The organism is Rhodoferax sp. GT1R46 (assembly GCF_056521285.1).
Genome location: NZ_JBWMBC010000001.1, coordinates 1085854 through 1143524, shown reverse-complemented (window position 1 = coordinate 1143524; position 57671 = coordinate 1085854). Strand labels below are relative to the sequence as shown.

Sequence of the window (57671 nt, the reverse complement as noted above, 5' to 3'; positions counted from 1 at the left end):
GTCCATGCCGATCCAGCACCCGCTCACGCAAGTGGAAGGGGGCGCGCCGTTCGGTGATCCGCTGACCGGTCTGGCCCCGCTGGTCGCCCTGTGTTCCATCGCCCGCATCCACCAGGTCGCCGCCGACCCTGCCACCCTGGCCCACCAACTCGGCATTGCCAGCACCGATAGCATAGGCACCACCGATCTGCTGCGTGCCGCCCAGCACCTGGGCCTTAAAGCCAAGCACACACAATCCACCATCGACCGTTTGGGGCTTCTTCCCCTGCCAGCCCTAGCCACCGTAAATACCGCCGATGGCTCACAGCGTGTGGTCATCCTGGCGCAAAGCGATGGCAAACGGGTGCTGTACCAAGATGTAGCCCAGCAAGGCAGTGGCCCCACGATTGAACCGATCGAGACCTTTGCCAAGCGCTGGACGGGTGATGTCATCCTCATCACCAGCCGCGCCTCTCTGGCCGGTGCCTTGGCCAAGTTTGACTTCACCTGGTTCATCCCCAGCCTGATCAAATACCGCAAGCTCTTGGGCGAGGTGCTGCTGATCTCATTCATGCTGCAGCTCTTCGGGCTGGTCTCCCCACTCTTTTTCCAGGTGGTGATGGACAAGGTGCTGGTCCACAAAGGCATGACCACCCTGGACGTGCTGGTCATCGGTCTGGTGATCGTGGTGGTGTTTGAATCGGTCTTGAATGCTTTGCGGGCTTATGTCTTTAGCCACACCACCAGCCGCATTGATGTCGAACTCGGTGCCCGCCTGTTCCGTCACCTGATCCAGTTGCCTTTGGCCTACTTCCAGGCCCGCCGTGTCGGTGACTCTATCGCCCGCGTGCGCGAGCTGGAAAACATCCGCAGCTTTCTCACCGGCAATGCCATGACGGTCTTGCTCGATGTGTTCTTCTCGGTGGTGTTCATTGCGGTCATGCTGTTCTACAGCGTTCCTCTGACCCTGATTGTCCTGGTCAGCCTGCCCTTGTACTTTGGTTTGTCTTTGGCCGTGGTTCCCGTCCTGCGCTCCCGCCTGGACACCAAGTTTGCCCGCGGTGCAGAAAACCAGTCCATGCTGGTCGAAACCGTCACCGGCATCCAGACCGTCAAAGCCTCGGCTTTGGAGCCCAGCTTTGCGAAACGCTGGGACAACCAGCTCGCAGCCTACGTCGCTGCCTCCTTCAAAACCCAGAACTTGGCCAGTGTCGCCCATGAAGGCGTCAACCTCATTGGCAAATTGGTCAATGCCGCCACCCTTTGGTACGGCGCGCAGCTGGTGATGGACAACCAGCTGACCGTAGGCCAGTTTGTCGCCTTCAACATGTTTGCAGGCCGGGTCTCGCAACCCATCATGCGCATGGCCCAGCTCTGGACCGACTTCCAGCAAACTGGTATCTCGGTGGCCCGCTTGGGCGACATCCTCAATACCCGCACAGAAGTGCCACCCACCAGCACGGCCCAGCTTCCCGCATTGAAGGGCCGGATTACTTTGGACAAGGTGACCTTCCGCTACCGTCCGGAAGCCATCCCGGTCTTGAACAGCATCAGCCTGGACATTCGCCCCGGTGAAATCATCGGCATCGTCGGCCGCTCCGGTTCCGGTAAAAGCACCCTGACCAAGCTGGTGCAACGCCTCTATAGCCCGGAAGGCGGAAGACTGCTGGTGGATGGCATCGACATCAGCCTGATCGATGCGGCCCAACTGCGACGCCAGGTCGGCGTCGTCTTGCAAGATAACCTGCTCTTCAACCGCTCCATCCGAGAAAACATCGCCATTGCCGACCCGGCTGCGCCCATTGAAGCTGTCATGCGGGTGGCCCAACTGGCCGGGGCCCATGACTTCATCAGTGAACTGCCCGAAGGCTATGACACCGTGGTGGGTGAGCAAGGCGGCAGCCTCTCGGGCGGTCAACGCCAGCGGGTCGCCATTGCCCGGGCCCTGTTCACCAACCCGCGCATCCTGATCCTGGACGAAGCTACCAGTGCATTGGACTACGAGAGTGAAGCCATCATTCAGAAAAACATGCAGTACATCTGCCAAGGCCGCACCGTACTCATCATTGCGCACCGCCTGTCCGCCGTGCGCAAAGCCCACCGCATCATCGTGATGGAGAGGGGCAACATTGTGGAAGTAGGTAGCCACGAAGCCTTGATCCAGAAGCCGCAGGGGCTGTATGCCCACCTGTGGGCGATGCAGGATGGTGTCAAAGTGGAGCAGGAGGAACGGGCATGAACCAGACTGCCGCCAACCCTTCAGTTCCGACCCCGGCACCTCCCGCCCATCCGGTCATAGAACTGCTGGCCCGCTACAAAGCCATTGTTCAAATCGCGTGGGCCCACCGAGCAGAGTTGGCTGGCCCAGCCCGCATGGCCGATGAAGTGGCGTTTCTGCCAGCGGCCTTGAGTTTGCAGGAAACCCCTGTGCATCCGGCACCCCGGCGCTTTGCCTACCTGCTTATGGGATTGTTTGTACTGGCCATTACCTGGTCCATCTTCGGCGAGGTGGACATCGTGGCCGTCGCCCCAGGCCGCATCATCGTTTCTGACCGCACCAAAACCATCCAGCCCTTAGAAGCCAGTGTGGTCAAAGCGGTGCTCGTCAAAGATGGTGACAAAGTCAAAATGGGCCAAGTGCTGGTGGAGCTGGATCCCACCATGGCCACGGCTGACAAAGCCAGTGTGCAAGAGCAGCTCAATGCTGCCCTCAGCGAAGAAACACGCACCAAAGCTCTGTTGCAGTTGCTATCAAAAGAGAAGCTGCTCACGCAGGTGCTGCAAGGGCTGAAGGCCGATTCGGCACTAAAAAGCCAACTCCAATCCGAATGGCAAGACATCAGTGCCAAGCTCTCCAAGCTGGACGCTGAAGCCACCCGCAGACAAGCGGAGATTGCCACGGTAAAGGCCAGCATCGCCAAGCTCGAAGCCACCGTGCCCATGGCCCAAACCCGGGAAACCGACTTCACCAAACTGGTAGACCAGGGTTTTATCTCCAGCCACGCCACCCAGGACAAAACCCGCGAACGGGTGGAGCTGGAGCGGGACCTGACTACCCAACGCGCTAAGCTGGCAGAGACCGTCGCCACCGCCCATGAAACCGAACAAGCCCGAGTTGCGTACCGGGCAGAAACCCAGCGGCTTCTCAATGACCGCTACGCGCAAGCAAGCACCAAACGCATCCAGTTGAATGCCGACAGCAGCAAAGCCACCCAGCGACAAAAACAAACCCGGCTCACGTCACCCGTGGACGGCACGGTGCAGCAACTGGCGGTTCACTCCATCGGCGGGGTTGTCACCAGTGCCCAGCCGTTGATGATCATCGTGCCGGATTCCACGCAGGTGACGGCAGAAGTCAGCATTGCCAACCAGGACATCGGGTTTGTGAACCAAGGGCAAACGGCGGAGGTGAAGCTGGAGACGTTCAGCTTTACCAAATACGGCACGGTGCAAGCCACGGTGGATAACGTCACGGCGGATGCGGTCACCGATGAGAAAAAGGGAAGTTACTACCCTGCCACCCTGACGCTCAATCAAAAAGACATGCTGATTGACGGCAAGCGCATTGCATTGAGTCCGGGGATGAATGTGACGGCGGAGATCAAGACCGGCAAGCGCCGGATTATTGAGTTTTTGCTGAGCCCGGTGCAGAGGGCGGGATCAGAGAGTTTGAGGGAGCGGTAGAAAAATGGGACACAACATGCACACACAAATCACGTCAACTGATGGGTCAGCGCGCCGGGCATCCGTACCGGGTCCCCTGCGCGCTCGCGGGCGGTACGCGTGCGGCACGCCTGCCCATAGGCATAAACACGGTGGTGCGTCTGCCCGCTCTGTGGCAACCGCAAATTGGCTCCAGTGCCCCGGCACGCCTGCGGGCTTGGTTTGGGTTTGAATAATTCAAATTCCAAAACCTCTCACGCTTATTCCATGCGGCTTGCGGGGCACAAATGGTTGGGGAGGCGTATGAAATATGCGTGGGGGATACAAGCCCTGCAAAAAATGGAACCCATCGCAACAAAAAATTGCAGCAAATTTGGTAGCTGCCTACGTCCCAACTACGCGCAGGACCGGCACGACAAGAGGTTGGGTTCTGAACTTGGAAGTGTGCGAATTAACCTGGGGAGTCAAACATGTTAGGTCAGGCGATGAGATACCTTGTACCACTGTGTGCTGCGATTGTGTCGATTGCTTTCGTTGGCAACGGCACTGCAGGCAATGAAGATCGCACATTCGAACGGCAGCGCCTTGAGCTGGTTGAAAAAATCGAACAAATACTGATTGAAAACAAAGTCTGCCAGTCAAAGGCGGATTGTCAACGTAAGCAAGTTCTGTTTGCTAACCCCCAGAGCGGAGGTGTTGGTATAGATATTTATGAAGTCAGAGATGAGCAAGTGATTAAGGAGGTATCTGATATCTGTTCAAAAACCTTCTTCGTCAATCCAGAAATGAAAGTGATCTCCGTTGGGATCATCGAGGGCAGCAAGTCAGAAGAATTGGCCAAATCTTTTTGGGCAAAAACCAAAATCAACATCTCAATCGAATACAGGAGAAAGAAATAATGTATATCGTAGAGGTAAGAGTAAAAACACATCCGGTTGGCAACGAGTCATTGTCAGACGAGCATTCTTGGGTACCCCATGCATTCCTTGTGATTACTGGACCTGATGGCGTAGAAAGGGGTTATGGATTTGCCCCCTATGAAGCCAATTCGCCTTCAAGTGCAGGATGGATATACGACGACACAAATCACCTGTACAACTCTACAACAGGGAAAATCGATTTATCCCCCGAGGAATATCAGCGCCTGACAGACTTCATCGATGCGTCGATTGCTAACCCGCCGCCATACAGTATTGGCTATGGATCGCAATGTGCAAATTGGGTTGTGAACGGTCTGGTAGCGGCAGGCATTCCGGCGCTTTCAACCCCCAATATGTTGCCAGACAATTTTCTTCGAGATTTGTTTGAAACCATTGTTTGGAACCCCTACACGCAGTGGATAAATATTCAGGTTAACTCTCTCACCAACAACGCCCTCAACTGGGTAGCCCCCCGCCGCGACCCATTAGTCCTCGACCTCGACGGCAACGGCATCACCACTACAGGTATCAACCCCGCCGCCCCCATCCTCTTCGACCAAGACGGTGACGGCACCTTGACAGCCACTGGCTGGATTGGTGCAGGCGAAGCCATCGTGGTGCGTGACTTGAATGGCAATGGAACGATAGACAGTGGTCGCGAACTTTTTGGTGACAACACCATCCTCAACAATGGCCCACGCGCAGGCCAAACCGCTGCCAATGGCTTTGAAGCCCTGGCCGACTTGGACAGCAACGCCGACGGAAAATTTGACGCCAACGACGCAGACTTTGCCAGCGTCAAGCTCTGGAAAGACCTGAACCAGGATGGTGTTAGCCAATCCACGGAGCTATTCACCTTTGCCGACCTGGGTGTTGCCAGCATCAACGTGGCAGGCACCGCCAGTAACGTGAATCTCGGTGGCGGCAACACCCAGACCTTTGCCGGAAGCTTCACCAAAACAGACGGCACTGCAGGTGGCAGTGGTACCGCCCAGCTGGCAGGCAGCCTGCTGCTGGCCAACAACAACTTCTACCGCCAGTTCACCGATGACCCGGCGATTACCACCGCAGCCATTGGTTTGCCCCAGATGCAGGGTAGCGGGTTGGTGCGTGATTTGCGCCCGGCAATGAGTCTGGGCAATGCGCAGGCGGCGGATCTGCAAGCCAAGCTGAGCCAGTTTGCTCTTGAGGCCACCAAGGCCCAGCAGATGGCCGACTTGGACGCACTGATCCAGAGCTGGGGAGCGACGAGCAGCATGGCGACCAGCATCCAGACCAGTACCACGCTGGCCAATCCGTCCGACGGTACCGGTTCGGTCACCGCCGTGGCACAGTTTGCGCAAAGCAACCCCAGCCTGTACGCCCAGATCACGGCGCTGGAGCGCTTTAACGGCCAGACCATTCTGGACAAGTGGGTGCGCGCCAGTGGGGCGGGCTTTGTGGTGAGCTACAGCGCCCCGCAAGAAGCCTTTATCCACCAGGCCTATGACGCGCTCAAGGAAAGCGTGTATTCGGCTCTGGTGGTACAGACACGCCTTAAACCCTATCTAGACAGCGTTGATTTGACGATTGATGCGACTGGCGTGCACTTTTCGACGACTGCCGTGTCGGCCCTGTTGGAAAGCCGCAAGGTGTCTGACGAGCGTAACGCCATCATTGATGTGGTGGAGCTGAGCCACTTCGCCTCGCCCACCTTGCTGGCTGTCGGGTTTGACCCAGCGCAGACGCTACGCACTTGGGTGGACGCTCTGGCCGTGGACTCGCCTATCCGGACGGAGTTGGGAGCCCTGGATATTTACCTCAGCACGTCGTCCAGCGGCAGCGCACGCGCCGATATATACCTAGGGGATGCGAGTGCCAATAGCTTCAACGGTGGCGCTGGGGATGACGTGCTCAGCGGAGCCGAAGGTGCAGATACATTGGAAGGAGGTGCGGGCAATGACGTGATTAATGGTGGTGCAGGCAACGACACGCTGATCGGCGGCATCCATGACGGGTACTGGGGTACTTATAACGGTCCTGGAAACGACACCTATTTGTTTGGACGGGGTGACGGGCAAGATGTAATTTACGACAACGATACAGCAGCGGGAAATCTGGACACGATAGTTTTCAAGGCGGGAGTATCTCCAAGCGATGTGCAGTTGAGTCGGTCCGGCAACAATTTAGTTCTCAATATCGTAGGAAGCACTGACCAGTTGACGGTGATGAGCTATTTCTCCGGGGATGGCGCGGGAGGCTGGGCGGTGGAGGAAATCAGGTTCACAGATGATCTGGCGACGACCTGGAACGTTGCAGACGTTAAGACAGTACTGCTCACAGGTGGTGCGGGTACCGATCTGATCCGTGGTTATGCTAGCGACGACGAGCTAACCGGCAACGATGGCAATGACACCTTATATGGCGGCGATGGCAACGACACGCTGAATGGCGGCGCTGGGTCGGACTTTCTGGTGGCCGACAACGGCAATGACATCTTGAACGGCGGGGCAGACGGGGACACGCTGGAGGGCCGTGCTGGAGACGACACCATGGATGGTGGCGCTGGCAACGACATGTTGGTTGGAGGTACACATGATGGCTACTGGGGCACCTACAACGGCGCCGGGAATGACACGTACATGTTTGGTCGTGGCGATGGTCAGGACTCAGTCTACGACGATGACGCTACGTCAGGCAATCTGGACAAAATCGTTTTCAAGACAGGCATATCGCCGAACGATGTTCATTCCAGTCGCTCTGGCATTGATCTGATATTGAAAATCGCAGGTACACCGGACCAGTTGACAGTTGTGAATTATTTTTCTGGGGGTGTTCCTGGCAATTGGGCAATTGAAGAGATTCATTTTGCCGACGATTCTTCGACCGTCTGGAATGTGACCGACGTGATGGCTCAGGTGTTACTGGGCTCCGATGGTAATGACCTTTTGCAGGGTTATGCAATCAATGATTCGATCAGCGGAGGGGCGGGAAACGACACCTTGTACGGCCGCGATGGCAATGACCTGCTTGATGGCGGATCTGGCAATGATGCTCTATATGGTGAAAATGGTGACGATGTATTGATGGCTGGCGATGGTGCTGACACCCTGTCCGGTGGTGCTGGAAACGATCAACTCAATGGCGGACATGGAGCCGACAACTTGCAAGGCGGCACCGGCGATGACACTTTCGATGGTGGAGCTGGCAATGACGTTTTGATTGGCAATTTCTACGATGGATATTGGGGCACCTACAGTGGTACGGGCAATGACACTTACCTCTTTGGACGCGGTGATGGTCAGGACACGGTCTATGACAACGACACCACCGCAGGCAACCTGGACAAGATCATCTTTAAGTCCGGTGTTCTGCCTGCTGATGTGATCCTCAGTCGCTCAGGGAATGACTTGCAACTGACGATCACCGGAACAACTGATCAGTTGGTTGTCGCCAACTACTTTGGCACAGGTGTTACCAGCAGTTGGTCAATTGAGGAAATTCGTTTTACCGATGCAGCCACCACCGTGTGGGATATCAGCTATGTAAATGCCAAAACGTTTACCGGCGGAGCAGGTAACGATACGTTGACTGGATTTTCGACAAACGACACCTTGACCGGGAATGATGGAAACGACACCTTGTACGGCCGCGATGGCAATGACCTGCTTGATGGCGGATCTGGCAATGATGCTCTATATGGTGAAAATGGTGACGATGTATTGATGGCTGGCGATGGTGCTGACACCCTGTCCGGCGGTGCTGGAAACGATCAACTCAATGGCGGAAATGGAGCCGATAACTTGCAAGGCGGCACCGGCGATGACACCTTCGATGGTGGAACTGGCAATGACGTTTTGATTGGCAATTTCTACGATGGCTATTGGGGCACCTACAGTGGTACGGGCAACGACACTTACCTCTTTGGACGCGGTGATGGTCAGGATACGGTCTATGACAACGACACCACCGCAGGCAACCTGGACAAGATTGTGTTCAAGGCGGGGATTCTGCCCAGTGACATCGTGATGAGTCGTATCAACGACAACCTGATACTCAAAGTCACGGGTAGCACTGATCAAATGACCGTGATGAACTATTTCGGCAGTGACGCAACTAGCGGCTGGGCAATGGAGGAAATTCGTTTCATCGATGCACCATTGACCGTATGGAGTGTGGCGAATGTGAAGGAACAGACCCTGATAGGGACGGTTGGCAACGACACGCTACAGGGTTATGCAACGGATGACAGCATCGGCGCAGGAGCTGGAAATGACACAGTCTATGGCCGTGACGGCAATGACGTTCTAAATGGTGAAGCCGGTGCAGACTCGTTGGATGGCGGCAACGGAAACGATACGTTGAACGGCGGTATGGATGGTGATGCCCTTGTTGGTGGTGCTGGAAACGATCAACTCAATGGCGGAGATGGAGCCGACAACTTGCAAGGCGGCACCGGCGATGACACTTTCGATGGTGGAGCTGGCAATGACGTTTTGATTGGCAATTTCTACGATGGATATTGGGGCACCTACAGTGGTACGGGCAATGACACTTACCTCTTTGGACGCGGTGATGGTCAGGACACGGTCTATGACAACGACACCACCGCAGGCAACCTGGACAAGATCATCTTTAGGTCCGGTGTTCTGCCTGCTGACGTCAATATAAGTCGAGTGAGCAACAACTTAATTCTGAATATCACTGGGACGACTGACCAAGTGACAATTTTGAACTATTTTTTGACCGATGCAACGGGTGGTTGGGCAACTGAGGAGATCCGATTTGCGGATGCCCCCTCAACGATCTGGACTGTTGCGTATGTAAAGACGTCAGTGCTCTCGGGTGGCGCTGGAAATGACACGATTTTGGGTTACGCGTCAGATGACACCTTGAACGGCAACGACGGCATCGACACCCTATCCGGAGGAGATGGAAATGACACTCTCAATGGTGGTCTGGGTGGTGATGTTTTGAGAGGTGAGAACGGCAACGATGCTCTGAATGGCGGAGATGGAGCCGATAACTTGCAAGGCGGCACCGGCGATGACACCTTCGATGGTGGAACTGGCAATGACGTTTTGATTGGCAATTTCTACGATGGCTATTGGGGCACCTACAGTGGTACGGGCAACGACACTTACCTCTTTGGACGCGGTGATGGTCAGGATACGGTCTATGACAACGACACCACCGCAGGCAACTTGGACAAGATTGTGTTCAAAGCCGGAGTTCTGCCTGCTGATGTCAATATAAGTCGAGTGAGCAACAACTTGGTTGTAAAGATAGTTGGAACCGCTGATCAACTCACGGTGACGAACTATTTCATCGGTGAAGGTGCTGGTGGCTGGGTCATTGAAGAACTAAGGTTCACAGACAGTCCTGCTACGGTCTGGGACGTTGCTGCAGTCAAAGCCGCAGTGCTTATCGGTGGTTCTGGGAATGACAACATTCAGGGGTTCGCCTCGGATGATATTTTGATGGGCAATGGCGGAAACGACACTTTGGTTGGCGGAGCGGGCAACGACACACTTGATGGCGGTGTTGGGGCAGACGCGATGACCGGTGGCATTGGCAATGACTCCTACTTTATTGATGTATCCGGTGATGTCGTCACCGAAAACCTCAATGAAGGCACTGACTTGGTTAGCACCTCAATCAGCTATGCCCTGGGGGCCAATGTTGAAAATCTGACTCTGACTGGAACTGCTGCAATCAATGGCACGGGCAACGCATTGGACAACGTCCTGACCGGCAATAGTGCGGCCAATATGCTGGATGGCGCCACAGGTGCCGATACGATGATCGGAGGTGCAGGAAATGACATCTACACCGTCGACAACGTGGGTGATGTAGTAATTGAACAGGGGGCGGAAGGCACTGATCTCATCAACGCTTCGGTAAGTTATACGTTGGCAGCCAACGTGGAAAATCTGACGCTGACTGGCACGAGTGCGATAAACGGTTCGGGCAATGCGTTTGACAATGTGCTCACCGGCAATAATGCTGCGAACACTCTCAGCGGCGGTGACGGTAACGATCAATATAGGTTTGGTTTTGGCGGTGGTGCTGACCGAATCATTGACACTAGCGGCATTAACCGTGTCGTTTTTGGTCCAGGCATCACCACAACAATGGTCATTGCAAGTCGCACCAATGGTGTTGTAAAGCTCGCTCTTTCAGCCAATGACGGCATTAGTTTTGACGATCTTGGTGGTGGCAATTTTGCAGTTGAGCAGTTTGAGTTTGCCGATGGAACTGTCTTGGGCACGAGCTGGCTCAAGGCCATGTTCAACACAGCACCTACTCTAGATTCTCCCTCGACAGTGGTTTATGTCGATACAGCAGCAGATGACATTTTTGTCACCAATGGTGGAGTTTTAGTTGGCCATGACGTTGACGGCGACTTGTTCTCGTTCGGCATCAATGGTGGCAATGTGAGCAATGGCGTGAGTACCAAGGTGGGGAATTTTGGAACACTCGTAGTCGACACCGCGACGGGAGCTTACTCATTTGCCCCCAATGACGTGGCGATAGAGAGCCTCAAGGCCGGCGCATCTGAAAACTTTGTTGTCACCGTGTCTGACGGTTCAGTCACCAGTAGCGCAAACCTGAGCATCAACCTGACGGGAGCCGAAGATTCGACCGTGTTTGCGGGGGGTACTACAGGGGTTGTTGACGAAGATGGCTCTTTGAGTGTCGGTGGCACTTTGAGTGCGTCCGACCGTGATGCTAGCGATGCAGCCCTCATTGCACAAAGTGGGTTCGTTGGCATCTACGGAAGCTTTAGCATTGGAACCAATGGCCAGTGGATTTACAGCCTCAACAATGCTGCGTCCAATGTGCAAGCGCTAAAGGGGGGCCAAAGCGTGGTTGACAGCTTTGTGGTTGCAACGGCAGGTGGTACACCACAAACCATCACACTCAGTGTCAATGGTTCGAATGACGCACCAATGGGAAGCGCCACCGCAACACTGGTATCTGGCACCGAAGACACCAGCTGCGCCATCACCGAAGCCAGCCTGCTGGCAGGCTTTACGGATGTGGAAGGAGAAACTTTGTCGGGTACTGGCTTGACTGCCAACAACGGCACCTTGTCTGCTTTCAATGCCGCAACAGGCAGCTGGACGTTTACACCTAATGCTAACTACAACGGTATTGTGAACCTGAGCTACGGCGTGAGCGATGGAACGGCAGCCCCTGTGTCAGCAACCCAGAGCTTTACTGTGACAGCGGTCAACGATGCCCCTGTCCTGAGCAGCACCCAATCCGTTTTGACAGCAGGAACCGAAGACACCAGCTACACCATCACCCAAGCCTACTTGCTCGCAGGTTTCACGGATGTGGAGGGCGATACGTTGTCGGTCACGGGCTTGACCGCAACCAACGGCACATTGTCAGCTTTCAATTCAACGACTGGTAGTTGGACTTTTACTCCCAACGCCAATTACAACGGCAATGTGAGCCTCAGCTATGGGGTAAGTGATGGAACAGCAGCGCCCGTGGCTGCCACCCAGAGCTTCAACCTGGCAGCGGTTAACGATGCGCCAACAGGGACAGTCACCATTGGTGGTACAGCCACCCAGAACCAAACACTGACCGCCGCCAACACCCTGGCGGATGTGGATGGCTTGGGCACCCTGAGCTACCAATGGCAATCCTCCACGAATGGCACCACATGGACACCCATCGCCGCCGCTACCGCGAGTACCTTTACCCTAACAGGTACGCAAGTCGGTACCCAAGTCCGTGTGCAGGTGAGTTACACAGATGGGCAGGGAACTGCTGAGAGTGCGACAAGTGCTGCAACGGCCGCCATCGCCACAGCGATTAACCAGGTCACAGGTACCGCAGCTGCAGACACGCTGACTGGCACTACGGGTGCTGACCAGATGCAAGGCTTGGCTGGCAATGACACCTATGTGGTCAACAATGTCGGCGATATCGTCATTGAAGCCTCGAACGCAGGTACTGATTTGGTGCAAAGTAGCATCACCTACACCCTGACCAACAATGTCGAAAACCTCACATTGACCGGAACGGCCGCTATCAACGCCACAGGCAATGCACTGGCCAACACACTGACCGGCAATGCTGGCAACAACGTGCTCGACGGCGGTGCCGGTGCGGACACCATGGTGGGTGGCGCCGGCAACGACACCTACTATGTGGACAACACCGCCGATGTGACCACTGAAGCCGCCAGTGCAGGAACGGATACCGTGATGTCCACGGTCACCCGGACTCTGGGCACCAACTTGGAAAACCTCACCCTCCTAGGTACGGTGGCAATCAACGCCACCGGCAACACCGTGGCCAACGTCCTGACCGGCAATGCCGGTGACAACATCCTCAACGGTGGCGCTGGTGCGGACACCATGATCGGCGGCCTGGGCAATGACACCTATGTGCTCGATGTCGCCACCGACATCGTTACAGAAAACCTCAACGAAGGCATCGACACAGTACAGATTGGTGTCACCTACACCCTGACAGCCAATGTCGAGAACCTGACGCTGACGGGTACGACGGCGATCAACGGCACGGGCAATGCTTTGGACAACGTGCTTACCGGAAACAGTGCGGCCAACGTATTGACCGGTGGTGCAGGAAATGACACCTATATCGTCGGCACGGGTGATACCACCATTGAAGCCGCCAGTGCGGGTACCGACACGGTGCAAAGTTCTATCACCTGGACACTGGCCACCAACGTGGAAAACCTCACCCTGACGGGCACCACGGCAGTCAACGGTAACGGCAATACGGTAGACAACGTGCTGCTGGGCAATAGTGCGGCTAACACGCTGACGGGTGGTGCTGGCAATGACACCCTGAACGGTGGAGCCGGTGCTGACAGTCTGGTTGGTGGCACCGGTAGCGACACCTACTTGCTGGGCCGGGGCTACGGCGTAGACACCATTACCGAGAATGACGCCACACTCAACAACACCGATGTGGCGCGGTTTGATACCGGCATTGCGGTCGACCAGCTGTGGTTCACGCATACCGGTAACAACCTGGATGTGAACATCATTGGTACCACCGACAAGTTCACCCTTACAAACTGGTATCTGGGCAACCAGTATCACGTCGAGCAGTTCAAAACCAGTGATGGCAAGACACTGCTGGACAGCCAGGTGCAGAACCTGGTGAGTGCCATGGCGGCGTTTGCGCCACCGGCTGCCGGGCAGACTACGCTGACTGGTACAGCTGCGACAACTTTGGCACCGGTAATTGCGGCCAACTGGCAGTAAGCGGGATGGGCGACCGGGGAATCCCGGTTGCCCATGGGTTACTTGATCTGGGAGCGAATGGCGGCTTTCGGGTCATGAATATGCGAAGGTGAATTTCCGGTTTGGGCACTGTCCAGTCGGTGGCGACTGACTTCTTCATGGCAACGTAATGAGGAAAATTTCAAACTCCTGATAGCTGACACTCGGAAAAGTCGGCAGATGGCCAAGTCCGTAGCCATGTACAAATGCGGCTATCGGCCATGGTGCAGTAAAGGAAACAGCAACACTTCATAGGCGCCTTGTTGGTCCTCTTCCGGTCATGAGTTTTCAAGCCACTCCTGCTGCGCACGAAGCGCCTGATTTAGTTCTTTTGTAAGTTGACGCTGTCGAACCAAATGCCCACCGGTCCAGGCATTCCTTGATGCTGCCGCTTTACCTTTTGAACTTTTTGGCCCGGTAGACTGGTTCCACGGTTTCCAATGCTGGATTGCCTCGCTCTGCCGTTGCCGCTGCTCTTGTGTCCAGGTACGTGCTGCCATGGGACCCCTCTAATAGTTCGTTTTGCTGATTTTCAAATTTTCCCGCGTGCGATGTCGTCCCGTTGTTGATCTGCTGCGGCCCATTGGCAATATTCGCTTGCTTGATATACGGCATAGGGTTCTTGATGATTGCAAGTGTTTCCAGAGTCGCCCGACCTTGCGCCTGGGCCTTGAGTGCAAGTCGCATGTACCTATCTGCGGCGTCCATGTGCTCACCGACATTCAAGGCGGAACGTCGCGCCAGACTGACAAATATGGTTTGCAGCGTCATCGCCTGACCGTACAGCATGGCCTCCACTTGACCCATGTTGCCCGCCCTAACCTTGTCTGTCTGTGCACGTAAATCAGTCACGAGTTCACCTATATCAGTCTTACCTGCGTACTGCCCCCAGGCCTCCATAGCAATTGCGTTTTGCGCTGACGGCATCAATAAAATTTGATGCGATTTTGCCGGTTCGCTCGTTGTTTGCGTGGGTCGGGTTGTGGGCGTCCTTTTTGTGGCCATGTTCATACTCCTTTAAATCCGTCACAGCGTTGCAGTAACTGCACAATTTCCGTGGCTAGCTGAGCGTCCCGTTCGCGGGCGGCAACACCTGCCCGCTCCCAGTTTCCACAGCGCCCACTTTGTTGCAGGTGTGCGCATTCCATGCACAAACGACGGTCGTCTTTGTCTCGATCCCGGATTACCAACCGGTCAGCCAGCAACTCGGCAACTTCAAGGTCTAGCCCTTTGTCTGTGAATCGCGCGCGTCGAGCCATGAAGCGATCGATCTCCTCCGAATTCATGGCCGTGGAATGCGGCCAGCACCATTCATCTGGATCAGGGTCAGGGTCATTTGCCGCAGGGGTAGCACCTTCGATTTTTTGAATATGCCCATCCTGAGTGCCTACGGAACCTACGTAACCCGGTTTTGTAGGTTTTGTAGGCTGAGTGTCCGAGGCAGATTTACTCTTTAGACGTGCAAGCCATGTCATTTCCCACCGCCCTTCCGTGCTGCCGGATTGATGGTGTAGCGCTCGCTGGGTCTGCCACCTGCTGAGCTGCTATCGCTGGCAAGTTTCTTGGCCTTACGTTCATTGTCCTCGCCCTGCATCCCCCCCAGCCTGCAATCAATCTCCCAGGCCTCGCGCACTGCCTTATGCAGATCAAACTCTTTGGTCTGCAATCGATTCAAGGGCCTGAGTGCTTCATTCAGTGCGGGGGATTTCTTGACGCCCGGCCTACCCACCACCGCGCCCCACAGGTTCGGCACCACTTGCCAATCGTCTTTGGCCTTGGGCTGGATCACGGCACGCGCTCCGATCAGGCTGGATAAGCCCACTAGTGCCGCCACCGCTGGGAAGTCGGGCGGGCATTGCATCCGATGCGCAATATCCATGACCCAGGGTCGCAGAGCTTCAGGCAACAACTCCTCGTCAAATGGATCAACCGGCGGTAAGGCAGTGGGCAACGGTGTTGGCGTTGGCCACTCATTCAGCGGGCTCGAAGAAAGATCGAAGGCGGTAGCTGCATTGATGGACCGCTTCACCGCATCGGCTCCAGCAAACTGGTGCAGGTCGTTGAAGTCAGTCGCCTTGTCTGGCCTGTCGGCACCAAAGTCAGGCACCGCAATCAGCCCCACCACCGCTTTCGCAGCTGCCTGGGCCTTGGTCAGTCCAGGGTTGCCGTCGGTCTGATAATCATCGTCAGCAGCAACAATGATGGTGAGCGCTGGATACTTTTTACGAAGTGCTACTGCCACCGGTTGCAGATTGCCCGCGTTGAATGCCACCGCCACTGCATGTCCAGTGCATTCGTAAATGCTTGCACCGGTCGCGAAGCCCTCACAAACGACTAGCTGGCCATCCAGGTTTCCAATTCCGAAATAGCAGCCAGTGACTTTGCCACCTCCATGGAAGCGCTTGTCGCCATCTGGGGTGATGGTCTGCAGGCTGTGTAGGATTCCTTCCGCGTCACGCATTGGGATGAGCAGACGCTCACCGTCACACTTCACGCCGTGGGGTTGAATGACCTTGAACGTCAAGTATTCATGGCTGCGCGCCGGGCTCGCGTTAGCAAGGATCTCCGCTGCCGATTCCCGCGCTTGTTGGTGTAGCCGCACATGCTCCGCGTCCCTCTGTTCCTGCATCGCAGCAATGCGGGCCTGGTGTGCGTCGCGTTCAGCCTGCGACATGGTGTTGACTGACTTGGCACACCATTTCTGGCTAATGTCAGCACGCCAGCAGCCAAAGACACCAGCCGGTATGCCGTCTGGGTGCAGCACGTACCAACCTGAATCGTCGCGGGATTTTCCGTTGCTGCTGAAACGATGTAGCTTGCCATCCGCGATGATCGTGTCTGGTGGTATGAGTCCCGCCGCAACAATTGCTGTTTTGAATTGGTCGATCGGGTCAGTCATACGCACCCTTTTAGGACCATGCCTAGCAGAATCGCTATGGCATACGGAGCTGAGTTGTTCAGCCCATGCACCAATGATTGAATAAATAGCTTCATTGCTTCACCCCCAGTTTGCTGGCGAAGGCTTGCAGGGCTTCAAAGTTTGGTGCGTGATAGGTGTAGCCGTATTTACACACTAGAAAACCGCCATCGGCAGTCTGGTGCACAGCATGACCTGCAATAGCAAGCTCTGCTATTTTTGTAGCGATGGCTTTACTCTGGCGGGCGCCAATGGCAGAATACAGATCATTGGTCGTGTCGGTCGTAAGCCCTTCGGTGTTGATAGCGCCGAGGGCTTTTTTATTGGAGGTGTCAGGGTAGTGGTGCATTGTGGTCACCTGCTACGACGTCGCCAACTCGGTGCGCCTGGCGTGCAACACCTTCACCAGCTCGCGGATTTCCGAATCTGACTTACCTGCGACCCGCGCCGCTGCGATCGCTTGCACTTCATAGTCTGGCCAGCCCTTTGCCCGTTGGCCAATGGCCACTCCAGCAGTGACCGTGCCATCCTTAATTGCGTTGTAAACGCTGGCATCTGCTCGGTGGCCCAATACCTTTTTAACTTCGGGCAATCTCAAAATCAACATAACTGTCTCCCCCTATCCCGCCTTGGCGGTTGTTGCAATAGGGGGGAGTGTCTAGACAATCTGTTCGTTTAAATAGACTGTTTATTCTGGCCAATCAGGCGATGGAATACACCGCCCATAGCGCAAACCCGCATGGATGCTAGGTCTAAATGGCCAGCCTATTCTTTTCCATTTTTCTTTCGGCCTGTGGTCTTGTCAGGGTTTGCGACAGTCGCTAACGGGTGTAGCTTTCGCAATATTTCCACTGCCTGAGCTGGCAATGGCACTTGATGCGGGTCGCCGTTGCGTTTACCGTCGACGCTGCGTTTCATCCGTGCCGCTGGAATAGTCCACATTGCCCCATCGAGGTCAAACTCGGCCCATTCTGCCGCGCGTAACTCGCCAGGGCGCTGAAACAGCATGGGTGCTAGTTGCAATGCCGCCCGGACAATTGGCCCACCTTGATAACCACGAATCACTCGGATCATTTCACCCACCTTATTTGGATCTGTGATGGCTGCGAAGTGTTTACCGTGATGAGGCTTGAGTGCGCCGCGGATATCGGTTGTCACGTCACGAGGTGCCCTCGCAGTGGCCACTGCATAGCGCCATACCTGTCCGGCGGTTGTCAGTACCCTATGCGCAACATCGAGTGCTCCGCGCTCCTCGACCCTGCGCACCACAGACAAGAGTTCAATTGCCTCTATGTCGGCAATATTTCGTTCGCCCAGGAATGGGAATAGGTCTTTTTCAAGATTCCGCTTTTCCCTGATTGCGTAGTGGCTACTCCAACTGTCTAGCTTCATGGCGAACCATTCCAGCGCAGTAGCTCGGAAAGTGTTTAACGCCGGGGTCCTAGATTTCAGTTTTTCAATCTTGCGTGCCTGAATCGGATCAGTACCAGCCGCCTTTTTCAGTCTCGCTACGTCTCGGGCTTTTCTGACTGCGGTCAGGGATATGTCCGGATAACTTCCAAGGGCCAGGCGTGATTCTTTGCCGTTTTGGTACATCTTCCAAAACCACCGCTTTGACCCAGCCGGACTTACTTCCAAGTACAACCCACCAGAATCGGTAAAACGTTCGCGCTTTTTTTCTGGTTTGCACACAGCATTACGGCATTCAGCATCGGTCAACATAGCAGGCCCTTTTTTGGGAAACCGGGGAACGAAATGCCAGATTAGGCAAAATTCCCGGTTTGTTCCCCGATATGTTCCCCGGTTTGGGTTTAGCAGTCAATAGTGGCTATTAGTGCCTGCTACAGGCTAAGTCATTGATTTACCAATGAAAAAGGCCGCTAAGTAGTCTTACTTAGCGGCCTTTAAACGGTCTTCTGGTCGGTGTGAAAGGATTCGAACCTTCGACCCCTTGCACCCCATGCAAGTGCGCTACCAGGCTGCGCCACACACCGATCTAGCCTTCAATTATACCTCGACTATCGAATGCCCAATCAGTTCCCCGTACTCAACAGGTCGCGGATCTCAAACAATTCACGTCTGAGTTGCACGAGTTGGGCTGAAACGGCTTCCGGGGTGTCAAAAGATTGACTGTCTTCAAAATCATCCATATCGATGTCGTCAACTTCGAGTACTTCGACACCATCCAGCATAACTTCACCGTTGCGCTTTTTCTCACGCTCGCTTTGCAACAGTTCCTGCATCTTGTTGCGGGCGCCGCTAATCGTGAAACCTTGGTCGTAAAGCAAATCCCGAATCCGCCGAATCATCAACACTTCGTGATGCTGGTAATAGCGCCTATTGCCTCGCCGCTTCATCGGGCGCAGTTGCGTGAACTCCTGCTCCCAATACCGTAGCACGTGGGGTTTGACACCACACAAGTCGCCGACCTCGCCAATGGTGAAGTAGCGTTTAGCAGGTATGGGGGGGAGCGTTTTCTCCATTGAAATCAAGGCTGTACAAGACAAAGTGTAGAGGTTACTCTAACTTTCTCGTTGATGCAAAGGCTGATTGCAAAACTTCCTTTGAAAAGCTGACCGCTATTCCATGAACAGCGGTCAGCTTTCACGTTTCGTCCTGAATTTGCTCTTTAAGCTTGTGACTTGCGTGAAACGTGACCACCCGCCGTGCCTGGATCGGAATGGACTCACCGGTTCGGGGATTACGCCCCGGCCGCGGCGCCTTGGTACGAATCTGAAAATTGCCAAAACCGGAAATCTTCACATCTGTTCCGTCGACGAGGCTTACCGCAATTAGATCGAAGAAGGCATCAATCATGTCTTTGGACTCGCGCTTATTCAGGCCAATCTGCTCGAATAGCAAATCAGCCAACTGCGCTTTGGTCAGTGCCGGGGTTTCCAGACTTTCAACAGAAAAATCCATGGGTCCTCGATTCTTTTTTTTATTGATCTATCTCGTCAGACGCGCTGACGCGCATCCAATGACGCAGCAAGATGGTCCACAACCGCCTTTACAACGGATTCGATTTGCTCCTCTGTCAGAGTAGCTACCGCTCCGTTAAGAGTCAGCCGAACCGCCAGACTGCGGTCAATGGCACCGCCAGTGGATGCCACATCATTGGTGAATTTCGGACGATAGACATCAAACAACTGTGCGTCCCGTAACAAACCAGATGTGGGCGCAGCCCAGATTGCAGCCATTAGCCCTGCGTGTGTGACGTTATCCCCCACTACTACTGCGATATCCCGTTGAACAGGCTGGAACTTGGCTACTGCTTTGAAAACGGGAACTGTCCTGTGCAAGACGGGGGCGAGATCCAACTCAAACAAAACGGGAGCCTGAACCAAGTCAAACGTGGAGCGCCATTTGGGATGCAGCTCGCCAACAAATCCAACGGCCTTGCCGTTCAAAAGGACCTGCGCGCAACGCCCAGGATGCATGGCAGGATGGCTACCAGGCACAAACTCGGCTTGCACGGGAGAAAGCAGCGCCTCCACGTCACCCTTGACGTCAAAGAAATCTACCCCCCGCTCCTTTCGCCCCCATTGCAGTACGTCTGCGCCGCCACTGGCAAGACCGGCAATACGCATAGGCTGGTAAAACCCTTCGACCGTGGTATCCGTGTTGTGAACCGACGCGTCGCGCAGGAAAACACGGCCCAATTCAAAAACACGCACGCGGTGTTGCTTGCGGGCTTGATTGAACTTGAGAACCTGCAACAGCGAGCCCAGTAACGACGAGCGCATGACGCTCATCTGGCTGGCAATGGGGTTGATCAGCTTGATGGGGCTGGGGTTGCCCGCTAGGCCATGCTCCCAGCTTTCTTCGACAAAGCTGAAATTGATGGTCTCTTGATATCCCAACGCGGCCAGAGAACGACGAACGGCGAACGGGCTACGCTCGGCCTCCGTCCGAATTTTTGATGTGATCGGCCCCTGCGGAGGTGTGTGCGGCAGGTTGTTGTAGCCCACCATACGCGCCACTTCCTCAATCAGATCTTCTTCGATCTGCAGATCAAATCGATAGGAAGGTGGCACCACAGTGAGCAATCCGTCGGCTTGTTCAACGACCAAGCCGAGACGTTCCAGCGCATCAACACACTGCTCTTGGCTCAAAGCCATGCCAATGACTTTGCTGGCACGGGCTACGCGCAAACTGACAGGTGCAGCCACCGGCATGTTGGGTTGCTGGTCATCAATGGGGCCGCAACTGGTGTCGGCTGTTCCGCAAATCTCGACAATGAGCCGTGAGATGTGCTCAATGTGCTCCACTGTCAGGTGCGGGTCCACACCCCGCTCAAACCGGTGACCTGCATCGGTAGAAAAATTGAAACGGCGCGATCGGCCAGAGATGGACTTGGGCCACCAAAAAGCGGCTTCGACGTAAACGTGTTGGGTGTGGTCTGATACGGAAGTTGCGTCACCGCCCATAATGCCAGCCAGCGATTCAACCTGAGCGCTGTCGGCGATCACGCCTACTTTTTCATCCACAGTGACGGTGTTGCCGTTGAGCAGCTTGATTTGCTCACCTGCATGGCCCCAACGCACGTCAAGCCCTCCGACAATCTTGTCGAGGTCAAATATATGGGTCGGACGACCCAACTCAAACATGACGTAATTGGAGATATCAACCAAGGCAGTCACACTGCGTTGGCCGCAGCGTGCCAAGCGGTCCACCATCCACTGGGGAGTTGCAGCCTTGGTATTGACATTGCGAACCACACGGCCAGAAAAACGACCGCACAAATCGGACGCGCTAACCTTGACGGCGAGTGTGTCGCTATTGGTTACCGCTAAGGCGGGGAAGGCGGGAGCCTGCAGTGGCGTACCCGTCAGGGCTGAGACCTCACGCGCAACCCCATACACACTCAGACAATGCGCCAGATTGGGAGTGAGTTTAAGAGTAAAAAGAGTGTCGTCCAGATTCAGGTGGTCGCGAATATCTTGACCTAGGGTTGCGTCGGCGCTGAGCTCAAGCAGACCGCCGTGGTCATCGGCCAGCTGAAGCTCTTTGGCAGAGCAAAGCATGCCTTGACTCTCGACACCGCGCAGCTTGCCAACCTTGATGATGAACGGCTTGCCATCATCGCCGGGAGGCAACTCTGCTCCAACCAGCGCGCAAGGAATACGAATACCGACACGTGCATTGGGCGCGCCGCACACGATGTCCAACAGTTCGGTCTGGCCTACATCGACCTTGCATACGCGCAATCGATCGGCATTGGGGTGCTGTACCGCTTCCTTGATTTCACCAACAACGATTTTGGTGAATGGTGGCGCCACGGGCTTCAGTTCTTCAACCTCCAGACCGGCCATGGTGAGCGTTTCAGCCAATTGCGCGGTGGAAATCGGTGGGTTGCAAAAGGTGCGCAACCAGGATTCAGGAAATTGCATGATGAATCTTGGGTATTTCTATTGGAATTGCGACAGAAAGCGAACATCGCCGTCAAAGAACAGACGCAGATCGTTTACACCGTAGCGCAGCATCGTCAGGCGATCAGGACCCATGCCAAAGGCAAAGCCGATGTACTTTTCCGGATCCAGGCCCATGTTGCGGATCACATTGGGGTGCACTTGACCAGAACCTGCCACTTCAAGCCAGCGTCCGGCCAATGGGCCGCTTTGAAATTGAATATCGATTTCCGCGCTAGGCTCCGTAAACGGAAAGAAGCTGGGCCGGAATCGAAGAACCAGGTCATCGCTCTCAAAAAAGGTACGGCAAAAATCGGTGAAAACGAACTTCAGATCTTTGAAGCTGACATTTTCGCCAACCCAAAGGCCTTCACATTGGTGAAACATGGGTGAATGGGTCGCATCGCTGTCCACACGGTAGGTTCGACCTGGTGCGATCACGCGAATTTCGGGCATCTCGCCTGAAAACAATGCGGCATCGTCTGCGCCCGACGACGCACGGTATTTTTTTACATGTTGCACCGCGTAGCGGATTTGCATGGGACTGGTATGGGTGCGCAACAAATTGGGCGCCGTTTGTGATCCGCCCTCTACATAGAAGGTGTCATGCATGGAGCGCGCAGGGTGATCTTCCGGCGTATTGAGCGCGGTGAAGTTGAACCAGTCAGTTTCGATCTCGGGTCCTTGTGCGACTTCAAACCCCATGGATCCAAAGATGGCTTCAATGCGTTCGAGCGTGAGTGAAACCGGGTGCAACCCACCCTGACCTCGTTGACGACCCGGCAAGGTCACATCGAGTGCCTCTGCTTGCAGCTGCATTTGCAATTCGGCGTCAGCCAGAGCCTGGCGACGATCCGTCAATGCCGATTCAATCGCCTGCTTGGCAACGTTTATGGCGGCACCGCGGGATTTCTTCTCCTCCACCGTCAGGGCAGCCATGCCTTTCATCAATTCAGTGATGCGACCTGACTTACCCAAGAACAACGCTTTGGCGTTCTCGAGATCGGCAGGTGTTACGGCCTGGGAAAAGGCAGCTTTGGCGTTGTCAACGATCGCATTCAACTCGTTCATACATTCTCTCGTCAATGAAAAAGGGCTAGCGCTCTTTCAAGCTCTAGCCCTTGTTCTATTTGCACTGAAAGCTATCAAATAGATAGCATGACAGCGCGAAAATCAAGCAGCCAGCTTGGCCTTGACTTGCTCCACGATACCTGCAAAAGCAGCCATGTCGTGAATGGCGATATCAGACAAAACCTTGCGGTCGATCTCGATATTGGCTTTCTTAAGACCATTGGCGAACTGGCTGTATGTCATGCCGCATTGACGCGCCGCTGCATTGATACGCGCAATCCACAACTGGCGGAAGACACGTTTTTTGGTACGACGGTCACGGTAGGCATATTGCCCCGCCTTCATGACCGCTTCTTTGGCGACCCGGAAGACATTACCGCGGCGACCGCGAAAACCTTTTGCAAGGGCTAGAACTTTTTTGTGGCGGGCGCGAGCCGTTACACCACGTTTGACGCGAGGCATGTGATTACTCCTTGTTCGTCGTTAATTAAATACCACGGCCTGGCAACATCTGCGCCATATGACCCATATTGGTCTCATGAACTGCAGTTGAGCCGCGCAAATGGCGTTTATTTTTGGTGGTCTTCTTGGTCAGAATGTGACGTTTGAAGGCTTGGCCGCGTTTAACGGTTCCACCTGGACGGACGCGGAAGCGTTTCTTCGCCGCGCTCTTGGTCTTCATTTTGGGCATATTAATGCTCCTTCTTCATTGTGCTCGTGAGGCGTCTGCAAACTATTTGCAGCCTTGTTGGCCCCGAGCCACTTCTAAGTGATGCCGTGAAGCGACCACTTGTCCGACAGGTGATTAGCCCATCGCCTTGCAAGTAGCACCTTTCAGCACACACTCACTTAGAGGGCTCTCACCCTCCAATCCCTTATTGGCCATCAATCATGACAGCCAACATCACTACCCTCAAGACGCCGACGGACTCGACGCTTCAGCTACTGGTTTGGATGCCGGCTTCTTCTTGCCTGGAGCAATCATCATGATCATCTGACGCCCTTCCAGCTTGGGAAACTGCTCCACCACAATCAAATCCACCAAATCGGCGCGAATACGATTCAACAATGCCATTCCGATTTCCTGGTGTGTGATTTCACGCCCCCGAAAACGCAGAGTGATCTTGCACTTGTCGCCGTCAGCCAAAAAACGCTTGATATTGCGCATCTTGATGTTGTAATCTCCGTCATCGGTGCCAGGACGGAATTTAATTTCCTTGATTTCGATAACCGTCTGTTTGGCCTTCGCCTCAGCCGCCTTCTTTTGCTCCTGGTATTTGAACTTTCCGTAGTCCATCAACCGGCAAACCGGAGGTACAGCCGTAGCAGCAATTTCAACCAGGTCAACATCCAGCTCGCCCGCCATGCGGAGCGCTTCTGAAATACTGACAACACCCAATGGCTCATTTTCCTGCCCCGAGAGGCGTACTTCTGGAGCCATGATTTCCCGGTTGAGGCGGTGTTTGCGTTCTTCGCGGTGACGACGGTCACGAAATTCAGTAGCGATGGCTCAATCCTTCACAATATCTGCTACATCAATAGTAGCTAAAGCTGCACAGCACACCCAACAAATCAAAATTTCTGGAGAAAACTCTAGATAACAGACTTATTGGCAATGTCTCCTGCAATTTTTTGCACGAATGCATCAAGAGACATTGCACCGAGGTCTTGACCACCCCGAGCGCGCACCGCAACAGCACCTGCTGCCATCTCCTTGTCGCCAACGACAATTAGGTATGGCAGCTTCTGCATTGAATGCTCCCGTATTTTATACGTAATTTTCTCATTACGCAGGTCTAACTCGACCCTAAGCCCTTGATTTTGCAGCGTTTTGGCCACAGAACGGGCATATTCCGCCTGCGCATCGGTGATGTTTAGCACAACAACTTGAACCGGGGCCAGCCATGCGGGCAGCGCACCAGCGCTTTCTTCTATCAAAATACCGATGAAGCGCTCGAGACTGCCAACGATTGCGCGGTGCAACATAACGGGACGGTGCCGGGCACCATCTTCACCGACATATTCAGCATCCAGTCGCTCGGGCATTGAAAAATCGACTTGAATGGTCCCGCATTGCCAGTGGCGTCCAATCGCATCCTTCAGCGTGTATTCGATCTTGGGGCCGTAAAACGCGCCCTCTCCTGGAGAAATTTCGAACTCACAACCCGATGCACGCAAACTCTCAACCAGCGCGGCCTCAGCCTTGTCCCAAATTTCATCCGACCCGATGCGCTGCTCTGGGCGAGTGGCAATCTTGTAGATGATGTTCTTGAAGCCGAAGTCCGTATAAACTTTTTGCAGCAAAGCCGTGTAGTTGACACACTCTTGCAGGATCTGATTTTCGGTACAAAAGATGTGCCCGTCATCTTGCGTAAAACCGCGCACACGCATGATTCCGTGCAGGCCACCAGACGGCTCGTTACGATGACACTGCCCGAATTCACCGTACCGCAGAGGTAGATCACGATAGCTCTTGATTCCCTGCTTAAAAATGAGGATATGCCCTGGGCAATTCATGGGTTTCAACGCGTATTCGCGTTTTTCGGACTCCGTGACAAACATGTTTTCACGGTACTTGTCCCAATGCCCTGTCTTTTCCCAAAGGCCCTTATCGATGATCTGTGGACCCTTGACCTCCTGATACCCGTTGTCTCGATAAACCTGACGCATGTACTGCTCGACACCCTGCCAGAGGGTCCAGCCCTTTGGGTGCCAAAAAACCAGCCCAGGGGCATGATCGTCAATATGGAAAAAGTCCAACTCTCGGCCCAGTTTGCGATGGTCGCGTTTTTCAGCCTCTTCCAGCATGGTCAGATGCTGCTGCAGATCGTCTTTGGTCGCCCATGCTGTACCGTAGATGCGTTGAAGCATTTCATTCTTGTGGTCGCCACGCCAGTAGGCACCGGCGAGCTTCATGAGCTTGAAGTGTTTTAGCTTGCCAGTGCTCGGCACGTGCGGGCCGCGGCAAAGGTCTTCAAACACGCCTTCCCGGTAAAGTGAGACGTCCTGATCAGCCGGGATACTTTCGATAATTTCGGCTTTGTAATGCTCGCCGAGACTCTTGAAATAGGCAACAGCTTCGTCGCGCGGTAGAACACGACGCGTTATGGGCTCGTCTTTGGCTGCCAGAGCCGTCATCGTCTTCTCAATCAATACCAGATCATCAGGCGTGAATGGGCGCTTATATGAAAAGTCATAAAAGAAACCATGCTCGATCACCGGACCTATCGTGACCTGGGCATCTGGGAACAGTTCCTTGACGGCATATGCCAGCAAGTGGGCCGTAGAGTGGCGAATAACTTCCAGACCATCGGCGTCTTTGGCTGTCACGATGGACAGGGCGCTGTTGCACTCAATGGTGAAACTGGTGTCGACCACCTTGCCGTCAACCTTTCCTGCCAGGGCCGCTTTGGCCAGACCCGCGCCAATGGACGCGGCCACTTCCGCCACCGTCACAGGGCCTGCGTATTCGCGTATCGAGCCGTCAGGAAGCGTAATTTGAATCATGTTCTGCAAAATCAAAATAAAAAAGCGCGGACAAGCCGCGCTTTAAAAAAAGGAAGCCGGGGCAGCAGGATTTTACGCTGTGCCAGCCTTCCAATCGGTTCAGTGGAACTGTTCTTCTTCGGTAGAACCGGTCAAAGCAGTCACGCTGGACTTGCCACCCTGAATAACGGTCGTCACATCGTCAAAGTAACCGGTTCCAACTTCCTGCTGGTGAGACACGAAGCTATAGCCGCGCTCGCGCGCTGCAAACTCAGGCTCTTGCACCTTCTCGACGTAGGCAGTCATGCCACGCTTGACGTAGTCTTGTGCCAGGTCAAACATGTGGTACCACATGTTGTGGATGCCAGCCAAGGTAATGAACTGGTACTTGTAACCCATGGCGCCGAGTTCTTTCTGGAACTTGGCGATGGTGGCATCGTCCAGGTTTTTCTTCCAGTTGAACGATGGCGAGCAGTTGTACGCCAGCATCTTGCCGGGGTGCTTGGCATGCACGGCATCCGCAAACTTCTTGGCAAACTCCAGATCAGGCGTACCTGTTTCGCACCACACCAGATCGGCATAGTCCGCATAGGCGATAGCGCGCGAGATAGCTTGGTCCATGCCCTTGCGGGTTTTATAGAAGCCTTCAGCAGTGCGCTCACCGGTCAAGAACGGCTTGTCGTTTTCGTCGTAGTCGCTGGTCAACAGATCAGCAGCTTCGGCATCGGTACGGGCAATCACCAGGGTGGATACGCCATACACGTCAGCCGCCATGCGGGCAGCAATCAGCTTTTGGCAAGCTTCCGTCGTAGGAACCAGTACTTTGCCACCCATGTGACCGCACTTCTTGACGGATGCCAACTGGTCTTCAAAGTGGACACCACCTGCACCGGCCCGGATCATCGCCTTCATCAGTTCGTAAGCATTTAAAACGCCACCGAAACCGGCTTCTGCATCCGCAACGATCGGCGCGTGGTATTCGATATAACCAGCATCACCTGGGCCAACGCCCTTGGCCCACTGGATTTCATCCGCGCGGGTGAAGGAGTTATTGATGCGCTCGACGACCTTTGGCACCGAATCCACTGGGTACAGGGACTGATCGGGGTACATCGCGGAATATTCGTTGTTATCTGCAGCAACTTGCCAGCCAGACAAGTAGATGGCTTTAACGCCAGCTTTGACTTGCTGCATGGCCTGACCGCCCGTCAACGCGCCGAGGCAGTTGACGTAGGGCTCGTTGTTAACTAGGTCCCACAATTTGTCGGCACCACGCTGAGCCAAAGTGTGCTCAACCTGAAACGAACCACGCAGGCGCACCACATCCGCAGCGGAATAGCCACGTTTGATACCTTTCCAGCGGGGGTTGGTTGCCCAATCTTTTTCCAGGGCGGCAATTTGCTGTTCACGGGTTTGCGTAGTCATGGATTCACTCCGTAGTTAAAGAAAAAAAGGCCTAAGCGGTCAAATCGACGCAGGCTGATAGCGTATTTTAGTCTTATATAAGACTTTGATTTAATCTTATGTCTTATATAAGACATAAATTTTCATTTGCAAATCAAGCACTTGCATCATTCATGCCACATAGTGATAAGGAATTGCTCGATGCGCAAAAGTGTCGCATCGCCTGGGTGAGCTCGTTTTCATAATCCGGAATCGCTTCGCGTACTCCAAAATCAGAGACGTACCGCAGCCACTTAATGGAGGTGAGGGGCGTCGTGAGCCGAGCTAAAAGGCATCCGCATAACGGTGAAGCTCCCAAGCACTCACCTGCTGGCTATATTCGTCCCATTCAGCCGTTTTGAGATTCACGAACTCACGACAAAAATCAGTGCCGACGGCATTCCACAACAAGTCGTCTTCGGCGAGCGCCACCAAAGCCTCATGCAGGTCGCGAGGCAATCGGGGCGGCATTTCTTGCCCACTCGCCAAACGCTGATAAAGATCTTCGCTGCAGGGCGCGGGTGGCACCATTGCCTGATCAATTCCATTTAGGCCTGCCGCCAGCGTGCCAGCGATTGCCGCATAGACGTTGCACGAAGGGTCCGGCAATCGCCATTCAATACGCCCCGCCACAGTTCGAACGACGCAAGTGCGGTTGTTATCCCCAAAACTCTTCCAGACTGGCGACCAGGTCGTTCCAGAAGCGCTGGCGCTGGATGCAAGCCGTTTATAACTATTCACCGTTGGCGCGCATAAGGCGCTGAGTGCGTCGGCATGGTGCAGCAGGCCAGCGACAAAACCATATCCCGCGGGGCTTAGCCCGAGCGAATCTGCAGCATTGGAAAATATGGGTTGACCGTCTGCATCCGTGATACTCAAGTGGAAATGCAGACCGCTTCCCGGCGCGTTGGCCAGTGGCTTAGGCATGCAACTGAAGGTCATGCCATGCTTTTGCGCAACCGAATGGGCAGTCATTTTGAACAACATATAGCGATCCGCCGATGCCAGCGCATCGTCAAACCGATAGTTGATTTCATATTGACCACATGCATCTTCGTGGTCAATCTGCTGAAGGTCAAAACCCAGTTCGACCAAAGTCCTGCGCATGTCATCCAAAAAACCCGCGTTCCGTCCAATGGATTTAAGGTCATACGAAGGCTTATCGAGTTGATCCTGGGCGTCGGCCACTTTCCATTGCCCCAAACTGTCCTTGCAAAGCAGGAAAAATTCGGGTTCGATCCCGACCCACAACGTCCAGCCACGCGCCTTCATCCGCTCCATCTGAGACTTCAACAATTGGCGTGAACAGGTTTGCAGTGGCTCACCACCGGCATAGCCGTCGCACACGGCATGCGCCACTCCCGGCAAAAAAGGCAAGGGACGCAAAGACTCCAGCTGCACCCGGCCGTAATACTCACTGCGGGGTCCAAAACGTCCCAGGCCTGTACCCGAGATGCTGGGGCCGGCAAAACCGGCACCTGACTCCACCCACTCACGCAGATTTTGTAGCGGAACCAGCTTGCCCTTGGCGACACCATGAATGTCGGAAAACTGGGCTAGTACGCTGTGAATGCCTTGCGCCGCCAACGTTTCTATCGTGGACTCTATAGTCATGCTTCTTCCTTCAGGCACCAATCACTTCATCCAGTATCACCATGGCTTCGTCAAAGACTGCATCCTGAATAGTCAATGGAAACAGAAAGCGAATCACATTGCCGTAAACGCCACATGTCAACAGCAACAAGCCCTTTTTGAGTGCTGCCTGTTGCACCCGCTTGGTGCGATCCGCATCGGGCGCACCGGTTTCGGGGTGCACGAATTCACAGGCAATCATGGCCCCCAACCCGCGCACATCGGAAATCGTTTTGTCGCTGCGCTGAAGTGTTTTCAGACGCTCGACCAGCCGCGCACCCAGCATGTTGGCGCGGTCTACAAGATGCTCATCCGCCATGACGTCGAGAACCGCGTGAGCAGCGGCAACCGCCAACGGGTTACCCGCATAAGTCCCCCCCAAACCACCAGGCGCTGGGGCATCCATGATGGCTGTCTTACCCACTACGGCAGACAAAGTAGTGCCACCAGCCATGCTTTTTGCCATGGTCATCAAATCGGGGGAGACTCCAAAATGTTCCATGGCAAACATCTTGCCCGTGCGCGCAAAACCCGATTGCACCTCATCCGCTATCAACACAATGCCATGCTGATCGCACAGGTCTCGCAGCCACTCCACAGCGGCCTTCTGAATGACGTTAAACCCACCCTCACCTTGCACCGGCTCAAAGACAATTGCTGCAACCCTGGACGGCTCGATATCGCACTTAAACAATTGCTCCATTGCATGCTTGGTCTCGTCCAATGACGCACAGTGGCACGGAAACGGCAGATGGTAGATCTCGGGGGGGAATGGGCCAAAACCAGCTTTATAGGGCTGCACTTTTCCTGTCAACGAGACGGCGAACAGGCTGCGACCGTGAAACGCCCCACCAAAAGCGATGACGCCCCCACGACCGGTAGCAGAGCGTGCGATCTTGATCGCGTTTTCAATAGCCTCAGCGCCGGTCGAAAAGAATGCTACTTTCTTGGGTCCATCTATAGGACTGATTTCCAGAATACGCTCCGCAAGATGGACATATTCGGTGTAAGGCACCACCTGGTAGCAACTATGGGTAAACCGTGCCAACTGATCGGAAATGGCTGCCTGGATTTTGGGATGGCAATGGCCCGTATTGAGTACCGCAATGCCACCAGCAAAGTCGATGAAACGACGGCCTTCGATATCCCAGAACTCCGAATTCTTGGCGTGGTCAATAAAGAAATCCCCCATCACGGCAACGCCACGCGGTGTTGCGGCCAAGCGGCGGGCGTGCCAATCGGCATTGGTCTGGGTGGCAGAAGGCTTCATAGATGCGTTCATTTTCATTTCCTCGTGAAGTAGTTCCTGGATTCGGCAAATGGAGCGGCGGCTTTACACCGGGCTATCGATCCGGATCCAGGTTGTTTTGGTCTCGGTGTATTTATCGAAAGCGTGCAGGGACTTGTCGCGCCCCACTCCGCTTTGCTTGAAACCACCAAAAGGGACGGTAATATCGTCTTCGTCATACTGATTGACATGCACCGTACCGGCGCGAAGCGCACGCGCTACTCCATGCGCCTTGTTCAGGTCACTGGTCCACACGCCCGCCTGCAGACCGTATACGCTGGCATTGGCCTGGCGCACGACCTCGGCGGTATCGGTGAACGACAACACGGACAGCACCGGGCCAAAAATTTCTTCGCGGGCAATGGTCATATCGCTGCTGACACCATCAAAAATGGTGGGCTGCACGTAACAGCCGCCTGTTTCACGCAAGGCTTGCTCACCGCCAGCAATCAACCTGGCCCCTTCCGCCTTGCCGCTTTCAATGTAGCGGAGGACCGTGTTCATCTGAATCTGGTCGACCAGTGCTCCCATTACGGTTTCGGGATTTAGTGGGTTGGCTGGCGCATAGGCTGGCATCAACTTCAGAGCCTTTTCAAGAAACCGTTCTTTGATGCTCGCTTCCACAAATAGTCGCGATGGCGCGTTGCAGCTTTCTCCCTGGTTGAAGAAAATGCTGCCAACTGCCGCTTCCACGGCTTTGTCCAAATTGGGGCAATCGGCAAATACGATATTGGGGGACTTGCCTCCCAGTTCGGTCCATGCGCGCTTCAAGTTGCTTTGACCCGCCATCACATGAATTTGCTTGCCCACGCCGGTTGACCCGGTAAAGGCAATGCAATCCACATCCATATGCAAAGCCAGCGGGGAACCCGCTTCAGGGCCGTAGCCTGTGACTACATTGAACACCCCAGCGGGAATGCCTGCCTCCAAAGCCAGATCCGCCATCCGCAGGGCAGTCAAAGGTGATTTTTCACTTGGCTTTAGAACGACTGAATTCCCAGCAGCCAGTGCCGGGGCAATCTTCCATGACGCCATGATCATGGGATAATTCCACGGCACTATGACCCCAACCACACCAACCGGCTCGCGCGTGATCAAAGCCAGCGCGGTGTCTGCGGTTGGCGCAATTTCGTCATAAACTTTATCGACGGCTTCCCCGTACCAGCGAATGCAATTGGAAGCACTGTTGACATCCACAGCGCGTGCATACTTCACTGGCTTACCCATGTCGAGCGTTTCGGTCAATGCCAGCTCGTCCGCATGTTGCAACAGCAAGTCAGCGAAGCGGATCATGATGCGCTTGCGCTGCGCAGGGGCTAGTCCGCGCCACCGCCTGTCTTCAAAAGCAGCGCGGGCCGCCAAGACTGCAGCATTAATGTCGGCTTCTCCACAACGCGCAACCTGAGTCAACACGCGCCCATCTACGGGCGAAACGCAATCAAACAGCTGTCCGTCTTTGGCTGAAACCCTTTGCCCATCAATCAAGGCTCTGCCATCTAATGCAGGAGTTGCCCGTGCATAGGTAGTATTCATAATTGCGTTCTCCAAACTGTCCAAGTCCAGTCATAAACTGGATACCTGATGTTCTCAAAAAGTGGACCCATGACAGTCCACAAATAGAAAACGGGGCGGTATTGCTACCGACCCCGCCTTCACCTGCCGCTAAATGTGAGCGATTCGCGACTTAGAACGAAAGCACAACAGAAGTGCCCAAGGTATTTTTGTTTTGCTTAAAGTTTCCATCGATGTCACGGAAATTGTTTCCGGTTGACTGATCAAGGCGGTATTCCACCTTCCATTGGGTGTTTGCATTGACTTGGTAGTTGGTACCCAAAGACACGCGAGTCAAATTGGCTCCAACCGGCTTTCCTTCGGCATCCAACGCAGGCGCACCAGTCGAATCCAATTCCTGACCTAACCCAAAGTTGTATCCGGAAGCATAATCGCTACCACTGCTACCGTTGTATGCATATGTCCCGCCACCATTGGTCCGGTTATCTATGAAATCAACACGCGCTAACAACTGCAGGCGCGGAGTCACTTTGTACCCCATTAATCCTGACACACCGGCCCACCGCGCGTCTTCTCCAGTGGTGGCCGCATTGCGCTGTGAGCCCCAAGATAATTGGCCGTTAAACGCCCAATCACCATGGGTGTAACCACCGTCAATGGACATCACAGTGAAATTGCGATTGACAGATCCGTGAAGACCAGACAATCCGACATAAGAGAACTCATTGATAAACCAATCAGCACGATAGGCGAGAGCAACCGAATTGGTATTTGAGGCAGCTACTGCAGTAGGAGCAAAGGTAGTCGGGTTGGAATTTACATTATCCACGCCAGCATCGACATTCCCAACTATCCATTTCAACGCATAAGTCCCGTTGTTGAAGGTGTGTGTCATACCCAAACCTTTGTAAGAGGTGGCTCCCGTCAAGTCAAATAATGCGTTGTGGGTCAGGAGTTGGTTTCCCAATGTCGCATTGGCATTGGCGAAATAGAACTCATAACCCTGGAAGTCCGGAATCATCCCGCCGATGATTCGATTTTCCTTGTTGATGGGAATCGATACTGATGCTTCGTGAACATGGTTGTAGGTGGAAGAACCGGGCAACAAACGCAAGGTCCAGTCAACGCCCTCGCCGTCCTGGCTTTCCTTGGTAATCTGCAGCATGGCAAATTCATCTGCAAAACCACCGGAAGAACTGAAAACATTGTTGCGGTCCAGGTCATTCGTCTTGTATGAGGCTTCAATCACGCCATTGATCTTCACGCCCTTAAAGCCGGATTTCTCCTGCTCATCGGCAACCAGTTCCATTTTTTGCTCAAGACGCGTGACTTGCTGTGAAATATTCGTGCTGGGAGGCGCCGCACTGATTGCGTCGACTTTTTGTTGCAGTGACTGCAACTGTGCCTTAAGCGCCGCAATTTCTTTTTGCAAGTCGGCTGCAGACTGAGCCTGCGCGCTAACCCAGGGCATTGCGCTGGCGAGTGCGACGATGATTAGTTTTCTTTGAAGGCGCATTACATTCTCCTGTTTGAAATCAAAATAAAAGCAACTGGACACAAACTAGCTGGCGCGATACGCTGCGGCCATCTCAGCCGCACGACGACGTTCGGCACGCGAAATAAGGATGCTGGCCGCCAACACACCCATACTGACAACCGCCACCGTCAAAGTCGCGACCGTGTTGACACTGGGACTCAATCCCAGGCGAGCACGGCTGAAAATGGTGATGGGCATGGTGGTGGATCCCGGACCGGACAGGAAAGCCGACAACACCACATCATCAAGAGACAAGGTGAACGTCAGCAGCCAAGCAGAGCCAATAGCCTGAGAGATCAGTGGCAGAGTTACTAAAAAGAAAACTTGCAGGGGTCGACATCCCAGGTCTTGTGCCGCCTCCTCCATCTGCGGACTCAATTCCTGCAAACGTGATTGCACTACGACAGTGGCATAGGCCATTCCCAGCAGGGTGTGGCCAAGCCAGATAGTTCCCAACCCGCGCTCAGGAAATCCAAACATGCGCTGGACCGACACCAGCATCAATAACAATGACAATCCAATAATCACCTCAGGCATGACCAACGGTGAATTCACCATGCCCGCAAACAAGGTGCGGCCCGGAAAACGTTTGAACCGATGTAACGCCAAGGCTGCCAATGTCCCCAGAATTACCGAAGAGCAGGCCGTGAGAAATGCAATTTCCAACGACAGGGAAAACCCATTAATAATTTCGGTGTCACGGGCCAGTTCCTGATACCAGCGCAGGGACCACCCGCCCCAACTGGTAACCATGGGGCTTCCGTTGAAGCTGAGCACCACCAACGTAAATATTGGCAGGTACAGGAACAGAAAAACTGCTCCCATCCAGACCCGGGATGTGACACGTCCTGCATTGATCTTCATGCGCGACCCCCTGAGGTGCTTTCAGCCTGGTATTTGTTGAACAAGGCCAGTGGCACGATGATGAGCAGCACCATGACTACAGCCACAGTGGCGGCCATGGGCCAGTCGTTGTTACTAAAAAACTCATCCCAAAGGACACGTCCAATCATCAGGGTTTGCGGCCCACCCAACAACTCGGGAATGACGAACTCGCCGACGCAGGGGATGAACACCAGCATGGAGCCCGCAATGATCCCGCTCTTGGACAATGGAACGGTAATGCGCCAGAACGCCTGCCAGGGAGTCGCACCCAAATCCAATGCAGCCTCGAGCAGGCGCAAGTCCATCTTTGCCAAATTGGCATACAGCGGAAGAATCATGAAAGGCACATAGGTGTAAACCATGCCCAAGACCAGTGAAAACGGGGTATTCATCATTTTCACTGGTTCAGAGATCAACCCCATTGCCAGCGCGAGGTTGTTGAAAACTCCGCTGTCCGCCAACAACATCTTCCACGCATAAACGCGCAGCAGAAAAGAGGTCCAAAACGGCAACATGACCAGCATGAGCAATGCCGGGCGTTTGTCGGCCGGGCTCCGCGCCATGAAATAGGCAAACGGATAGGCAATCACCAGACAAATCGCTGTCGTGATTGCCGCAAACTTCACCGAACTCAAGTAGGTCTGAATGTACAGCGAGTCCTCCGCCAAACTCAGGTAGTTACCAACCTTCAGCTTGAGGTCGACAACGCCGTCTGCCCAGGTCAAAATATCTTTGAAGAACACCGTATCCATTTCAGAGAGACTGATCTTGAACACCACCAGAAACGGAAACAGGAATACCAGCAACAGAAACACCATAGGCACGCCTATGACAGCGGACCGTCCCCATGGACCGGTAATCCTGTCGTAAAACGACCATTTTTTAATTGCGATGGAAATCATGTTCGTTCACCTGGTCAGAACAACAACATCGCTGCCGCACCACCACACCACCACCTTGTCGCCCCAGGTCAGCTGGGTGGCGTTGTGGCGCGCATCATTGGTATGGGTCACCTTGACGATGACACCCGTTTCCAGTTTGACATGGTACGTCGTCAGACTGCCGAGGTAGGCGAGATCCTCGATCACACCAGTGGTGATGTTGAATCCCACTTCAGCGAGTGACTCACGCTCATCATCCCTTGGTAGCGTCTGCTGAATGGTCATTTTTTCAGGACGAATACCCACGTGAACCGCCATGCCAGAAGTCCCGGTGATTCCATGGCTTACATAATGTTTGCACTCAGGCGTGGTGATGGTGACATGGTCTGGCTCATCTACTTCGACAGAGCCCTTGAACAAATTCACACTGCCAATGAAGTCGGCCACAAACCGGCAATTGGGCGTTTCGTAAATTTCTGCAGGTTTGCCGACCTGCAGAATTTTTCCCTCACTCATGACACCGATCCGGGTTGCCATGGTCATGGCCTCTTCCTGGTCATGGGTCACCATCACGCAGGTTACGCCCACCTGCTCGATAATGCCCACCAACTCCAGCTGGGTGCGTTCCCGAAGCTTGGCGTCCAGAGCGCCCAGAGGTTCATCCAGCAACAGCAACTTGGGACGTTTGGCCAAACTGCGTGCCAACGCAACCCGCTGCTGTTGCCCTCCAGACAACTGATGCGGTTTGCGCTTGGAATAGGCCTTGAGCTGAACCAAATCCAGCATTTGAGTGACCCGCGCTTCGAGCTCATCCTTGGGCATGCCGTCCCTTCGCAAACCAAATGCAATGTTGTCCCAAACCGTGAGGTGAGGAAACAATGCGTAACTCTGAAACATCATGTTGATGGGCCGCTCATAGGGAGCGAGTCCAACAATGTCCTGTCCCGCCAGCAATATTTGCCCCGAAGTCGGTGTCTCAAACCCCGCCAGCATGCGCAGCAAAGTGGATTTTCCGCAGCCGGATGAACCCAATAAGGCGAAAATCTCACCCTGCTGGATGTCAAGAGATACCTCATCTACTGCAAAGACATCATCAAATTTTTTGACGATGCGCTTGATTTGCAGAAACGGAGCGTCTCCCGTTGCAGCGACCGCTGGCTTTGAGTTTGAGTTAGTTGCCACCGAAATACCCTTATGCAGAAATACTGACAGCTGTTCACTTACAGGCCGGTCTTGAAGCCAGTGTAGGTGCGCGTAGCAAGACGACGCACATCATTGCTCAACGCCTGGGGCGCTACCATCTTCGCCATTTCAGCACTGGTAGGAAAGACGGAAGGATTGTTGGCAACGTCAGCGATGATGAACTTCCGTGATTCTTTGTTCGGATTGGCATAAAACACCTTGTTAGTCAGGGCCGCATGTACCTCAGGCCGCATGATGTAATTGATGAATGCGTGTGCATTTTTGGGGTGTGCCGCGTCGACCGGAATCGCCATCATGTCAAAAAACAGAATGCCACCGTTCTTCGGAACAAATGCAACAATATCCTGACCAGTCTTGCCCTCAATTGCGCGTTTGCGTGCAATGTTGATATCACCATTCCAGCCCAAGGCCATACAGATGGATCCTCCAGCCATGTCATTGATGTAGCCGGACGAACTAAACAAGGTTACGTAGGGGCGCACGGATTTCAGCAGTGCCCCCGCCGCCTGGTAATCCGCTGCGCTCTTGCTGAAGGGGTTTTTTCCAAGGTAGTGCAAAGCCGCCGGCAACACTTCAGTTGCGCTGTCCAGCACTGACACGCCACATGTTTTGAGTTTGCTGATGTATTTGGGGTTGAAGAATAATTCCCACACGTTGTCAGGCATTGGTTCACTGCCCAATGCAGCTTTCACTTTTGCCGTGTTGATGCCGATGGTGGTGTAACCCCAGAGCCAGTTCACCAGGTGCTCATTGCCGGGATCAATGTTGGCAATCTGCGCCTGAATGTCCGGGTCCAGATTTTTCAGGTTGGGTAGCTGCGCCTTGTCCAGCTTGGTGAGCAAACCACCATCGATCTGCAAACGCGCAAATGTCGATGAAGGAACCACGACGTCGTATCCCGTCTTTCCTGCCACCAACTTGGCGTGCAGGATCTCATTATTGTCATAGGTATCGTAGCGAACCTTGATGCCGGTTTCTTTTTCAAAATTCTGAATGGTGTCGACCGCTATGTAGTCAGACCAGTTGTAAACATTGAGAACCTTCTCCTCCTGCGCTTGCGCAGACGAAGCGGCCAGTGTCACCAGACTGGCAACGGCAAGCCCGCTAAAAAGCTTGCTTACCCAATTTCCCCCAAATGATTTGATCAATTTACTCTCCTGGTATTTAAACAAACGCTACAAACGAAAAATATGTGCCGTCTTCATTGGCGCAATGCACCCGATTGAGATCCTATTCCCGGATAACGCAGGCATCCATACATGCAATCCCTATGCCAACCATCCGCTCTTCAGGGCATCGGCATACGTTAAATCGAGGCATTTCACGATCAACGCCATCATTTCGTCAATTTGCGCATGGGTCATGATCAGGGGCGGTGCGATGATCATCCGGTCGCCCACCGCTCGCATTACTAAACCGTTTCCAAAACAGTGTCCCCGGCACACCATGCCAACACCCAAATCACCATTGAAACGTTCACCGGTTTGCTTGTTCTTGACCAGGACCAAACCACCGACGAAGCCACAGGTTTCAGCATCACCCACCAACGGGTGTGCCTTCAACTCAGAAAAACGCGTGGCCAGGTAGGGCCCGATATCGTCGTGAACGCGCTGAGGCAACATTTCACGCTCCATGATCGCAATGTTGGCCAAAGCCACTGCACACGCCACGGGATGCCCGCTGTAGGTATAGCCGTGGTTGAACTCCCCCCCCTTCTCGATCAGCACATCTGCTACCCGATTTCCCACCATCACGCCACCCAGCGGTATGTAGCCACTGGTAACCGCCTTGGCAAAAGTCACCAAATCGGGCTTGTAGCCAAATTTCTCGTACCCAAACCAGTGCCCCAATCGACCAAAAGCGCAAATAACCTCATCGCTGATCAACAGGATTCCGTACTTGTCCACAATGCGCTGGATTTCAGGCCAGTAGGTTGCCGGCGGAATAATCACACCCCCCGCGCCTTGCACCGGCTCAGCAATAAAGGCCGCTACTTTGTCTGCGCCAAGCTCCAGAATTTTGGTTTCCAGCCATCCTGCGGCACGTACGCCAAAGGCCTCGACGGTTTCACCTGGCAAGCCATTTTCAAAGAAATACGGCTGGTCAATATGGGTGATGTTGGGCAGCGGCAAATCCCCCTGCGCGTGCATCCCGCTCATGCCGCCCAGCGATGCGCCCGCCATGGTGCTTCCGTGATAACCGTTCAATCGGCCGATAATCACTTTGCGTTGGGGTTGTCCCAACAGATCCCAGTACCGGCGCACCATCCGGACGTTGGAGTCATTGCTCTCGCTTCCACTCGATGAATAGAAGACATGTTTGAAAGTGCGGTCACCTACGGCGGGCGCCAGGGAGGCGAGCTTGGCGGCCAACCGGGCCGCAGGCACGTTGGTAGTTTGAAAGAAGCTGTTGTAGTAAGGCAGCTCCATCATCTGCTTCTGCGCCGCATCCGCCAGCTCTTTGCGCCCATAACCTACGTTGACACACCACAGGCCACTCATGGCATCCAGTAACCGTTTCCCTTCGGAGTCCCAAACGTAAATATCTTCGGCCTTGGTGATGACTCTGGCGCCGCGGGTATTCAGATCTTTGAAATCAGTAAAAGGATGCAAAAAGTGTGCGCTGTCCAAAGACTGAATGTGTGCGGTATCGACTGCTGTACTCATACAAATATTCCCGTTCAGATTGATGGATTTGGTTTAAACGTGAAGCAACAGGTGCTCACGCTCCCAAGGGGAAATCACTTTCATGAACTCGTCCGACTCCAGTTCCTTGATTTCCGAATACACCGTGATGAATTCCTTACCCAGTACCTCGTGCAGATCGGATTCGCGACGTAGCCAGTCCAGCGACTCGCCCAAGCTGCGTGGCAATGCGTAAGGCGACAGATAGGCATCCCCTTTCATTTCTGGCTTGGGTTTGATCTTGTTTTTCAACCCAAGATAGCCGCAAGCCAGCGTCATGGCCATCGCGATGTAGGGATTCGCATCCGCTCCGATCACCCGGTTTTCAACGCGCCTCGCTGCGGGCGACGAAATGGGTGAGCGAATGCCGCACGTGCGGTTGTCGTAACCCCACTCGATGTTGATCGGTGCGGCCATGTTGCGGGACAAGCGGCGGTAGCTGTTGACGTAGGGCGCGACCAAAGCCATGGCGGCCGGAATGTATCGCTGCAAGCCACCGATGTAATGCAAAAAGGCCTCGGACACCGATCCATCCGGATTGCTAAAAATATTTTTACCCGTCACCACATCCAGAATGCTCTGGTGCACATGCATGGCACTACCCGGTTCACCGGCGATCGGCTTTGCCATAAAGGTGGCATACATGTCGTGCCGCAACGCTGCCTCACGCACCGTGCGCTTGAAAAAGAACACTTCATCCGCCAGCCCAAGCGGCTGGTTGTGGAAGAAGTTGATTTCCATCTGCCCGGCACCTACCTCGTGAATGAGCGTGTCCACATTCAGCTCCATCTTGTCGGCGTAGTCGTAGATTTCTTCAAACAAGGGATCAAATTCATTCACCGCATCGATGCTGTAGGCCTGACGCGAGGTTTCCGCACGCCCGCTCCGACCAATAGGGGCTTTCAGTGGGATGTCCGGATCGGTGTTTCGTGCCGTCAGATAGAACTCCAGTTCAGGGGCAACGATAGGCTGCAAACCCTCGGCGGCAAACAAATCGCACACGCGGCGCAGCACGCTGCGGGGTGCAAAAGGCACCAGCACACCTTCATGGTTAAAGCAATCGTGCACCACTTGCGCGGTAGGGTCGGTAGCCCATGGCACGATGCGCACCGACGAGGGGTCGGGCCGCAGTTGCATGTCCCGGTCAATAGGATCAATCACATCGTAGTAGGGCCCGCTCTCGGGAAACTCTCCCGTCACACCCATGGCGACGATGGCCTGTGGCAAGCGCATGCCACGGTCTTCGGTGAACTTGGCCCGGGGCAAAATTTTGCCGCGCGCCACACCAGTCAAGTCAGGCACCAGGCACTCGACTTCGGTTACCCGTCGCTCGTTGAGCCATTGCTCCAAATCATTGAAGGTCATTGTTTTCTTGTCATTCATACTTCGTTCCTCGCTGCGTTGAGCAGCACGTGTCAAACGGGTTGCGAAAATCTGGCGGCTTGTCGTTCGCGGCAGGCCTCACCGAATGCCTTGAAAATAGCGGTGTAGAAAGGGTTCTCAGCGGTGCGCCATTCGGGGTGCCATTGCACTGCATATGCGAAGGCTTTCGCGTCCCGGACTTCAAAGGCTTCCACCAGGCCATCGGGTGCATGCGCTAAAGCACGCAAGCCTTGTGCCAGACGACCGATACCCTGACCATGCAATGAATTCACTTGCGCAACATCGCCGCCGGCCCACTGCGCGATAGACGAGCCAGGCACCAGACGCACTTCGTGGCTCGGTGCATATTGCAAAGCGTAAGGTTCGCCAGCGGGCTCGCGGTGATCCATCATTTCAGACACCGTCTGAACCTGCTGGTGCAATGTCCCGCCCAGAGCCACATTGATTTCCTGGAACCCACGGCAAATACCCAGCAAAGGCACCGCCGTCGCAATACAGACCTTGACAAGAGCAAGGGTCAGTGCATCGCGACGCTCATCCAGCGGCAACACTGGATTGGCTACGGATTCACCAAAATGGGACGGGTGAACATTGGAGGGAGATCCGGTCAACATGACCCCATCCACCAGATCCAGAAGTGCCGGAATCTGCGCTACATCGGCCATCGGAAAGACCACCGGTTCCGCCAAGGCGTTTTCCTTGACGGCACGTGCATATTTTTCGCCAAGGACGAAAAAAGGCATTGTGCGATCACCGTTGCCCAGAAGTCGATGATCCGCAGGCAACCACACCAAACATGTCGGCTTTTTCATGGATGTCTCCCTATTCTTTGTCTCATTGTGAGGCAGAATTGGATTTTGATGGGGGCCAGTTGCGGCAACTGCAAGGTGCCACTTCTGACAACACCACACTCTGTCCGACCACTCTCGATTCTTGAAAAACTCCTCATGTTGTCTGAACTATTGCTCACAGAAATGGCCCGACTCAGTCAAAAGGACAACATGCCTTTGCACCGCCAGCTGTACGAGGCCCTGCGCCGCGCCATGCTGGACGGCAAACTCGGCGCTGGGGATCGACTACCGTCCAGCCGCGAGCTCACCGATGACCTGAAGTTGTCCCGAAACACCGTGGTTGCGGCACTGAACCAGCTCAGCGTGGAAGGGTATCTGGTGAGCCGTGTGGGCAGCGGCACTTTCGTCAACGACAACATTCCCAAAGCCCAGCCCAGAACACGGCCTTCCAGCGCACCCCACCACGTTGCAGACCTGTCGCGTCGTGGCACTGCGCTATCTTCCACTTTCTGTGCCACGCAGCTGGAAATCCAGCCCTTCACGCCCGGCATCGCAGATTTCAGCGCGTTCCCTGTTGCCCTTTGGCAGCGTCTGCAGAACAAGCACTGGCGCATGACGTACCCCGAGATGCTGGACTACAGCTACTCCGGTGGTTACGCGCCTTTGCGTCGTGCTGTGGCGGACTACCTGCGCGTGTTCCGCAGCGTGCCCCTTGGTGTGGACCAGGTCATCATCACCAGCGGCACGCAGCAATCACTGGAGCTGTGCGCGCATATGCTGGCTGACCACGGCGATACCGTGTGGCTGGAAGACCCCGCCTATTGGGGCGCCGTCAAAGCCTTTATGGCAACAGGCCTGCAGGCACACCCGGTCAAAGTGGACCAACACGGAATTGCACCAGGTCCGACTGATGAAAAAAAGCCACCCCGCCTGATCTACACCACACCGTCGCACCAGTACCCCACAGGGGCGGTCATGTCCCTCGCCCGCCGACAACAAATTCTGTCGATTGCGCGCACCCACAACGCCTGGATTCTGGAGGATGACTACGACAGCGAATTCCGGTTCAGCGGACCGCCGCTCTCCTCTCTGGCTGGACTGGACAAGGATGAGCGCGTCCTGTACCTGGGATCCTTCTCCAAGGTGCTGTACCCCGGCCTGAAGCTGGGCTACCTGGTGGTCCCCAAGAGACTGGAAGCGGCTTTCAAGCAAGCCCACTATGACCTCAACCGCCCGGGCCAGATGCCGCTGCAGGCTGCCCTGGCGGAGTTCATTGAGCTGGGGCACTTCGCCAGTGCGTTACGCCGTGCGCGCACCAGTTATGCGCAGCGCAGGCAATGCCTGCTGGAGGCGCTGCAACCCTGCTTGGGGGAGCACGCACAAATCACAGGGGCTGAGCAGGGCCTGCACCTGTGTGTGCGCTTGCCCCATGCCGTGGACGACAAGGCGCTGGCGCAGCGAATGGCAGACATGGGCCTCACCGTACGCGCCCTCTCCGCCTATTGCCTCGAACGCACGGACGCCAAGGGTCTGGTCATTGGTTATGGCTATGCGCCGCTGACCGAAATTCAGCGCTACGGACCGATTCTGGCGCAGGCTATCTCGACAGTCAGGCGTTTGGTCCCCTGATTTAGTCCTTCAGAACTTGTCCATCAGCCGGTGGTACAGCGTGCCAAGCACCAGGCTGGGCATGCGCAGAAGCGGGCCGCCAGGAAACTTGTGGTGCTGCAGCCCGGCGAACACATCGAAACGCTCTGCCTGACCCGCAACCGCTTGCGCAACCAGACGACCCGCCAACCCGGTCAGCGCGACACCATGACCACTAAACCCTTGCAGGTAATACAGGTTCTCACCCAGACGGCCAAAGTCAGGCGCCCGGTTCATGCTGATGTCGACAAATCCACCCCATAGAAATTCGATGGGTACGTTACGCAAATCGGGAAACACTTCGCCCAAGCGTCGCGCCATGACCCCTTGCAAATCAGCCGGAGTGCGGGTGGAATAACTCACACGACCACCGAACAGCATGCGGTGGTCTGCGCTGAAGCGAAAATAATCCAGTATGAAATTGTTGTCACAAGCCGATGCATTGCTGGGGATCAGGCGCTTGCACAGCTGCGGGTCGAGTTGCGTGGTACTGATCATGTAGGTGCCCACGGGCATGATGCGCGGTGCAATATCCGGTGCCACCCTCGGACCGTATTCAGCGAGCGTGTAGTTGCCGGCGAGCACACCAAACTGGGCGCTTACGCTCCCTTCTGTAGTGCGCGCGGTGACACGCGCACCGCGCTGCAAATCCACCACGGGTGAATGTTCAAAAATCTCCACGCCCACTGCGCGCGCTGCGCGCGCCAAACCCAGACCGTACTTCAGGGGATGCAGATGGCCCGAGGTTCCTTCGTAAGCAGACGCGCAGTACAAGGGGCTTTGAATATGCTTCTGCACATCAGCACCCCGTGCAAAGTCTGTCTTGAAACCATAGCTGCGCTCCATCGCCTGCATTTCCGCTTCCAGCGCGCGCGCCTTTCGAGGGGAATCCGCCACGTAGAGATATCCTTTGACACGGTCGCAATCGATCTGAAATTGGGCAATGCGTTCGTCAATCAGCTTGACCGCTTCCAGCGACATGTCCCAGGCCAGCCGTGCATTCGCGGCCCCCAATTGCTGCTCAAAGGGCTCCTGTCCGCCGGCAAAACCCACGATGGTCTGCCCGCCGTTGCGGCCCGAAGCACCGCTGCACACGCGGTCGGCTTCCAGCACCACAACCTTGTAGCCTCGCTGCGCCAGTTCGATGGCCGACGACAGGCCCGCAAACCCGCCGCCCACCACCAGCACATCGGCCTGCACATCACCGCGCAAGGCAGGCAGGGCGGGCTCGCGCTGCACGCTGGCTTCGTAATAACTCTTCTGATTGAGCTGGGTATCGGAATCAAGCAACATATCGGTTTCTTTCAGGCAGTCGCCTTGGCCACCTGTCCGCACAGGTAGGTCCAGATAAAGGCCGAAGCGGCGTTGCTGGTGAGTTCTGCATGGTCGTAGGCAGGCGCCACCTCGACACAGTCCATGCCGATGAAGTTCAAACCCGACAGCTCTTCCAGAAACGTCAAAACCTGCGAGCTACTCATGCCCCCCGGCTCCGGCGTGCCGGTGCCGGGTGCAAAGGCGGGGTCCAGGCAATCAATGTCCAGCGTCAGGTAACACGGCTTGCTGCCGATACGGGCTTTGATTTCCGCAATGGCCGATTGCAGACCATCCCCATCCTTGCCCCGCAGCGCACGCGCGGTGTAAATCAGGCCACCCTGATCCTGCACAAACTCACGCGCCGCACGCTCGCCACTGGAGCGCAAGCCGATTTGTACCGTGTGCGCCGGGCTGACCAGTCCCTCCTGAATGGCCTCGTAGGTCCATGTGCCATGGCCGGAGGGTTCGCCAAAATGATCTTCCCAGGTATCGCAATGGGCATCAAAGTGAATCAAGGCCAGTTCACCATGCTGCGCTTTGGCCGCACGCAACAGCGGCAGAGTCACCGAATGGTCGCCCCCAATGAAGACGCAGTGGTGGGCCGCCATCAACTGCGTCGCCTGCTGCTCGATGGCGGTGCGCACAGCGGGCAAGCCGGACGCGTTGGGCAAAAGCATGTCACCCGCGTCACCCATCACACCCAGCGGCGTCACACCGAACACGGGATGCAATCCATCACACAGCATGAGCGAAGCCCGGCGAATCTCTTGTGGGCCGAAACGCGCACCGGGGCGGTTGGTCACCGCACCATCAAAGGGCACGCCCACCACGGCAAACGCCTGACCGTCCAGAGCGGGAGCGGCCAGAAACCGGTTGCTGTTGTTCGCGTACGCAAATTGTCCAATCGCCATTTTCAGATCCTTGTTTGGGAAGTGCCAAAGGTACCGCATACCTGGCTGCCCGGCTGGTACCAATTCAGGCGCAAGGAGTCAAACCACTGAATACCGCCCCTCGCTGAGGCATGATTGCCACCCATGACAACTGCAGCCCATTCACACCCGGCGCCCCAAAGATGGGTCGCTTATTGTTTTCTTGCTCTGAGCATGTCACTGGTCGGCAGCTACGTAGCGCTCTCCAAACCGCTCGTGGCTGCCCTGCCCGTTTTTTTGCTGGCGTGGTTGCGGTTTGGCATTGGCGGTGTGGCCATGGCGCACTGGTTGAAACGGCCAGCGACTGAAGTGCCCATGACAGGCGCGACAAAGCGGCTGGTGTTTCTGGAATCCTTTCTGGGCAATTTCATGTTCTCGATCTGCATGCTCTTCGGGGTGAGCATGACCAGCGCGGTGTCTGCCGGCGTCATCATGGCGTCGATCCCTGCGGTTGTCGCGCTGATGAGTTGGGCCTTCCTGAAAGAGCGCATCGGATTACGCGTCTGGGCGGCCGTGGGTTGCGGCGCGCTGGGCATTGGTTTGCTTGCGCTATCAAAAAGTGAGCTATCTGCGCAATCTACACGGGGGCTAGAGACCGATTTCATGCACAACAAGGCACTCATCGGCAATCTTCTGGTCTTCGCCGCGGTGCTGTGCGAAGCAGCCTATGCGGTGATCGGCAAGACGTTGACCGGTGCGTTGTCGCCCAAACGTATCACGGCCCTGATCAACCTGTGGGGTTTCCTGTTGATGACGCCGATGGGGCTTTACGTGGCGCTGCATTTCGATTTCAGCACCGTCGCCACGGGCTCATGGGTGCTGCTGGTCTTTTACGCGCTGGCCGCCAGCGTATGGACGGTGTGGCTCTGGATGACCGGGTTGAAAGCCGTGCCCGCTGCCCGCGCCGGGGTGTTCACGGTCATGCTGCCCATCTCTGCCGCACTGGTGGGTGTCCTCGTCCTGGGTGAAACACTGGGTGGCCTGCAGTTGCTGGCCTTTGCCATTGCGCTACTCGGGGTTCTCCTGGCCACCCTCCCAAGCGGTAAGACCACTACACCAGCGGCTTAGTGCCCACCACGATGCCGTCTTCATCGGCATAGAGCCAGTCTCCCGGACGAATCCAGATGCCCTGCACTTGCACGGCGACATCCGCCTGCCCCTGATTGCGCTTTTCGGTTGGCAACGGCATGGCCGCCAATGCGCGTATACCCACGGCCTGGGTCGCCAGTTCCGCGGTATCCCGCACGCAGCCGTCGATAACCACACCAGCCCAGCCATTGCGGGCAGCCGCCGCGCCCAGATTGCCCCCCAGCAATGCCCGCCTCAGCGAACCGCCACCATCCACGACCAACACCTTGCCGACGCGGCCCTCGGGCGTATCCATGAAGCCAGGGGAATCCACTGCAGCTTTCACCAAAGTGTTGTCCTCAAAGCACTTCACCGTGACCACGGGTCCCGCGAACTTCCTGATCTGTCCAAAGTCCCTGAACACGGGAGCCAGCACGCGGAAATCACCGCTGGAATCATTCTTGTAAACGTCGCAAAGGTCGCATGTTGCAAAGCCGGTTGCCATGGGTTGGTACTCCTTTTCGTTGAATACACCTATTCTCCAATGAAAAAAACAACATTCCCAAGTGAAAAAAGCATTTCCGCCCTTGGAAACGTGCTTTTTCTCCAGTAGCATCCGGGTTACCAGCGAAGAAGCAGTTTTTCGCTGGAGATTAATCAACTTCTAGAAGGACAATCAATCATGGCAACTGCAAAGAAAGCACCGGCAAAAAAAGCTGCACCTGCAAAAGCAGCAGCGCCGGCCAAAAAGGCTGCACCTGCAAAGACAGCAGCGCCCGCGAAGAAGGTAGCCGCCAAGGCACCGGCCAAAAAGGCAGCTCCAGCTAAAAAAGCTGCGCCAGCCAAGAAAGCCGCTCCTGCGAAAAAAGTAGCTGCCAAAAAGGCTCCGGCCAAAAAGCGCACCGTCAATGCAGCCTTCATGAAGGCCCTGACACCGAGCGCCGCTCTGGCTTCCATCGTTGGTAACAGCCCGCTGCCACGCACCGAAGTGGTGAAGCAGTTGTGGGTGTACATCAAGAAGCACAAGTTGCAAGACGCTGTCAACAAGCGCATGATCAACGCCGATGCAAAGCTCAAGGAAGTTTTCGGCAAGATGCAAGTGTCGATGTTTGAGATGGCTGGCCTGATCGGCAAGCACCTCAAGTAATCGATAGCCATGCTGTCAATAAAAAAGCCGGTTTTTGACCGGCTTTTTTCATTCAATACCCACTTAAACCATGTTGCGCTTCTTCTTCACGCGCGTGAGCCTGATCATTCCGACTTTTTTCGGGATGACCTTGCTGGCGTTTTTTCTGATTCGCATGGTGCCGGGCGACCCCATCGAAACACTGGCCGGTGAGCGCGGCATTGATGACGTGCGCCACGCCGCGCTGCTCAAGGAATACGGACTGGACCGCCCCGTCATGGTGCAATACGGCATCTATATCGGGCGCGTTTTGCAGGGTGACCTGGGCAAATCCATCATCACCCAAACGCCCGTATTGAGCGAGTTTGCTGCCCTGTTTCCGGCCACTATCGAGTTGGCCCTGTGCGCCATTCTTTTCGCGTTGATCCTTGGCATTCCGGCCGGCATCATCGCGGCTGTCAAACGCAACTCCCTACTCGACCATGGCGTGATGGGCGTATCGCTCACCGGCTACTCCATGCCCATCTTCTGGTGGGGGCTGTTGCTGATTCTCTTGTTCTCGGTGCAGCTCGACCTGACCCCCGTCTCTGGTCGCATTGCCGTGCAGTACTTCATTGAACCGGTGACCGGTTTCCTGCTGATTGACACGCTACTGTCGGGCGAGACAGGGGCGTTCGGGTCCGCGGTTTCGCACCTGATTCTTCCTACCATTGTGCTGGGCACCAATCCACTGGCCGTGATTGCACGCATGACGCGCTCTGCGATGCTGGAGGTATTGGGTGAGGACTACATTCGCACCGCACGTGCCAAAGGGCTCTCCAACCTGCACGTAGTGGCAGTGCACGCGCTGCGCAATGCATTGATACCGGTCATCACCGTGATTGGACTGCAAGTGGGAGTGCTGTTCACCGGCGCCATCTTGACCGAGACCATCTTTTCATGGCCGGGCGTGGGCAAGTGGTTGATTGAGGCCATCAGTCGGCGCGACTATCCCGTGCTGCAAGGTGGCATGCTGTTGCTGGGTGCCGTGGTGATGGCGGTCAACCTGTTGGTGGACCTCGCCTACGGCATCATCAACCCCCGGATCAGGCACCAAAAATGACAACCCTACGATCCATGGAAACGGCTACGCCGGTGGCGCCCCTCCACCCGCTGCGCGACTTCTGGCGCTACTTCAGTGCAAACCGGGGCGCCGTCGCGGGACTGCTGATTGTGGTGCTGGTGTTGCTGATGGCGGCCTTCGCCAATGTCATCGCGCCTTATGCGCCCGACCTGACCGACCCCACCGTTTTTCTGGTTCCACCGGCCTGGCAGACGGGTGGCTCCACGGCGCACCTGCTGGGCACGGACGCCATTGGCCGTGACATTTTGTCGCGTCTTATTTTTGGCGCCCGCCTGTCGCTGCTGATTGGCATCGCGGTGGTTTCCGTCTCGGTTGTTCTGGGCACCGTGCTGGGCCTGCTTGCAGGTTATTTCCGCGGCGTGTTTGAAGTCGCCGTCATGCGGTTGATGGACATCATCCTCACCCTGCCCAGCCTGCTATTGGCCATTGTCATCGTGGCCATCCTGGGGCCCGGCCTGATGAATGCCATGCTTGCGGTGGCGATTGTGGTGTTGCCGCATTACGTGCGCATCACCCGGGCTGCTGTCATCACCGAGACCTCGCGCGATTACGTCACCGCTGCCCGCATGGGCGGTGCCGGGCATTGGCGGGTCATGTTCAGTGAAGTGCTGCCCAACTGCACCGCACCATTGATCGTGCAGGCCTCACTGGGTATCTCGACGGCGATTCTGGATGCAGCGGCGCTGGGCTTTTTGGGTCTGGGAGCGCAACCACCCTCGCCCGAATGGGGCACCATGCTGGCCGACGCGCGTGAGTTCGTGCTACGCGCCTGGTGGGTGGTCACATTTCCCGGCCTCGCGATACTGATTACCGTATTGGCTTTTAACTTGCTTGGTGATGGTCTGCGTGATGCGCTGGACCCCAAGCTCAAGCGCTAAATCGCTGGAACCCCTGAGCACACCGCACCATGGCATTGCTTGAAATTGAAAACCTGTCGGTGGAGTTTCCATCGCACAACGGCGTCATGCACGCAGTTGACGGCGTGAGCCTGTCCCTCGATACCGGCGATGTGCTGGGTATCGTGGGCGAATCCGGCTCGGGCAAAAGTGTCACCATGATGGCGCTCATGGGCCTGGTGGCCTACCCCGGACGCGTACGTGCCGACACGTTGCGCTTTGATGGCCACGACTTGCTTGCTTTGTCTGACCGCGAGCGGCGCAGGCTCACGGGCAAAGACCTGTCCATGATTTTTCAGGACCCGACCACCAGCCTCAACCCCTGCTTCACGGTAGGCTTTCAGCTGGCAGAAACACTGAAGTTGCACATGGGCCTGGACAAGGCTGCCGCCCGCAAACGCTCTATTGAATTGCTGGAGCAGGTCGGCATACCCGCGCCCGAAAGCCGCCTGGGTGTTTATCCCCACCAGCTGTCAGGCGGCATGAGCCAGCGCGTCATGATTGCCATGGCCATTGCCTGCAACCCCAAGCTGCTGATAGCCGACGAGCCGACCACCGCGCTGGACGTGACCATACAGGCCCAAATTCTGGACCTGCTGCGCAGCCTGCAAAAAGACCGCGGTATGGCGCTGGTGCTGATCACCCACAACATGGGCGTAGTCAGTGAAATGGCGCAACGCGTGGCCGTCATGTATGCCGGCCAGATCATGGAGCAGCGGGGCTCCGACACCCTGTTTACCGCGCCCCAACACCCCTACACCGAAGCCCTGATGGCGGCACTACCCGAACGCAATGACGGACATTCGCGCCTGGCCACCATCCCCGGCATGGTGCCCGGCCTGTTTGACCGACCCACGGGTTGCCTCTTTGCTCCCCGTTGCGGTTATGCCGATGGCAACCTGTGCCTGACCCGCCCCGCATTGCGCCCCTGGCAAGACGGAGTCGTGCGATGCCACTTTCCCATAGGCGATACCCAGCAACGCGCCAACCCGCAAGAGGTGTCCGCATGAGCCCGCAACCAACGCTGGCACCCGCCGTCGGAAAAACCGTGGTCCAGGCAGAAAACCTCAAACGTGTTTACGCCATCAGCAAAGGCTTTCTGCGCAAACCCGATCAACTGCAGGCCGTGGGCGGCGTTTCGTTCTCGGTACAAGCAGGCAAGACACTGGCCATTGTGGGCGAGTCGGGCTGCGGCAAGTCCACGCTGGCACGTATGGTCTCACTGATTGAGGAGCCCTCCGAAGGGACCCTGCAGATCAGTGGCGTTGACGTAGTCGCTGCGTCCAGCCATGACAGACACGCCCTGCGTCAAAAGGTACAGCTGGTCTTTCAAAACCCCTACGGCTCCCTGAATCCGCGCAAACGCATCGGGCAGATTCTGGAAGCGCCTCTTGAGATCAACACCCAGTTGACCGCGGACGAGCGGGCAGAAAAGGCACGCTCCATGCTGGCGCTGGTAGGCCTGCGCCCCGAGCACTACGATCGCTACCCGCACATGTTCTCGGGTGGGCAGCGCCAGCGCATTGCCATCGCGCGGGCGCTCATGCTGAACCCTTCACTGGTGGTGGCTGATGAGCCGGTATCCGCACTGGACGTATCGATTCAGGCCCAGGTCTTGAACCTGCTGGCGGACCTTCAGCGCGACCTGGGTCTGGCGTATCTGTTCATCTCGCACGACTTGGGCGTAGTGCGCCACATTGCCCATGATGTGCTGGTGATGTACCTGGGGCACACCGTTGAACAGGGCGAGAAGAATGCCATCTTCAACCGCCCCTTGCACCCCTACACACAGGCACTGCTGGCCTCTACACCCGGCTTGGCGGGCAGTGGGCCCGCACAGCATCGCACGGTGCTCAAGGGCGAATTGCCGTCACCCTTGAACCCTCCACCCGGATGTGTTTTCTCGACCCGCTGCCCTCATGCAGTGGAACACTGCCACGTCGAGCGCCCGGCGTTGCGGGAATTGCGTGGGCGACAGGTCGCATGCTTCGAAGCAGAGCGCCTGGCGGCCGCGGGCGATGCGCCTCTTGCAGACTAACCCCCGTATCAACCCCAAGACGCAAGGCCTGATTCTCGGCGTACGATGGCACTCTGTTAGCCCAACAAACGAGTTGGGCCCGATTTTTGCGTAGTCCATCGGACTATTCCAACAGGAGTTTATTTGATGATTCATTTCCGCTTGCGCCCCACCAAAAGCGCCCTCTTGTGCGCGTTGGCATTGCCTGCGCTCATGGCCCTAGCACCGGCATCGGCAAAAACACTGGTCTACTGCTCCGAAGGCAGCCCTGAGAATTTCTACCCTGGCGTCAATACCACCGGTACTTCCTTTGACGTGACCGAACAAATCTACGACAACATTGTCGATTTCGAACGCGGCGGCACCAAAGTGGTTCCTGGTCTGGCGGAGAGCTGGACAGTCTCCAAGGATGGAACCGAGTACATCTTCAAACTTCGCAAGGGGGTGAAGTGGCAGTCCAACAAAAACTTCAAACCCACACGCGACTTCAATGCAGACGACATTCTCTTCACGATCGAGCGCCAGTGGAAAGAAAACGATCCGTACTTCAAGGTTACCAGCTCCAACCACGCTTACTTCGGCGACATGGGCATGCCCAAGCTGCTCAAGTCGGTAGACAAGGTTGATGACTACACCGTCAAGTTCACCCTGAATGCGCCCGAGGCACCTTTCCTGGCGAATATGGCCATGCAGTGGGCAGGCATTCAGTCCAAGGAATACGCCATTGCCATGCTGAAGGCCGGCACGCCGGAGAAGATTGACCAGGAGCCTGTCGGTACCGGTCCCTTCATGCTGGTGCAATACCAGAAAGATGCCATCGTTCGTTTCAAGGCATTCCCCCAGCACTATGCCGGTAAGCCCAAGATTGATGACCTCATTTTTGCTATCACACCCGATGCCTCGGTACGCTGGGCCAAGCTGCAAAAGGGCGAATGCCATGTCATGCCCTACCCCAACCCGGCGGACCTGGATGCCATCCGCAAGGATCCCAATATTTCGTTACTTGAGCAACCCGGCCTGAACGTGGGCTATCTGGCCTACAACACCACCAAAAAGCCATTTGATGACGTGCGCGTGCGCAAGGCCATCAACATGTCCATCGACAAGAAGGCCATCGTGTCCGCGGTCTACCTGAGCACTGGTATACCGGCAACCAACCCGATTCCACCGGGCCTCTGGTCTTACAACAAGGCCATCAAGGACGACGCTTTCAACCCCACCGAAGCCAAAAAACTGCTGGCCGCCGCTGGCTACCCCAACGGCTTCACCACCGACCTCTGGGCCATGCCCGTGCAGCGCCCCTACAACCCCAACGCCAAGCGCATTGCCGAGTTGATGCAGGCTGACCTGGCCAAGGTAGGCGTCAAGGCAGAAATCAAGAGCTTTGAATGGGGCGAGTACCGCAAGCGCATGCAGGCAGGCGAGCACCAGATGGGCATGCTGGGCTGGACCGGTGACAACGGAGATCCGGACAACTTCCTGAACACCTTACTGGGCTGCAGCTCGGCCAAAACCAACGGCTCCAATGTAGCCAAGTTCTGCTACCAACCATTTGAAGACCTGATTCAAAAAGCCAAGGTCGTGTCGGATGTGAAAGAACGTACCAAGTTGTACGAAAAAGCCCAGGTCATCTTCAAGGAACAAGCCCCCTGGTTCACCATTGCCCACGCAGTGCAGCTCGCACCCGTGCGCAAGGAAGTCATTGACTTCAAACTGAGCCCGTTTGGTCGCCACACCTTCCGCGGTGTGGATATGAAGTAAGCAGCTTGGCAGACTAGCCCCCTCCCAATGCCACTGGGGGGGGATTCCCGGCACAGGTGCCGTCAATACCGCCTGGCTTCAGCAACGACACCCGACCCCAACGTGGCGCCGCAACCGCCGTGCGTTTGCGCATCAAGGCGTTCGATCTGGCCTGAATTTTTTCACCCGTCCTGACAGTGCGACAATTGGGGCCCAGCGGCTGAATTTCCACCCGTGAGCCTCACAGCACCCGTGATGGCGAATCCGATCGCGCTGTCTGAGCGCGCACCCCCTCCATCACTACCCAGCCACCGGCTCATAACGTAGCTACGCAATGCCATTGGAATGAAAGATAAGAAGCAAAGGGAAGCCCAAATCTTGCCGCGCACCAACTTCAACAGTTCAAGGCTTGTCCGTTTTCTGGCGGATCTGGCCCTTGTGGATGGGGCCGAATCAAAACAGGCTTTTGCGCAGCGGCTGGGCCAATGGATCAGCTTTACGGACGCCGACAGGCTCTACGTGGCCTTGGACGCCAGCAAGGTGCAAGCCACGGTCAAGCCATCGGAGGCGCAAGCCGGGGCGCAATCAGCGTCCTATCTTGTGGCGCGGGATGAGTTTTCCCGGGTCCGCACAGCCCTGATGGAGTCAATGAAAGCCAGCTGTTCGCCGACACTGGGCGCAGCTCGAATAAAATTCCCCATCCCCCCGCCGGATGCACTGCCTGAAATAGCAGTCATTTACTCGCCGTTGCACCATTTTTACGTATCGCAGCAAAGGGAGATGGAGTCAAAGCTTGGCCCTGTGCGCGCCACGGTGCGAGCAGCGCTGGCAGTCCACTCCCCCCGCTTGAAACAGCTGGCGACTCTGGATGCAGCCCTGGACAAAATTTTGAGTGATCGGGAGCGCCGCCTGCTTGGCACCGTGCCAGTTTTACTCAAAAGACGCTTTGAGCAATTGCTCAAACTCCACCAGCAGATGCTTGTGCGCATCGGGCAGACCGATGATCCGGCGATGTGGATGCGCCCGGGTGCGTGGCTAGCCAATTTTCGGGATGAATTGCTGGAAGCTTTGCTCGCAGAATTGGACGTTCGCCTGCAACCGGCCATGGGGCTCATTGAAGCGTTTAGCAACGAGGTTAATTGATAGACATGAATAGAATTTTTTTTCCAGCCGCATTCTCCCTGGGTGCCATGGCCGTCGTGTGGGTCGCCTTTGGCTTTTTTGCTGCCAACCCGCTGGCGCTGCTCATGACCCTGGTTATTGGGGCGGTGTATGGAATTGGCGCACTGGAATTACTCAAATTCCGCCGGGCAACTGCCACATTGGCCCATGCACTGGCACACATTCCCGATGAGCTTCCCCATCTCGGTGATTGGCTGGAAAAGCTGGACCCTTCGCTGCAAAATGCCGTGCGTTTGCGGGTGGAAGGTGAGCGGGCGGGGCTGCCCGGCCCCACACTGACGCCCTACTTGGTCGGTCTTTTGGTCATGCTGGGCATGCTGGGCACGTTCTTGGGTATGGTGCTTACGCTCAACGGCGCGGTGTTTGCGCTGGAGGGCACGACCGATCTGCAAGCCATGCGCGCCTCACTTGCAGCGCCGATCAAGGGCTTGGGTCTGGCGTTTGGCACATCCCTGGCGGGCGTGGCCACATCGGCCATGCTGGGCTTGATCTCGGCTCTGGTGCGCCGCGAGCGCCTGCACGCAGGTCAAGTACTGGACGGAAGAATTGCAACGGTTTTGCGGCGTTTTTCGCTCACCCACCAGCGCCAGGAAACCTTCAAAGCCCTGCAACTGCAATCGCAGGCGCTGCCTGGCGTGGTCAACACCTTGCAAACCATGATGGCGTTAATGGAGCGCCAGAGCCAGCAACTAAACGAACGGCTGCTGACCAATCAGGACCATTTTCATGGCCACATCAAGGGCGTTTACACCGAGCTGGCCCGCTCGGTAGATCAGTCGCTCAAAGCCAGCCTGACGACCAGCGCCCGCGTGGCGGCTGAAACGATCAAGCCCCTGGTCGAGGCCACGATGACGGGTTTGACCCACGAGGCCACACAGCTGCACGAACGCATGATCAGCACCACGCAGACGCAACTCGGCGCGCTGTCCACACGGGTGGGCGACTCCTTGCACGCGTTTACGGAGACCTTTGCGCAACGCTCCCATGCGCTGGTGACTTCGGTTGGCGAATCCGTCGCTGCTGCGCAGGCCCAGCAGGCTGCGGGCAATGAACAGCACATGGCAACTTGGAAACAGTCACTGGAATCCATCGCCGCCACTTTGCAGCGCGAATGGCAGCAAGCCGGTGCACAAACACTGGACCAACAACAGCAAATCTGCACGGCGCTTGAGCAAACCGCGCACCAGATGACCGCGCAAGCGCAGGCGCAAGACAGCCGCCACGACACGCTGGTCACCCGTGTGGGTGAGTCCCTGCACGCCTTTGGCGCAACTTTCCAGGAGCGCTCAACCACACTGGTAAGCGCAGTCAGTGCGAGTTACGCCGCCTTGCAGGCAACGCAGACCACAGACCATCAAGCCCAACTGGCCACATGGACGCAATCACTGGAATCCATTGCCGCAACCTTGCAGCGCGAATGGCAGCAAGCGGGTGCACAAACATTGGCCCAGCAGCAACAAATCTGCACCACGCTGGAAGCCACCGCACAGCAGATCACCGAGCAGGCAAAAACCAATACCAACAATACGCTGGATGAAATCACACGCCTGCTGGACGCCGCTGCTGAGGCGCCGCGCGCGGCGGCAGAGGTCATCGGCCAATTGCGCCAAGAACTCTCGAGCAGCATGGCGCGCGACAACGCGATGCTCGAAGAACGCAGCCGCATTCTGGAAACGCTCAGCGCCTTGCTCGATGCCATCAACCATGCGTCTGCCGAACAGCGCATCACGATTGATGCGCTGGTTACCTCATCCGAGGCGTTGATGAACCGGGTGGGTAATCAATTTACGGAAAAAGTAGATACAGAGGCGGCGCGCTTGTCAGACTCGGCAGCGCACGTCACCAGCAGTGCGGTGGAGGTAGGTGCCTTGAGCGAATCCTTCAACTTCGCGGTGCAACTGTTCAACACGTCCAATGAAAAGCTCATTGCCAACCTGCAGCGCATTGAAACCGCCATGGACAAGAGCATGGCCCGCAGCGACGACCAGCTAGCCTACTACGTGGCGCAGGCGCGCGAAATTATTGACCTGAGCATCATGTCGCAAAAGGAAGTTTTTGACGACTTGCGCACGCTGCGCAGCCAGCAGGCGTCGCTGGCCGAAGAGGTGGCCTGATGGAGGATATGGAAGGCACTGTTGAACACACTGCGCCGGTATGGGCCGTATTTGGCGACCTGATGGCGGGTCTGCTGGGCGCGTTCGTGCTGATTTTGGTGTGTGTGCTGGGCGTTCAAATGGAGCTTGCGAACAAGCTCGAAACCGAAATCAGCAAGCGCCAGGTAGAAGAAAAGCGGCGCATGGACCTGGAAAAAGCCCTCGCCATACCGCTGGCATCGGGCCGGGTCACCGTGCGCAACGGGCGCATTGGCATCAGCGGTAGCGTCTTGTTTGCCACCAATTCGGCCGAGTTGCAGCCCGACGGTCGGCAGCTTTTGAAAAGCCTGGTGTCACCGCTGCGCGCGTATTTGAGCGCGCGCGAAGAGCTGTTGATGGTGAGCGGCTTTACCGATGACCGCAACATCGTGGGTGGCAAAGACAGCTTTGCTGACAACTGGGAACTGTCGGCCCAGCGGGCACTCACCGTGACGCGGACATTGATTGAAGAAGGCATGCCCTCCTCCACGGTTTTCGCCGCCGCCTTTGGTGCAGGGCAGCCGGTTGCATCGAATGCAAGCGACAAGGGCCGATCG

The 57671-nt window shown here is 55.7% G+C and carries 44 protein-coding genes and 1 tRNA gene (1 of these 45 running past the window's edge); 15 read left to right on the top strand and 30 right to left on the bottom strand.

The features are described 5' to 3' along the window. Positions 1 to 4: 4 nt before the first annotated feature. Together AC097W_RS05295 and AC097W_RS05290 are read left to right on the top strand one after the other, a co-directional pair. The gene (locus tag AC097W_RS05295) at positions 5 to 2218 is read left to right on the top strand and encodes a type I secretion system permease/ATPase (RefSeq protein ID WP_479601311.1); all 2214 of its coding nucleotides are present in this window, start codon (positions 5 to 7) and stop codon (positions 2216 to 2218) included. Beyond that, positions 2215 to 3663, top strand: a complete 1449-nt coding sequence (locus tag AC097W_RS05290; protein WP_479601248.1) for an HlyD family type I secretion periplasmic adaptor subunit — start codon at positions 2215 to 2217, stop codon at positions 3661 to 3663. The genes AC097W_RS05295 and AC097W_RS05290 overlap by 4 nt, the downstream gene beginning before the upstream one ends. Before the next feature lie 29 nt (positions 3664 to 3692). On the opposite strand, the gene AC097W_RS05285 is transcribed toward AC097W_RS05290, so the two are convergent. Then, positions 3693 to 3827, bottom strand: coding sequence for a hypothetical protein (locus tag AC097W_RS05285; RefSeq protein WP_479601247.1), 135 nt, complete (start codon positions 3825 to 3827; stop codon positions 3693 to 3695). A gap of 285 nt (positions 3828 to 4112) precedes the next feature. Here AC097W_RS05285 and AC097W_RS05280 point away from each other — a divergent pair, with 285 nt between their 5' ends. Beyond that, complete coding sequence (locus AC097W_RS05280; protein WP_479601246.1) at positions 4113 to 4541, top strand: hypothetical protein; 429 nt, start codon at positions 4113 to 4115, stop codon at positions 4539 to 4541. 326 nt (positions 4542 to 4867) lie between these two features. Next, entirely contained in the window at positions 4868 to 13798 is an 8931-nt protein-coding gene (locus tag AC097W_RS05275) for a beta strand repeat-containing protein (protein WP_479601245.1), read from the top strand. Positions 13799 to 14209: 411 nt separating this feature from the next. On the opposite strand, the gene AC097W_RS05270 is transcribed toward AC097W_RS05275, so the two are convergent. The 26 genes from AC097W_RS05270 to AC097W_RS05145 all read right to left on the bottom strand — a co-directional run bounded on the left by AC097W_RS05270 (position 14210) and on the right by AC097W_RS05145 (position 41961). Then, entirely contained in the window at positions 14210 to 14821 is a 612-nt protein-coding gene (locus AC097W_RS05270; protein WP_479601244.1) for a hypothetical protein, read from the bottom strand. A gap of 466 nt (positions 14822 to 15287) precedes the next feature. Beyond that, positions 15288 to 16715 carry a DUF3987 domain-containing protein gene (locus AC097W_RS05265; protein ID WP_479601243.1) on the bottom strand — a complete coding sequence of 476 codons (1428 nt, stop codon included), beginning with the start codon at positions 16713 to 16715 and terminating at the stop codon, positions 15288 to 15290. A gap of 91 nt (positions 16716 to 16806) precedes the next feature. Beyond that, the gene (locus AC097W_RS05260; protein ID WP_479601242.1) at positions 16807 to 17082 is read right to left on the bottom strand and encodes a hypothetical protein; all 276 of its coding nucleotides are present in this window, start codon (positions 17080 to 17082) and stop codon (positions 16807 to 16809) included. Between the two features lie 12 nt (positions 17083 to 17094). Beyond that, positions 17095 to 17340, bottom strand: a complete 246-nt coding sequence (locus tag AC097W_RS05255) for a helix-turn-helix transcriptional regulator (RefSeq protein WP_479601241.1) — start codon at positions 17338 to 17340, stop codon at positions 17095 to 17097. 158 nt (positions 17341 to 17498) lie between these two features. Next, positions 17499 to 18455 carry a tyrosine-type recombinase/integrase gene (locus AC097W_RS05250; RefSeq protein WP_479601240.1) on the bottom strand — a complete coding sequence of 319 codons (957 nt, stop codon included), beginning with the start codon at positions 18453 to 18455 and terminating at the stop codon, positions 17499 to 17501. A gap of 195 nt (positions 18456 to 18650) precedes the next feature. Beyond that, positions 18651 to 18727, bottom strand: a tRNA-Pro gene (locus tag AC097W_RS05245). Positions 18728 to 18766: 39 nt separating this feature from the next. Continuing rightward, a complete protein-coding gene (locus AC097W_RS05240) occupies positions 18767 to 19216 on the bottom strand; it encodes a MerR family transcriptional regulator (RefSeq protein ID WP_479601239.1) in 450 nt (149 codons plus the stop codon). Positions 19217 to 19337: 121 nt separating this feature from the next. Next, positions 19338 to 19655 (bottom strand): integration host factor subunit alpha, encoded by a 318-nt coding sequence (locus AC097W_RS05235; protein ID WP_479601238.1) that lies wholly within the window; start codon positions 19653 to 19655, stop codon positions 19338 to 19340. Between the two features lie 35 nt (positions 19656 to 19690). Then, positions 19691 to 22126: a phenylalanine--tRNA ligase subunit beta gene (pheT, locus tag AC097W_RS05230; protein ID WP_479601237.1), complete on the bottom strand. Its 2436-nt coding sequence runs from the start codon at positions 22124 to 22126 to the stop codon at positions 19691 to 19693. 18 nt (positions 22127 to 22144) lie between these two features. Next, positions 22145 to 23215 (bottom strand): phenylalanine--tRNA ligase subunit alpha, encoded by a 1071-nt coding sequence (gene pheS / locus AC097W_RS05225; protein WP_479601236.1) that lies wholly within the window; start codon positions 23213 to 23215, stop codon positions 22145 to 22147. Positions 23216 to 23317: 102 nt separating this feature from the next. Further along, positions 23318 to 23677 carry a 50S ribosomal protein L20 gene (gene rplT / locus AC097W_RS05220; RefSeq protein ID WP_209395850.1) on the bottom strand — a complete coding sequence of 120 codons (360 nt, stop codon included), beginning with the start codon at positions 23675 to 23677 and terminating at the stop codon, positions 23318 to 23320. 25 nt (positions 23678 to 23702) lie between these two features. Then, complete coding sequence (gene rpmI, locus AC097W_RS05215; protein ID WP_142814204.1) at positions 23703 to 23906, bottom strand: 50S ribosomal protein L35; 204 nt, start codon at positions 23904 to 23906, stop codon at positions 23703 to 23705. Between the two features lie 222 nt (positions 23907 to 24128). Further along, complete coding sequence (gene infC / locus AC097W_RS05210) at positions 24129 to 24722, bottom strand: translation initiation factor IF-3 (RefSeq protein WP_479601310.1); 594 nt, start codon at positions 24720 to 24722, stop codon at positions 24129 to 24131. An 86-nt stretch (positions 24723 to 24808) separates the two neighbouring features. Next, positions 24809 to 26722, bottom strand: coding sequence for a threonine--tRNA ligase (gene thrS / locus AC097W_RS05205; protein ID WP_479601235.1), 1914 nt, complete (start codon positions 26720 to 26722; stop codon positions 24809 to 24811). 99 nt (positions 26723 to 26821) lie between these two features. After that, on the bottom strand, positions 26822 to 28126 hold the full coding sequence (gene aceA, locus AC097W_RS05200; RefSeq protein ID WP_479601234.1) for an isocitrate lyase: 1305 nt from the start codon (positions 28124 to 28126) through the stop codon (positions 26822 to 26824). 303 nt (positions 28127 to 28429) lie between these two features. Further along, entirely contained in the window at positions 28430 to 29758 is a 1329-nt protein-coding gene (gene glnT, locus AC097W_RS05195) for a type III glutamate--ammonia ligase (RefSeq protein ID WP_479601233.1), read from the bottom strand. Positions 29759 to 29768: 10 nt separating this feature from the next. Continuing rightward, positions 29769 to 31058 (bottom strand): 4-aminobutyrate--2-oxoglutarate transaminase, encoded by a 1290-nt coding sequence (gabT, locus tag AC097W_RS05190; RefSeq protein WP_479601232.1) that lies wholly within the window; start codon positions 31056 to 31058, stop codon positions 29769 to 29771. A gap of 51 nt (positions 31059 to 31109) precedes the next feature. Then, positions 31110 to 32597, bottom strand: a complete 1488-nt coding sequence (locus tag AC097W_RS05185; protein WP_479601231.1) for an aldehyde dehydrogenase — start codon at positions 32595 to 32597, stop codon at positions 31110 to 31112. Between the two features lie 151 nt (positions 32598 to 32748). Continuing rightward, complete coding sequence (locus AC097W_RS05180; RefSeq protein WP_479601230.1) at positions 32749 to 34092, bottom strand: DUF3138 family protein; 1344 nt, start codon at positions 34090 to 34092, stop codon at positions 32749 to 32751. A 45-nt stretch (positions 34093 to 34137) separates the two neighbouring features. Next, positions 34138 to 34977, bottom strand: a complete 840-nt coding sequence (locus AC097W_RS05175) for an ABC transporter permease (protein WP_479601229.1) — start codon at positions 34975 to 34977, stop codon at positions 34138 to 34140. Continuing rightward, positions 34974 to 35900, bottom strand: coding sequence for an ABC transporter permease (locus AC097W_RS05170; protein WP_479601228.1), 927 nt, complete (start codon positions 35898 to 35900; stop codon positions 34974 to 34976). The genes AC097W_RS05175 and AC097W_RS05170 overlap by 4 nt, the downstream gene beginning before the upstream one ends. 6 nt (positions 35901 to 35906) lie before the next feature. Continuing rightward, complete coding sequence (locus tag AC097W_RS05165) at positions 35907 to 37067, bottom strand: ABC transporter ATP-binding protein (protein WP_479601309.1); 1161 nt, start codon at positions 37065 to 37067, stop codon at positions 35907 to 35909. A 32-nt stretch (positions 37068 to 37099) separates the two neighbouring features. Beyond that, positions 37100 to 38230 (bottom strand): polyamine ABC transporter substrate-binding protein, encoded by a 1131-nt coding sequence (locus AC097W_RS05160; RefSeq protein WP_479601227.1) that lies wholly within the window; start codon positions 38228 to 38230, stop codon positions 37100 to 37102. A 120-nt stretch (positions 38231 to 38350) separates the two neighbouring features. Beyond that, positions 38351 to 39748 (bottom strand): aspartate aminotransferase family protein, encoded by a 1398-nt coding sequence (locus tag AC097W_RS05155; RefSeq protein ID WP_479601226.1) that lies wholly within the window; start codon positions 39746 to 39748, stop codon positions 38351 to 38353. Between the two features lie 33 nt (positions 39749 to 39781). Further along, complete coding sequence (locus AC097W_RS05150; protein ID WP_479601225.1) at positions 39782 to 41149, bottom strand: glutamine synthetase family protein; 1368 nt, start codon at positions 41147 to 41149, stop codon at positions 39782 to 39784. A 32-nt stretch (positions 41150 to 41181) separates the two neighbouring features. Next, positions 41182 to 41961, bottom strand: a complete 780-nt coding sequence (locus AC097W_RS05145; protein ID WP_479601224.1) for a gamma-glutamyl-gamma-aminobutyrate hydrolase family protein — start codon at positions 41959 to 41961, stop codon at positions 41182 to 41184. A 135-nt stretch (positions 41962 to 42096) separates the two neighbouring features. Here AC097W_RS05145 and pdxR point away from each other — a divergent pair, with 135 nt between their 5' ends. Then, positions 42097 to 43569 (top strand): MocR-like pyridoxine biosynthesis transcription factor PdxR, encoded by a 1473-nt coding sequence (gene pdxR / locus AC097W_RS05140; RefSeq protein ID WP_479601223.1) that lies wholly within the window; start codon positions 42097 to 42099, stop codon positions 43567 to 43569. Between the two features lie 9 nt (positions 43570 to 43578). Here pdxR and AC097W_RS05135 read toward each other — a convergent pair whose 3' ends face one another. Together AC097W_RS05135 and speB are read right to left on the bottom strand one after the other, a co-directional pair. Further along, the gene (locus AC097W_RS05135) at positions 43579 to 44880 is read right to left on the bottom strand and encodes an NAD(P)/FAD-dependent oxidoreductase (RefSeq protein WP_479601222.1); all 1302 of its coding nucleotides are present in this window, start codon (positions 44878 to 44880) and stop codon (positions 43579 to 43581) included. An 11-nt stretch (positions 44881 to 44891) separates the two neighbouring features. Next, positions 44892 to 45812: an agmatinase gene (speB, locus tag AC097W_RS05130; protein WP_479601221.1), complete on the bottom strand. Its 921-nt coding sequence runs from the start codon at positions 45810 to 45812 to the stop codon at positions 44892 to 44894. Positions 45813 to 46004: 192 nt separating this feature from the next. Here speB and AC097W_RS05125 point away from each other — a divergent pair, with 192 nt between their 5' ends. After that, on the top strand, positions 46005 to 46898 hold the full coding sequence (locus AC097W_RS05125) for a DMT family transporter (protein WP_479601220.1): 894 nt from the start codon (positions 46005 to 46007) through the stop codon (positions 46896 to 46898). Here AC097W_RS05125 and rraA read toward each other — a convergent pair. Continuing rightward, positions 46882 to 47403, bottom strand: a complete 522-nt coding sequence (rraA, locus tag AC097W_RS05120) for a ribonuclease E activity regulator RraA (protein ID WP_479601219.1) — start codon at positions 47401 to 47403, stop codon at positions 46882 to 46884. The two genes, AC097W_RS05125 and rraA, sit on opposite strands and share 17 nt — an antisense overlap. Before the next feature lie 177 nt (positions 47404 to 47580). On the opposite strand from rraA, the gene AC097W_RS05115 reads away from it, so the two are divergent. The 9 genes from AC097W_RS05115 to AC097W_RS05075 form a co-directional block, all read left to right on the top strand. Further along, positions 47581 to 48045 (top strand): SWIB/MDM2 domain-containing protein, encoded by a 465-nt coding sequence (locus AC097W_RS05115; RefSeq protein ID WP_479601218.1) that lies wholly within the window; start codon positions 47581 to 47583, stop codon positions 48043 to 48045. A gap of 70 nt (positions 48046 to 48115) precedes the next feature. Further along, the gene (locus AC097W_RS05110) at positions 48116 to 49126 is read left to right on the top strand and encodes an ABC transporter permease subunit (RefSeq protein WP_479601217.1); all 1011 of its coding nucleotides are present in this window, start codon (positions 48116 to 48118) and stop codon (positions 49124 to 49126) included. A gap of 14 nt (positions 49127 to 49140) precedes the next feature. After that, entirely contained in the window at positions 49141 to 50025 is an 885-nt protein-coding gene (locus AC097W_RS05105; protein ID WP_479601308.1) for an ABC transporter permease subunit, read from the top strand. A gap of 29 nt (positions 50026 to 50054) precedes the next feature. Beyond that, positions 50055 to 51053 (top strand): ABC transporter ATP-binding protein, encoded by a 999-nt coding sequence (locus AC097W_RS05100; RefSeq protein WP_479601216.1) that lies wholly within the window; start codon positions 50055 to 50057, stop codon positions 51051 to 51053. Beyond that, a complete protein-coding gene (locus AC097W_RS05095) occupies positions 51050 to 52081 on the top strand; it encodes a peptide ABC transporter ATP-binding protein (RefSeq protein WP_479601215.1) in 1032 nt (343 codons plus the stop codon). Before AC097W_RS05100 ends, AC097W_RS05095 begins: the two co-directional genes overlap by 4 nt. A gap of 126 nt (positions 52082 to 52207) precedes the next feature. Then, on the top strand, positions 52208 to 53821 hold the full coding sequence (locus AC097W_RS05090; protein WP_479601214.1) for an ABC transporter substrate-binding protein: 1614 nt from the start codon (positions 52208 to 52210) through the stop codon (positions 53819 to 53821). A 324-nt stretch (positions 53822 to 54145) separates the two neighbouring features. Then, positions 54146 to 54943: a DUF3348 domain-containing protein gene (locus AC097W_RS05085; protein ID WP_479601213.1), complete on the top strand. Its 798-nt coding sequence runs from the start codon at positions 54146 to 54148 to the stop codon at positions 54941 to 54943. A gap of 5 nt (positions 54944 to 54948) precedes the next feature. Next, positions 54949 to 57096, top strand: a complete 2148-nt coding sequence (locus tag AC097W_RS05080; RefSeq protein WP_479601212.1) for a hypothetical protein — start codon at positions 54949 to 54951, stop codon at positions 57094 to 57096. Then, on the top strand, positions 57096 to 57671 hold the 5' portion of the coding sequence (locus AC097W_RS05075) for an OmpA family protein (protein WP_479601211.1). Its footprint extends 69 nt past the window's final position; only the first 576 of its 645 coding nucleotides appear in the window; its start codon is at positions 57096 to 57098; the stop codon falls past the right edge of the window. Before AC097W_RS05080 ends, AC097W_RS05075 begins: the two co-directional genes overlap by 1 nt.

What these genes read in the sequence shown, in the direction of transcription:
- AC097W_RS05235 (WP_479601238.1), bottom strand. Translation starts at nt 19,655, where the DNA reads ATGGATTTTTCTGTTGAAAGTCTGGAAACCCCGGCACTGACCAAAGCG.
- pheT (WP_479601237.1), bottom strand. Translation starts at nt 22,126, where the DNA reads ATGCAATTTCCTGAATCCTGGTTGCGCACCTTTTGCAACCCACCGATT.
- aceA (WP_479601234.1), bottom strand. Translation starts at nt 28,126, where the DNA reads ATGACTACGCAAACCCGTGAACAGCAAATTGCCGCCCTGGAAAAAGAT.
- AC097W_RS05100 (WP_479601216.1), top strand. Translation starts at nt 50,055, where the DNA reads ATGGCATTGCTTGAAATTGAAAACCTGTCGGTGGAGTTTCCATCGCAC.
- AC097W_RS05115 (WP_479601218.1), top strand. Translation starts at nt 47,581, where the DNA reads ATGGCAACTGCAAAGAAAGCACCGGCAAAAAAAGCTGCACCTGCAAAA.
- AC097W_RS05255 (WP_479601241.1), bottom strand. Translation starts at nt 17,340, where the DNA reads ATGTTGATTTTGAGATTGCCCGAAGTTAAAAAGGTATTGGGCCACCGA.
- rraA (WP_479601219.1), bottom strand. Translation starts at nt 47,403, where the DNA reads ATGGCAACCGGCTTTGCAACATGCGACCTTTGCGACGTTTACAAGAAT.
- AC097W_RS05125 (WP_479601220.1), top strand. Translation starts at nt 46,005, where the DNA reads ATGTCACTGGTCGGCAGCTACGTAGCGCTCTCCAAACCGCTCGTGGCT.
- AC097W_RS05145 (WP_479601224.1), bottom strand. Translation starts at nt 41,961, where the DNA reads ATGAAAAAGCCGACATGTTTGGTGTGGTTGCCTGCGGATCATCGACTT.
- rpmI (WP_142814204.1), bottom strand. Translation starts at nt 23,906, where the DNA reads ATGCCCAAAATGAAGACCAAGAGCGCGGCGAAGAAACGCTTCCGCGTC.
- glnT (WP_479601233.1), bottom strand. Translation starts at nt 29,758, where the DNA reads ATGACTATAGAGTCCACGATAGAAACGTTGGCGGCGCAAGGCATTCAC.
- AC097W_RS05080 (WP_479601212.1), top strand. Translation starts at nt 54,949, where the DNA reads ATGAATAGAATTTTTTTTCCAGCCGCATTCTCCCTGGGTGCCATGGCC.
- AC097W_RS05260 (WP_479601242.1), bottom strand. Translation starts at nt 17,082, where the DNA reads ATGCACCACTACCCTGACACCTCCAATAAAAAAGCCCTCGGCGCTATC.
- AC097W_RS05085 (WP_479601213.1), top strand. Translation starts at nt 54,146, where the DNA reads ATGAAAGATAAGAAGCAAAGGGAAGCCCAAATCTTGCCGCGCACCAAC.
- AC097W_RS05150 (WP_479601225.1), bottom strand. Translation starts at nt 41,149, where the DNA reads ATGAATGACAAGAAAACAATGACCTTCAATGATTTGGAGCAATGGCTC.
- AC097W_RS05180 (WP_479601230.1), bottom strand. Translation starts at nt 34,092, where the DNA reads ATGCGCCTTCAAAGAAAACTAATCATCGTCGCACTCGCCAGCGCAATG.
- gabT (WP_479601232.1), bottom strand. Translation starts at nt 31,058, where the DNA reads ATGAACGCATCTATGAAGCCTTCTGCCACCCAGACCAATGCCGATTGG.
- AC097W_RS05155 (WP_479601226.1), bottom strand. Translation starts at nt 39,748, where the DNA reads ATGAGTACAGCAGTCGATACCGCACACATTCAGTCTTTGGACAGCGCA.
- pdxR (WP_479601223.1), top strand. Translation starts at nt 42,097, where the DNA reads ATGTTGTCTGAACTATTGCTCACAGAAATGGCCCGACTCAGTCAAAAG.
- AC097W_RS05295 (WP_479601311.1), top strand. Translation starts at nt 5, where the DNA reads ATGCCGATCCAGCACCCGCTCACGCAAGTGGAAGGGGGCGCGCCGTTC.
- AC097W_RS05270 (WP_479601244.1), bottom strand. Translation starts at nt 14,821, where the DNA reads ATGGCCACAAAAAGGACGCCCACAACCCGACCCACGCAAACAACGAGC.
- AC097W_RS05090 (WP_479601214.1), top strand. Translation starts at nt 52,208, where the DNA reads ATGATTCATTTCCGCTTGCGCCCCACCAAAAGCGCCCTCTTGTGCGCG.
- rplT (WP_209395850.1), bottom strand. Translation starts at nt 23,677, where the DNA reads ATGCCTCGCGTCAAACGTGGTGTAACGGCTCGCGCCCGCCACAAAAAA.
- AC097W_RS05105 (WP_479601308.1), top strand. Translation starts at nt 49,141, where the DNA reads ATGGAAACGGCTACGCCGGTGGCGCCCCTCCACCCGCTGCGCGACTTC.
- pheS (WP_479601236.1), bottom strand. Translation starts at nt 23,215, where the DNA reads ATGAACGAGTTGAATGCGATCGTTGACAACGCCAAAGCTGCCTTTTCC.
- AC097W_RS05175 (WP_479601229.1), bottom strand. Translation starts at nt 34,977, where the DNA reads ATGAAGATCAATGCAGGACGTGTCACATCCCGGGTCTGGATGGGAGCA.
- AC097W_RS05290 (WP_479601248.1), top strand. Translation starts at nt 2,215, where the DNA reads ATGAACCAGACTGCCGCCAACCCTTCAGTTCCGACCCCGGCACCTCCC.
- AC097W_RS05095 (WP_479601215.1), top strand. Translation starts at nt 51,050, where the DNA reads ATGAGCCCGCAACCAACGCTGGCACCCGCCGTCGGAAAAACCGTGGTC.
- AC097W_RS05110 (WP_479601217.1), top strand. Translation starts at nt 48,116, where the DNA reads ATGTTGCGCTTCTTCTTCACGCGCGTGAGCCTGATCATTCCGACTTTT.
- AC097W_RS05250 (WP_479601240.1), bottom strand. Translation starts at nt 18,455, where the DNA reads ATGTTGACCGATGCTGAATGCCGTAATGCTGTGTGCAAACCAGAAAAA.
- thrS (WP_479601235.1), bottom strand. Translation starts at nt 26,722, where the DNA reads ATGATTCAAATTACGCTTCCTGACGGCTCGATACGCGAATACGCAGGC.
- speB (WP_479601221.1), bottom strand. Translation starts at nt 45,812, where the DNA reads ATGGCGATTGGACAATTTGCGTACGCGAACAACAGCAACCGGTTTCTG.
- AC097W_RS05240 (WP_479601239.1), bottom strand. Translation starts at nt 19,216, where the DNA reads ATGGAGAAAACGCTCCCCCCCATACCTGCTAAACGCTACTTCACCATT.
- AC097W_RS05280 (WP_479601246.1), top strand. Translation starts at nt 4,113, where the DNA reads ATGTTAGGTCAGGCGATGAGATACCTTGTACCACTGTGTGCTGCGATT.
- AC097W_RS05135 (WP_479601222.1), bottom strand. Translation starts at nt 44,880, where the DNA reads ATGTTGCTTGATTCCGATACCCAGCTCAATCAGAAGAGTTATTACGAA.
- AC097W_RS05185 (WP_479601231.1), bottom strand. Translation starts at nt 32,597, where the DNA reads ATGAATACTACCTATGCACGGGCAACTCCTGCATTAGATGGCAGAGCC.
- AC097W_RS05265 (WP_479601243.1), bottom strand. Translation starts at nt 16,715, where the DNA reads ATGACTGACCCGATCGACCAATTCAAAACAGCAATTGTTGCGGCGGGA.
- AC097W_RS05170 (WP_479601228.1), bottom strand. Translation starts at nt 35,900, where the DNA reads ATGATTTCCATCGCAATTAAAAAATGGTCGTTTTACGACAGGATTACC.